Source organism: Candidatus Dadabacteria bacterium (genome assembly GCA_026705445.1).
Taxonomy (GTDB): domain Bacteria; phylum Desulfobacterota_D; class UBA1144; order Nemesobacterales; family Nemesobacteraceae; genus Nemesobacter.
Genome location: JAPPAR010000025.1, coordinates 57672 through 98322, shown reverse-complemented (window position 1 = coordinate 98322; position 40651 = coordinate 57672). Strand labels below are relative to the sequence as shown.

Sequence of the window (40651 nt, the reverse complement as noted above, 5' to 3'; positions counted from 1 at the left end):
CATGGCTGCTGACCCTAAAAACCCTTCCATATCCCTATGCGGTGAGAAATGCGGGCTAGGCCCGGCGAGAAACGAAATGCTGAAGGAAATACTGCGGTTACCTGGAGTATCCGGGGATGGCGGTACGCAACCGGATTATAAGGTCAGTGATATTCCATGATGGCAAGGCTCGAGAACTTGTTGAGGAAGGGGGACATTTTACGTTTGCCTGTGGAAATGAAGACCTGATTTGGCGAACCCGGCAGTTATTAGATCGGCTAAAATTGCTTTATTCCTGCATTGGAAAACGCACAAGACCAAGCACTTTTCATTCCCACGGGTTCTCAACTTTGATGTCCAGACCGGCAAAATCTTCTGTATTGCGTGTTGCAACCAATAGATCATGAGCTTTGGCCGTTCCCGCAATCAGTGCATCGCCCAGTTGTAACACCCGACCGGACCTGCGGGCTTGAGACCGGAGTCGAGCAGCCAATTCCGCTTCTTTTCGGCCCAGTGGCAAAACATGGTCTTGCTGCTCTATGCCTGCGATAAATTCTGACAGTAAAGATTGTAAACTGTAGCGACGGTTCCCTTGTGGAAGAAGTTGCAGACCAAACTCCAGTTCATGTATAACAATCGTAGAAAGCCAAAGGTTCCCGTGTTCGGACAGGAACTCGATTACTCTCGGGCTTGGCAGTTTTTTTGTCAGTTCCGATATAACGTTGGTGTCAAGGAGATAACCGTTCATTCAAAATCATCCTCATCAATGAACGGGATTTTACGTCCGGGCTCGCGACGGTCGGGAACCGGAAGGTTTGTTCCCCGTGGCATATTTTCGACCAGCCATTTACCCATATGTTTCTTAGGCGGCTTTTTAATTTGCCACAACTTGTCGGGTACAAGAATAAAGGACTTCCGTATTCCGATACGCTGAGGACCCTCTGTCTCTGCAAGCCTCAGTATTTCGGAAAGTTTCGCTTTGGCCTCGGCTACAGTCCAGACATGCTGGCTTTTGGAAATGTTCATGGTTCTAACTCCTGTATATGCTAAATCTAGTCTAGTCTAGTATATATGCTGGGTTTTTATTATCAACAAGAATTGTTTACAATAAAAGTCTGACATGAATATCTCCGACCTGCTTACCCACATCGCAGCGATGGCGGTTACGGCCCTTGCGTTATCCTATTACCTGACCAGAGAAAAAGGCCAGAGAAAGTCGGTTGAAACTGAGTTGTCCATTATAAGAACCGAACTGGAAGAGTCAAAGAGCAAGGGTGTGCTGCTTGAAGGGGAGCTTAAGGAATCGGTCGAGGCTACAAGTGTTCTTAACGCCGAGAAAGCCTCCCTTGAATCCAGCGTAAAGGAGAAGGAAGCTGCAATTGCGGACCGTGATTCCAGGATTTCCGGGTTCGAAGGGCAGGTGAGGGAACTCACTTCACAGGTTACCGAAAAAGAAAGTCTTCTCTCAAGGCTCAGTACCACCATAGAGCAGGAAAGAAAGGGTTTCGAGGAAAAGCTGTCCATTCTGGATGAAGCGAAAAAAAGACTCGGAGATGAGTTTGAGAACCTCGGAAACAGGATTTTTGAGGATACGACCAAGAAATTCACCGATAAGAACAAGACGGATATGGAGACCCTGCTGAACCCCCTCCGAGAGCAGATAAAGGATTTCGAGAAAAAGGTCACCGATACCCACAAGGATGCGAGCAGTGACATGGCTTCCCTGAAAGCCCACATAGAGAACCTCAAGAATCTGGGCGAGCAGATGAGCCGCGAAGCTGTTAATCTCACCACCGCCCTCAAGGGAGAGTCACAGACTCAGGGTGCCTGGGGGGAGATAGTGCTTGAGAGGGCCCTTGAGATGTCTGGCCTGTCCGAGGGCAGGGAGTATCACTCACAGCCGAGCTACAAGGGGGACAACGGCAATACCCTCCGACCCGACGTGATAGTACATCTTCCCGAGGGAAAAGACGTTGTGATCGATTCCAAGGTATCACTCACCGCTTATGAGAGATACATGTCCTGCGAGAATGAGGAGGAGAAGGGGGACTACCTCAGGCAGCATATTCTTTCGTTTCGAAACCACATAAAGGAGCTCAGTTCCAAGGGATACCAGGGTATTTCCGGAATCACGAGCCTTAACTACGTTTTGATGTTCGTTCCGCTTGAATCCGCTTTCATGCTGGCCATAGAGACCGAGAGGGATCTTTACTCTGAGGCTTTCGAGAAAAACGTGATAATCGTCTGCCCCTCGACTCTTCTCGCGACGCTTAGAACAATACACAGCATCTGGCAGTTTGAGTATCAGAACGCAAACGCCAGGGAAATAGCCGAGAGCGCCGGCAGGATGTACGACAAGTTCGTGACTTTCACTGAGCATCTTGAAGAAATCGGAAAGCGCATAGAACAGTCCGATCAGGCTTATCAGAAGGCGATGAGCAGTCTTCGCGACGGCAAGGGCAACCTCGTGAAAAGAGCCTTGGATCTCAGGGAGTTAGGAATAAAAACCTCGAAGGAACTTCCCCAAGATTTTTCGGAGAGGTCCGAACTCTCGGGATACGCGGTTTCTTCCGGCAAGGAGACGGACGAGGGATTATAGTGATCCGTCGTGTTTAGAAAAAAGAGGGGAAATCGTGTACGATTCCACTTCCTAAATTCGATATCTAGAGAGGTAGCATAGATTGTTTGAGAATTCTATTAAAGGCAAATGGGCTCTGGTGCTCGGTTCTTCAAGCGGCTTCGGGGAGGCCTGCAGTCTTGAGCTTGCGCGCCGGGGAATGAATATTTTCGGCGTCCACCTTGACCGCAGGGGCACGATGGCGAAGGTGGAGAGCATAGTTGAGCAGATAAAAGCTACGGGAAGTGAAGTGAAGTTCCATAACGTAAACGTGGCCGACGCGCAGAAAAGACAGGAGGTCATTGCGGACATAAAGGACGTGGTGCAGCAGGATGGCTCCCAGGTAAAGGTGATGATACATTCCGTTGCCTTCGGGACGCTAAAGCGCTACGTTGCGGATGAACGCAGAGACGTTCTTAACACCAAGAACATTGACATGACCTTGGACGTGATGGCCCACAGCATCGTTTACTGGGCTCAGGATCTTGTTATGGAAGGAATAATGGGCGAGGGCGGGAGAATATTCGCCATGACAAGCTCGGGGAGTCACAGGGTATGGCCTACTTACGGCGCGGTATCGGCCGCCAAGGCCTCCATAGAGGCACACATACGGCAGCTTGCCGTTGAACTTGCTCCAAACGGTATTACCGCAAACTCAATAATGGCCGGAGTAACGGACACTCCCGCGCTGAGAAAGATCCCGGGAAACGATAAGCTCATTAACCACGCTCTCGCGGCAAACCCTTCAGGAAGACTGACGACACCGGAAGACGTGGCAAAAGCCATCGCGCTTCTCTCTCTCGACGAAGCCTCCTGGGTCACGGGTAACGTGATAGGGGTTGATGGTGGGGAAGACCTTGTCTGATAAGTCTTATTAGTATAAAGTATAAAGCATGTTAAGTTACGGCAGAGACAGGGACTGGGATTTAGGACTTCTTCTGCTAAGAGTGGGCTTCGGCTTCTCGATGCTTATTTTTCACGGCTACGGAAAGCTGATCGGCGGGCCCGAGAGATGGGCTAAAGTCGGGGGGTCGCTACAGACCTTCGGCATTGATTTTTATCCGGTTTTCTGGGGCTTTATGGCGGCTTTTGCCGAGTCTTTCTGCTCGGTTTTCATAATCGCGGGGATTTTCTTTATGCCTGCGACTTTTCTTCTGTCCATTAACATGATCGTAGCGGTTCTCTTTCACCTGTATCTTCCGGAGGAGTCACCCGCGGCGGGATGGTCGGGGGCTTCACACGCGATTGAGTATCTTTTCGTCTACGTAGTGTTGATGATTTCCGGCCCCGGAAAGTACAGGATAAACCTGGGCTGACGCTCTTCGTTGGTTTTTTCATCCAAACAGGTCTTGGATTTTTAAAGGCGTAAGCTATAACCATGTCCAAAAATCGTAGAATCAGTTCCTTTATCTTATTTGCAGCTACAATGTCAGTCGCTTTGGTGCTGTCCGGCTGCCAAACTCTGAATTGGAACGAAAAATGGCAAAGCAACTTTGTTGATCAAATGGCTGTGGCCAGAGACAGTCAGATGCTTAAGAACCTGGTGCGCATGCGCTATGGAACCCCACCTGTATTTACAACTGTTGACACGGTAAAGGAAAAATACGAACAGGCACCGAGTCGAATTTCATTAACCGGCGCAGTAACCAGCGTCCTTGGCTCCTCAGTAGACAATAGCGTGGGAAACGAAAATAATCTCTCAGGGCAAGTGGGGATAGGCGGCACCCGTGAAACTACCTTTCAATACAGTCCGCTTACCGGCGAGGAACTGAATGAGACCATGAATCAACGTTTGGGGCTGGAGACGGTGTTTTATCTTACCCAATCCGGGTTTTCGATAGAACGCGTTCTGGCAATAACGGTTGAGCGTTTCGGCCCTGCGTTAAATGCCCCGTTTGCATCCGGACCCACCCCGGATCATTTGCCAAAGCAGGAAGAATTCAACAAATACGAAGCTATACTTACCGCATTAAAAGATTTGAGACAACAAAATAAAATAAGATTTTTCAATATCGACCTTGATGAAATCAATGTCAGCCCTGATGAGATCTGTTCTGAGCTTTCCATGCCTACCAAAACCAAAAAAGAAGAATCGCAGACGAAATTAATAGCCTGCTTTTTGGATGACAACTTTGATTGCTCGTGCGAAAACAATAATGACCCGCAATGGAAAGAGTTGACGAATTTTTTGAAAATTGAAGATGGAAAAGGAATTTTAATGCTGACCGAATCTGAAACCAAGTCCAATTCCGAAATAAAAGTGAGAACCCGCTCACTGTTCGGAATAATGCACTATCTGTCGCAGAACGTGAAAGTACCCGACGGGGACAGGGAAATAGTCAAAATCTCAAAGATCAGGAACGGCGAAGGTTCCGGGGAAGAAGGCGAAAAGCAATATGGTTGGGGCGACAGTCCCGCTGGACAGCTATTCAAAATCATGTCAAGCCATACGCAACCTCAGATGATTTGTTCAAGTCCCCGAACTGATGGAGACTGCGCTTCGGTTTTTACCAGACATAACGGTCACTGGTTTTACATCGACGCCAAGGATCATGACAGCAAGGCGACTTTCGCGCTGCTAACGAAGTTATTTGAAATGCAAATCTCTGGCAGGGACACGAATCGAAACTTTTTTTTCCCGTAAACTTATCCATGTCAGCGGAAAGATAAGGGGGTTTGTGTGAAGCGCAGGTAGGGCAGTGCGGGATTCAGAAATCGGCAGGCATCCGCTCTGGATAAAGAAAGCGTCGGCGACGCATTACTCTATGTCGTCCGGTACCTTTTCAAGATTCGTTTTTATTACCCGAAGGAAGTTTTTCCCCATTATTTTTTCCACAACCGCCCTCGGGTATCCCTTGCCGAGGAGATACTCGGGGAGTGCCGGGAGTTCGGATATATGTCTCATTTCCTCTGGGAAATCATTTATCGGCGCTCCGTCCATGTCGGTTCCCACTCCCACGTGATCCTCGCCGCAGACGCCTATAATCTGGTCTATGTGGGCGTATATGTCTTCGAGGGTAGCGTGACCCTCTCCTTTCCTTAGGAATTTCCCGTAGAAGACAACCCCGATTACCCCGCTCCTCTCGGAGATGGCGCGAAGCTGCTCGTCACGCAGGTTTCTTGGATGATCCACAAGCGCTCTTGAATTAGAGTGGGTCGCAACGGGTATGAGATCGGTTAGTTCCACGCTTTCCCAGAAACAGCGTTCGTTAAGGTGGGAGAGATCAAGCGTGATTCCCAGGGCGTTCATCTGCCGCAGAAGCTCTTTTCCCTGCTCGGAGAGTCCTTCGCTGCTTTCGGGCCCGGAGGCGTAGATGTTCCTGTTGTTCCAGGAAAGGCCGATAGCCCGGACGCCCCTTTTTTGGTATTCAAGAAGATGCTCCGGGTTCAATACGGGGTCAGCTCCTTCCATGAGAGTGAAAAACCCGATTTTTCTGCCTTCCCCCAGTTTGTCTATGTCTCCTCTGTTTTTTATCTGAAAAACGCTTTCTGAGTGTTCGCTGTATATCTTGTCGTAGAGGTCAAGCTGGGCCATGGCTTCTGTGACGGAACGCGCTGGTTTGTGCTTCGGGTGTATAAAAACGGTGTTGAAAACAACCCTGGTCCCGCTCTGTCTGAGCCCGGGCAGGGTTATCATGCAGGGAACCTCGGGATTCTCGAAGTCCCTTTTGTAGTGGCGCATGTGAAAGGCTATGTCCTGGTGAGCGTCGATGGTGAAAAAATTAGCCGGGACGGGCGCTCCCCATCCTCCTCCTCCCGGAGTCTCGATTCTCACAGCTTCTCCTGCCTTTACCGCAACAGAGCATTTCGCGGGCAGCTTTTCCTCTTCCCCACCCGATACAAGCGTGTTCCGCCCGCTTTTCCCTTCTTCTCCGCCTCGGGCTCCCCAGGGCCGCTTCTCCCTTCTCTCGGTTATGAGGGAGATATGGGAGTCTTCGAGGAACCTGTACTGCCTTATGATTCCGTCCCCGCCCGGGAACCTGCCAGGGCCCCCTGACCCCTTTCTTACGGAATATGATTCCACCATTACGGGAAGCTCCCTCTCGATTGCCTCAACGGGGGTGTTAAGCGTGTTTGTCATGTGCGTGTGCACAGCGTTCGCCCCGTCCGCGCCCGACCGTCCTCCCATTCCGCCGGCTATGGTTTCGTAGTAGGCGTAGGAGGCATCGGAGGGTGTGTCTTGCGGCGAGCCGAACGCGAGGTTGCTCATTGTTCCCGCGCTTGCCGCCTGTATCGTTTCGGGTATTGCCACCGCCAGCGCTCCGAACACCACGTCCACTATCCTTTGGGACGTCTCTACGTTTCCGCCTACGACCGCGCTCGGGTACCTGGCGTTAAGAATCGAGTCCTCTTCGACCCTGATCTCAATCGGCCTCAGGGTTCCCGAGTTAAGAGGCGTGTCTTCGCCCGAGAGACACTGAAAACAGTACAGAACCGCGGAGGTCGTTACGCTCAGGGGGGCGTTAAGGCATCCTTTTACCTTCTTCGAACTTCCTCTGAAGTCGACCACCGCCGCGTCCCCGCTTATCTCTATCTTTACCCGTATCGGTATATTCCCCGTTCCCGCCCCGTCGTCTTCAAGGTAGTCAATAAAGACATAATCCCCATCCGGTATTTTCTCTATGGCACCCCTAACGAGCCTCTCCCCGTAGTCAAGAAGTCCGGAAGCGGCCTGGTTTATTTTCGAAAGAGAATATTTTTCGAGAAGCTCCCGCATCCTTTTCTCCCCGGTATCAAGCGAGGCTATCTGCGCCCGAAGATCCCCTTCTCTTTCCTCATGATCCCTGGTCGAGAGAATTATTTCCTGGAGCAGGGTTTCTTTCAGTATTCCTTCTTCCCGTATTCTGGTCGGGGGTATTATGATTCCCTCTTCGTGGATTGTCGTTGAAAGCGGCATGGACCCCGGGGTGTCGCCCCCTATGTCAGCGTGGTGGGCCCGCGAGGCGAGCAGAAACTCGGGCTTCCCATGAACGAACACGGGCGCTACGCACGTTACGTCGGGAAGATGCGTTCCGCCGCGGAAAGGGTCGTTAAGTATGAAGACGTCTCCCGGAGAGAGGTTCTCCGTCGCTACCGATCTTGCGGCAAACGACATTGATCCCAGGTGTATGGGAATATGGGCCGCCTGGGCGATCATTTCTCCGTCTGAGTTGAATATGGCGCAGGAAAGATCCCTTCTTTCCTTTATGTTGGGGGAGAATCCCGCCCTTACGAGAACAGAACCCATTTCCTCGGCGATTGTTCCGAGAAGATTGTTGAAGATCTCGAGCTCGAAAAGTTTTAGTTCCATACGGGCAAGATAATAACCAATTTTGAGGATTGCCCGTGTGAGAAGCAGGATTCGGAGTGGCAGTTGAGTCTCGCGGCTTTAGGAGATTGCGCTTTTTAGCGCTTCTCCCATCTCGGCCGGGCTTTTGCAGGTGGTGACTCCGGCGCGCTCGAGGGCACGGAACTTGTCCTCGGCGCTTCCCGAACTCCCTGAAATAATGGCTCCGGCGTGGCCCATCCTTTTCCCCTTGGGCGCCGTGGCTCCCGCGATGAACGCGGCTATGGGCTTCGTGAAGTTCTGGCTTATGTATTCGGCCGCCTCTTCTTCGTCAGACCCACCGATTTCCCCTATCATTACCACCGCGTCTGTGTCCGGGTCGTTCTCATAGAGCGAAAGCGCGTCGATAAAGGTGGTTCCGATAACTGGATCGCCGCCTATGCCGATGCACGTGGATTGTCCTATGTCGAGGTTAGTAAGCTGCCATACGGCCTCGTAGGTGAGAGTTCCGCTTCTTGAGATTATTCCCACTCTTCCGGGTTTATGTATGTACCCCGGCATTATCCCCACCTTGGCCTCCCCGGGGGTTATAACGCCCGGGCAGTTGGGTCCCACGAGCCTTGAGTCAGAACCCCTCATGTACTCTTTTACCCTCACAACGTCCAGGGTGGGTATTCCCTCGGTTATGCAGATTACGAGCTTGACGCCGGAATCAAGGGCCTCCAGCATCGAGTCCATAGCAAACGCTGCAGGAACGAACACAAGGGACACGTCCGCTCCGGTTTCCCGCACCGCCTCGGACATGGTGTCGAAAACCGGGAATCCCTCGACGCTGTTTCCGCCTTTTCCCGGGGTGACGCCGCCAACGATGTTGGTTCCGTACTCGCGGCACTGGGTCGCGTGGAAAAGCCCGGCGCTTCCCGTTATCCCCTGCACGAGAACTTTGGAGTCTTTATCTACAAGAATGCTTATTTTTTCGGTTCTCCCTTGCGAGCTTCATTGTTTCTCAAATGAGGGGGAACTATAACATGCCTGTCTGTTTTTTCAAAGTCCTCTGCTCCGGGTCTGCAAAGATGGCAAAGGATATCCTGCAGTCCTGAAACGGCTTTTTTAGAAGGGTGCTCCGCAGCAGTCCTCAGAACATTGTCGCCTAGTTCGGGGGAGGGCTGGTTTATAAGCGGTTTTCTGTGAAGGATGCACTGGTTCTTTTAGGACTTATCGTTTCGTATCATGCTAAAATTACTTATAAATTGTTGCAATGCCCGTTCATGGCCAAGCCACCGCCCAGAGCGGGCGGAATGATACAGATATATAAAATCAGCTTTCCCGACGGATCGGCTTACGTCGGGCAGACAAGACAGCCGATTTTCTCCCGACTCGCGCAGCATCGGCGGTCGAACCCATGCAATTCGATTCTGCACCGAAACCTTCTGATAATGAAGCCGACTGTGGAAGCTCTCTCTCGTCACCGCAAGCAGGAGATTGCCGACCGGGAAGAAAGAAAGTGGATCATGGGACTTGAGAAACCGATAAACAGATATATTGACGGGAAGCAGATCAACGTGAATCCCGAAGCGCCGTCGTTGCGTGACAACAGGTGGCCTAAAGAAAGAAACCGGCGGAAGAGGCCCAAGTATCCTCGTAGGGACAGCGGTTATCACGTTTGTTCCTGGTGTTGGCGAAAACTTCCAGTGTCGGAATTCTATTCGGACTGCTGCAGGTCGGTTGGTCTCTCAAGCCGGTGCAAGAGATGCGCTGAAGCCGAGAGCAGGGCCCGTCGAGAGGCGATAAGAAAAAGAGAAGATACTTCCGTCGCTTATTTCCAGACGAAGCTAGCGTGTCAGGCACTGCGGACGACGAAAACCCGACCGGTGGTTAAAGTTGTATGAGAAATAAAAGAATACCCGGGCATGAATCTCGGGACCCGGTGGAACTCTATTCTATATTCTGAATCTGTTCCCGTATTTTCTCGAGTTCAAGGCGTACGCCTATTGTAAGGTGCGAGATCCCCGCGTCCTTGCATTTCGCCGATATCGTTCCCGCCTCCCTGTTCATTTCCTGGACCAGAAAGTCAAGCTCCTTCCCTACGGCCCCCTTTTTCCTGGCGGTTTTCCTGAACTTTGAGATATGAGCCTCAAGCCTTACGATTTCCTCGTCAATCTCGCTTTTCTCCGTGATTATTGCCGCGGCTTCCTGGGAGATAATGGGATCGTCCTTGTGCTTTGAGGAGAAGATTTTCTCGATTTTCTCCTTAGTCTTTTTGTCGGATTTCTTTATGAATTCCTTCCGTTTCTTCTTTATGCCGTCAACAGTCTTTCTTATGACCTCCAGACGCCCGAGTATGGATTTTTCAAGTTTCTGCCCCTCGATTTCCCGGCTTCTGTTGAACTTTACGAGAGTTTTTGCGACCGCTTCCTTGATTCTGGCTTCCGTCTCCCTTGAGACCTCTGGTCCGGCGTGGCTTTCAAAGGAATTCTCCATCATGAGCAGGTGCTCAATTCCTATCTCCGTTTTGAGCCCCAGGGCGGAATTGATTCTTTTGAGGGAACTGTGATTTTCCCGGAGAACCTTTTCGGATAACCGCTGTCTTTCCTTTTTGTTTGTCTGCACGGAAAGCCTCAGGCGGAGCTTACCCCTCTGAATCGAGTTCTTCAGCCTGTCTTCAATGGAGGTTTCCATGTGGAGTAACGATTCGGGAACGCTGGCCTTGACGTCAAGGAACCTGTGGTTCTCCGAACGCATGTCCACCATGATCTTTCCGATCTCCGTGCTTACGGATGATTCCGCGAAACCTGTCATGCTTTTCATGATAGTTCCCCCTTTTTCCTGTACCCGTTTTCTTTTTTCCCAAGCAGGATACCCGCAACGGGTTCGGCTTCGCAACCGCCGCCGGGTGTGCAGAGAAAACGCGGCGCACATCGCCGAAACTTGCCTGCGCCATTTTTCTCGTTTAACTTCTTACTTTATTCACAGGATCTTCAGTTCCCGCTCCATGAGAAAAGCTTATCTTTTGGTTCTGCCATTGCTGCTTCTTTTTGCTTCCTGCGCCATTCCCGTGCGAAGTCAAGACGCAAGAAGGCCGCAGCCGAGAGTTTCTGCCACCAGCGTGGTGAACTCTTTTCTCGAGGCACTTAAGGAACGGGACTTTAAATCCGCTTACGAGAAGATCCATATATTCAGTTCGGACCGCGAGGGTTACGTGAGCAGGCTCGAGCTTCTTTACGAGCGCTACGACATCAGGATAGCTGACTACAGGGTCCTGGCGACCCAGCTTTTCAAGGACACCGCCATAGTGGTCGCGGAAGTGGAGGTCGACTACAGGGAGCCGGGCGAAGACAAGCGTCAGAGGGCCAGATACACAAACCGCTACGATCTTTCCATACCCGAAAAAGAATGGAAGATAATGAAGGACGAGTGCATTGAGAACTGCAGTTACGGACCGCAGGGCGGAGACGGAGGAGGCTAAAGTGATAAAGGTTGCGGTAGCGGGGGTGTGCGGGCGTATGGGAATGAGCGTGGCTTCACTCGCGGGCTCAGACGGGGATATCGAGCTTGTGGGGGCGACTGAGGCGGCGGGACACGTTTCGGTCGGCCGGGATCTAGGGGATCTTGTCGCGGGCGCGGGGCCGGGAGTAAGCGTGAGTGACAGCATTTCGGAAGCGGCCCGGGACTCGGACGTCATAATTGACTTTACCGTTCCCGAGGCGACCCTTGCCCACGCCGAATATTCGGTCCGGAACGGAAAGTCGATGGTCATAGGGACAACAGGCTTTGAGCCCGGGCAGAGGGAAGAGCTCCTTGGGATGCTTCGGCGGATACCGTGCGTTTTCTCTCCCAACATGAGCGTCGGGATAAACGTCCTTTTCGAGATATCGAGGCAGGTGGCTTCTCATCTGGGAGAGAGCTACGACGCCGAGATTTTCGAGGCCCATCACAGGGGGAAAGCCGATTCTCCCAGCGGAACGGCAATCGCGCTCGCAGAAGCGGTCGCCGCCGGTCTCGGATCAGAACTCGAAGACGTGGCAAGATACGAAAGGCACGGACGGATAGGGGCGAGAGGGGAAGGGGAAATAGGCATCCAGACGCTTCGGGGAGGAGACGTGGTCGGGGACCACACCGTCATGTTCCTCGGCGACGGGGAGAGAGTGGAGCTTACCCACAGGGCGACCAGCAGGGAGAACTTCTCTGCGGGCGCGATTCGCGCGGCGAAGTGGATTCCGGGAAAACCTCCGGGGGTCTACGCTATGAGGGACGTGCTCGGATTCTGATCCCGCCGCGTTTGTCCGCCATGTACCAGTTCAGGCTTATCGAAAAGGAAAAAGGCGGTTCCGCCAGGCTGGGGGAAATCCGCACTTTACGCGAAACGGTCAAGACTCCGGCATTCATGCCCGTGGCGACCCAGGGAGCAGGCAAGGCCATAACGCCCCTTGATCTTCGCCGTCTCGGTTTCAGGGCTCTTATAGCAAACGCCTACCATCTCTACCTGAGGCCCGGCACGGACATAATAAGCTCCCTCGGCGGACTTCACCGCTACATGTCGTGGGACGGCGCGATCGTCACCGACAGCGGCGGCTATCAGGTCCTGAGCCTCGCGAAAAGCAGGAAGATAACGGAAGACGGGGTCTCCTTCCGCTCCCACATAGACGGAAGCGAGCATTTCTTCTCCCCGGAGGTCTCAATAGCCGTTCAGGAGGACCTGGGCTCTGACGTGATGATGTGCTTTGACGAATGTCCGGCCCATGATTCCCCCTACGAGTACATGGAGAAGTCGGTTTCCCTTACGACGCGCTGGGCGGGGCTCTGCAAGCAGGCGCGGCGGGACCCCTCCAGGGCCCTTTTCGGCATCGTGCAGGGAGGGGTGTACGAGGATCTTCGGGCGCGCTCGGCGGGCGAGCTTGTGGACATAGGGTTTGACGGCTACTCGATAGGCGGGCTGGGGATCGGCGAGTCAGGCGGGGCGACTTTTGAGATTACCGAACTCTGCGCCGGGCTTCTGCCCGAGGACAGGCTCAGGTACCTCATGGGCATCGGCAATCCGGGCGACATAGTGAGGGCGGTAGCTCTCGGAGTCGATCTTTTCGACTGCGTAATCCCGACCCGCAACGCCCGCAACGGCACTCTCTTTACAAGCCGGGGAAAAGTGGTTATAAAAAACTCCCGTTACGCGTACGACAGCTCGGCTCTTGATGAGGATTGCGGCTGCTACACGTGCGAAAATTTTTCAAGGTCGTATCTGAGGCATATATTCATGGCCGGGGAGATTCTCTCTCTTCAGCTGCTGACCCTTCATAACCTCTATTATTACTCCGAACTGATGAGAAGAATAAGAGAATCGATAAAAACCGGCACCTTCAGGCAGTTGTGCTCGGAACTCAGCGATGCTGAGGAGGAACAGTAATTGAAAACACTAGCTTTTGCCGCTACTTCAGCCCTTTTTCTTTTATCATGCATGCCTCCCGGGACCGGGCAGGGAGGAACGGGGGGAACGCCGTTCTCGGCCATACTCCCGTTCGTTTTAATATTCGCCCTTTTTTACTTTCTTATAATAAGACCCCAGCAGCGCCAGAGCCGTGAGCGCAAGAAGATGCTCGCCGAGGTAAAAAGAGGCGACGGCATTGTTACCACCGGTGGCATATACGGCAGGGTGATAAACGTCGACGGGGACGATCTCACGGTCGAGATAGCTAAAGGCATCAACATAAAAATGGTCCGCTCCGGGATCTCGGAGAAGACCGATTCCGGGGCCGCTGAAAGCAAATCCAAAGGGGGCGGCTGATTAGATGAAAGGCGTGTCCCGTCTTTGGATTACCGTTATCGCTCTTTTCTCTTTTCTCTGCGTAATACTCCTTACGCCTACCTTCATGGGCGACAAGCTTCCCTCGTGGTGGGGGAAGGTTTTCTCAAGCAAGGGGATAAGCCTCGGGCTTGATCTTGAGGGAGGGATATTTCTTCTTCTGGGAGTGGAGACCGAAGAGGGCGTGGAGCAGGAGATGCTCATAGTCGAGGAGTCCCTGGTATCGAAATTCAGGCAGAACAGGATTCTCGTTAAGAACTCCTCTGTTTCGGACGGAACCCTCACGATCGGCCTTTTCCCGGGCGCGGATATGGACAAGGCGCTTGAGGTCGCGCGCGACGAGTTTGAGAAGGTGGCGGATATAAGTTCCGACGGCTTTCTGGTCAGGCTCTCGATAAAACCGTCCTACGTGGACGAGCTTGAGCGAAACTCAATAGAGCGGGTTCGCCACATAATAGAGAACCGCGTTAAGGATTTCGGCCTTGTCGAGCCGAGCATACAGAAGTCAGGCGAAGACAGGATCCTGGTGCAGGTGCCGGGCGCTTCCAAAAAAGACAGACAGAGAATAGTTAACCTGATCAAAAAGACGGCCGTTTTGGAATTCAAGATCGTAAGGGCGGCCGGGGTGTCGCAGGAGAACCTGCTTGCCGCCGCCGAAGCCGGGACCAAGAAGCAACTCGCGGAAAAAGGCCTTGTCATCCACGAGGGAGACACCGGGAACGAGAACGAAAAATTTTTCCTCACTGAAAGGCTTGCGAGCGTGACGGGGGAATATATCTCGGATGCCCGGATAACGTTTGACAATTACGGAAACCCCGCGGTCGGGTTCACGTTCAGGGGGGAGGGCGCGAGCAAGTTCGGAAAGCTTACCGAGGCTAACATCGGCGAACGTCTGGCGATAGTTCTTGACGGTGTGATAAAGTCGGCTCCCACAATCCAGGACAAGATAACCTACCAGGGCACGATAACCGGCACTTTCACCACGGAGGAGGCAAAAGACCTCGCGCTTATCCTTAGATCGGGCTCCCTTCCGGTTCCCGTGAGGGTCGAGCAGGAAAGGACCGTAGGTCCTTCCCTGGGGCAGGACTCGATAGAGAAGGGAAGATTCTCCATGATCGTCGGCGGCATACTTGTTCTGGTGTTCATGGTCTTTTTCTACAGGATGCAGGGTGTTGTAGCGAACGCCGCGCTTGTGCTCAACATACTTTTCATAATGGGTTTTCTCTCCGCTTTCGGCGTTACGCTTACGCTTCCCGGCATAGCGGGACTCGTTTTGACGCTCGGCATGGCGGTTGACGGAAACATCATCATATTCGAGAGGATAAAAGAGGAACTCATGGCGGGCAAAACCGCGGTTCACTCGATTGAAACGGGATACGCGAGATCCGTCTGGACCATACTTGACGCGAACGTCACGACGCTTCTCACGGCGCTTATACTCTTCTGGCTGGGCACCGGTCCCGTAAAAGGTTTTGCGGCAACGCTTTCAATCGGAATAGTGTCGACCGTTTTCAGCAACCTGATTGTGGCAAGAGTCTTTACGAACATGCTTTACAGAGACAAGAACCTAACGGAAGTAAGTATCTGAGGGTGCACGAGTGCGGATTATAGGAAAACTGAGTTACGATTTTGTGGATAAGATGGGGGGTGCGATGCGTATTTCCATCGCGCTCGCGGTTATCTCCATCGCCTCCCTTCTGTATCACCAGGGCCCTAACTGGGGAGTAGAGTTCACCGGTGGGACGGAGATACATATAAAGCTCGCGAAGAGCCTTGAAACCGAAGTTCTGAAAGGTGCGCTTGCCGAGAATGGTTTTCCCTCGGAATCGGTCCAGCGCTTCGGCCTTCCGGGCGACAACGAGCACCTGATACAGTTTGCGCCGGAACTTGCGACTTTTGACCAGATAGGAGATTTTCAGAAAAAGCTGGAGGACCTCTTCGCCACGTCAGAGAATTTTGAGGGAGCCTCCATCCAGAGGATAGACTACATAGGTCCCAGGGTGGGTAAGGAGCTCATAACCAAGGCCCTTCTGTCCATACTGATTGCGTGCGTCGGAATACTCGCCTACCTGGTGTTTCGGTTTGAATTCGGTTTTGCCGTGGGGGCGGTTATCGCCCTTATTCACGATACCCTTATAACTGTCGGGGCCATATCGCTCGCGGACAAGGAGTTCACCCTTGCGATCGTAGCCGCGCTTCTGACCGTGATAGGTTATTCGGTTAACGACACAATCGTCATATTTGACAGGATAAGGGAGAACATGGGGAATTTCCCCGAAAAGGGCTTCAGGGAGCTTGTTAACGATGGAATAAGCCAGACGCTCTCGCGTACGTTGCTCACGGCTATAACGGTATTCATAGTGCTCCTTCCGCTCTTTTTCCTCGGCGGCTCGGTAATACACGATTTCGCGTTTACTCTTATGGTCGGGGTCGTTATAGGAACCTACTCGTCGGTTTTCGTGGCGAGTGCCTTCGTGGTCTACTGGAGAAAAAGGAAGGCGGCCGGATAGGAGCCGCGCTTTGGCGGATGTCCCGTCAAAGGCTCCATCCGCGCTTTGATAATCGCTCCCATAACGGTTAAATATTTTTCCGTTTTGTTTCTTAAAACACACAACTCGTTCATATTATGCAGGAAGCGCTTGAGCAGATAAGAAACCAGATAGATTCTGACCTTGAGGGGGTCTCTACGGAGGCCGATCTCGTCAGGGTGAAGGCAAGCTACGTCGGGAAGAAGGGATTTCTCACGCAGCTTCTGAAATCCATGAAGGACCTTCCCGCTTCCGAGCGCCGCCAGGTGGGCATTCTCATAAACGGAACCAAAAATGAAGTCGAGGATCTGATTGAGAGAAAATCCGACGAGATAAAGCGCAGAGCGATGGATGAAAAGCTTCTTGAGGAGGCAACCGACTTCACTCTCCCGGGGCGTGGAATGCCGGTCGGAGCCAAGCATCCCATAACCCAGGTGATGGAACGCATCGTCTATGATTTTGAGAGGATGGGGTTCGAAGTCGCCGAGGGTCCCGAGGTCGAGCTTGACTACTACAATTTCGAGGCGCTAAACATACCGAAAAACCACCCCGCGAGGGACATGCAGGACACTTTCTACATAACTGATGACATGGTCTTGAGAACCCATACCTCACCGGTGCAGATACGGATCATGCAGACCCAGCAGCCTCCCGTGAAGATAATAGCTCCCGGAAAGGTTTACCGGTGCGACAGCGATGTTTCCCACACCCCCATGTTCCACCAGATAGAGGGTCTTCTCGTTGACAAGGGGATAACTTTCGGAAACCTGAAATCCGTCATAATTCAGTTCGTGAAACTCACTTTCGGCGACAATACGAACGTAAGGTTCCGCCCGAGTTTCTTTCCCTTCACCGAGCCCAGCGCAGAGGTGGACATAGAGTGTCAGATATGTTCCGGCAACGGATGCAGGGTATGCAAGGGCACCGGCTGGCTTGAAATAATGGGATGCGGAATGGTCGACCCCGCGGTTTTCTCGAGCGTTAACTACAACACTGACATCTATTCGGGTTTCGCCTTCGGCATGGGGGTTGAGAGAATCGCCATGCTTAAGTACGGAATAAACGACATAAGGCTTTTCTTTGAGAACGACGTAAGGTTTTTGAGGCAGTTCGTATAATTTTTTGCAGGGCCCCAGTCATGTGTGAGGCGCCGTTTTTTATGGATCGCTTCATTATTAGTGCATGAAAACCACCGGATTAAACAACGTTTCTGAGTTTAAAAAATATCTTTATATATGAGAGCAATACGAATCAGATATTAAACGAGATTCGAGAAAACAGAAAGGAGAACACCAATGGGAATCAAACCTGATCACTGGATAAGAAAAATGGCGCTTGAGCACAAGATGATAGACCCTTTTGTGGAAGGCCAGGTAAGCAAGGGCGTTATATCGTACGGCCTTTCCTCTTACGGCTACGATATCAGGGTAAGCAATGAGTTCAAGGTGTTTACCAACCTGCACAGCGCCGTCGTGGACCCTAAGAATTTCGATCCCAACTCCTTTGTGGAGATAGAGAACGATTACTGCATAATTCCGCCGAACTCCTTCGCGCTCGCAAAAACCGTTGAATATTTCAGGATACCCAGAAGCACCGTTACCGTGTGCGTCGGTAAATCCACTTACGCAAGGTGCGGAATAATCGTTAACGTCACCCCGTTTGAACCCGAATGGGAGGGATACGTGACGCTTGAAATTTCGAATACAACCCCCATTCCCGCGAAGATATATTCAAACGAGGGAATAGCCCAGGTGCTCTTTTTTGAGGGTGATGAGGAATGCCAGATTTCGTATGCGGACAAGAAGGGAAAATACCAGAAACAGACCGGCATAACGCATCCGAAAATTTCCCAGAGGTAGCATGACGGCCGCTGTCTTACGGCTGATTTTAACGCCTTAAGAGAAAAGACCGGCAATCTGTACGCGCAGGTCGCTGAGTACCATCTTCAATGCGGGCGGATCCGGCACGATGTCTCCAAGTGAGCGTTCCCAGTCCTTGCCGACGAGGGCAAGCAAGCCGTCGTCAAAAAAGTCCTCAGCGCTTGTGAACATGATGTTCTTTGTCGAGCACTTGTTCCTCAGGAAAGAACTGAAATCGGTAAAGTCCATGTCATTCTTGCGTGCGCTCAATATATGCCAGAGGTCATAGTAATCGCGAGCACGTGGTCTGACCCATCTGCTGCTTTTAAATCTGTCAACGTTTTGCAATACCGCCCGCAGTTTTTCCGCGACAACTTCTTCAAGGGAATACGTATTGATTTCCGCTTCGAGCGGTTCGTCGTAATGATGAATGATTTTTCGCCTTTGCTGGGGCCTGAGAATTTTTTCATCCATGGTGATTTCCACCATAATGCCGGTAAGCGGATAATTATGCCAAGGGAGGCGGGCCCGTATTTTGAAAGCTTCCTGATTTCCAGGGTGAGGGCGCCTTTCCTTATAGCGTTTACAGACAATATTAACGGGTTCTTTCAGGAGTCTCTGTTGAACGATCTCGCACGCTTCCCGAATGGAATTTTCCATGTTATCGCCTCTGGGAGCCGCGGGGAGTCCGGTAAAATCCAGGTCCTCGGAAAAGCGATAATCATCGAAATAACATTTCCTGAGAGCCGTACCCCCCCCCCTTGAAGACAAGGGTGTCGGAAAGTGCCGGTACTTGGCTGATACCGGCGAGAATCCAGGAAAGCAGATAATCACGTTCGATAACATGCAACGGAATGCCGGTGGACTTGTGCGCCTGCGAAATAAGGGAGTAAGCTGATTTTACCATGAGTCAATGTTCCCGGGCAGATTTTCCTGTATCATCCAGCGGCTGTTGCACGGCCCCTTTCTCGGCCCCGTGGGATCAAGCTTGCGATAGCCCTTGACGGGCAGTTCCGCAAGTTCGCTGAATTCGGAAGAATCATATCCCCAGTATTCAAGAATCCAACCCAGTCGTTTTGCCGCCGCGCCGCTCAGTCGCAGAGCGTATTCGACTATACGCTTGATATTCAGTCTGTCTTCTGTTTTGTTAAAGGCGTAAAGCACTTCCTCAAAGCCGCCGCAGTACTGTGGACGGCAGAGACCGTCCAGAAGGGTACGTTCCATATCCGTTATTGATACCAGAGTGTTGCCGATCAGTATTTCTTCCGTACCGAAGAAATGCTCGGGTTTCACCTGAATGAACCTGTATGAAGCGTTCCCGCTCTCATAACCCCTGTAGGACATTCCTCTGCCTTTAATCCCTCGAACGCGCGGGAAGGAACTTTCCGTGGTTGTCAGGACGAAAATCGTTCTCGGAATCTGTTCTGTCAAGCCGTGGTGATTCATGGCCAGCCAGTGAGAGATCGCCGCGGGGCTTGCCAGATTCATCGCGATCTCAAACTCGTGCACGGGAAAGATTCCGGGAACGGACAGTGCGAACAGCCCTCTGCGAATCGGGACTATCCAGTCATTTTGACGCAGGTGGTAAAGAGCTTCGCATAGGTACGAATCCTTGAGACCAACGCGGGGGGCCAGTTCCCGCGCCCGTTCTGTGGAGAATATCCTGTCTCCCTGGGAAGCCAGAAGCTTGACCAGTTCAATTCCGACCAGGGACTTTTTTAGACTTCTTTCGGTGTTAATTTGATTTTCTCCAATTTTTACTTAATATAATCTATCATGTTTGATATAAATAATATGGCAAAAATTAGATAATATCAAATTTTTGCCATATTAAATCTATTTCATAAAAACGCAAATTTACCTTCAAAAACATTATTCGTACAGCAGGTGATGTCTCTTGAAGTTCTGTGCGACTATGATGGTCTGAAAACAAGGATTTCGGCTGAGATAACCAGATTTGAGAGAGCAGGACTGCTCGTTGATGACCGCACAGCAGATTGTTTTGGAAGAAATTTCTGATTTTTACTTAAACTGCCGGATATTACAGACTTTTTTCTTTTTCTCAGGTATCATAATAATCACAATATCTCTAACCGGGAGGTACTTGTTTTGAGTGAGTCTCAAGAATCCGAAATAATGGGTGAATTGCGGCAGGATAACGGTTCCGGCGACGATTACACCGCCGAGCAGATAAAGGTTCTTCCGGGCCTTGAAGCCGTAAGAAAACGCCCTGACATGTATATAGGGGATACCAATTCCCGGGGATTCCACCACCTCGTGTTCGAGGTTCTCGATAACAGCGTGGACGAGTCCCTTGCGGGCTTCTGCAACCGTATCTCCGTTACCGTGCACGTGGATGAAAGCATTACGGTTGAAGACGACGGAAGGGGAATCCCGGTTGACATCCACGAAGAGACGGGGAAACCGGCCGTTGAGGTCGTGATGACCATGCTCCACGCCGGGGGGAAATTCGACAGCAAAGTCTATCAGGTTTCAGGAGGACTCCATGGTGTGGGAGTCACGGTGGTAAACGCGCTCTCGGAGAATCTCTCAATAGAGATCAAAAGGGAAGGGGATGTCTGGTACCAGGAATATGAAAAGGGAGAGGCGGTAAAAGACCTTAAAAACACCGGGAAAACGAAAAAAAGCGGAACAAAGATACATTTCAAGCCCGATTCTGGGATATTCGAGGTTAGCGAGTTCAATTACGACATCCTAGCCCACAGGATAAGGGAGCTTGCCTTTCTTAACAAGGGCCTTCGTATCACCCTTAGCGACGAGAGAACGGACAGGTCTCAGGAGTTTTTCTACGAAGGGGGGATCGTCGCTTTCGTCGAGGAGCTTAACCAGAACAGAAAAGCGCTCCATCCCGAGGTGATCTACGTCGCTGGCGAGAGGGACTCGACCGTGGTTGAAGTCGCGCTGCAGTACAACGACACTTACAGGGAAACCATATTCTGCTACGCGAACAACATAAACAACGTGGAGGGCGGAACCCACCTCTCGGGCTTCCGGACTTCTCTTACGAGGACCATAAACAGGTATGCCGAGGAGAAGAACCTTCTTAAGAACCTCAAGATGGCCATTGCCGGGGAGGACGTGAGAGAGGGTCTCGTGGCTGTCGTGAGCGTAAAGATCCCGGATCCGAAATTTGAAGGCCAGACCAAAACGAAGCTCGGGAACACTTCCGTAAGGGGTATCGTCGAGTCTTTGCTGAACGATAAGCTTCGGGTGTTCTTTGAAGAGAATCCCACTGTGGCCAGAAGAATCGTGGAAAAAACGATAGAAGCCGCAAGAGCGAGAACCGCCGCGAGAAAGGCAAAGGAGCTTACCAGGAGAAAAAGCGCCCTCGAGTCCGGATCGCTTCCAGGGAAACTGGCCGACTGTCAGGAGCGCGATCCGGAGAAAAGCGAACTCTACATAGTCGAGGGAGAGTCGGCGGGCGGATCCGCGAAACAGGCAAGAGACAGGCACAATCAGGCCATTTTGCCACTTAAGGGAAAAATCCTGAACGTCGAGAAGGCCAGGCTTGACAAGATGCTTGCCAATGAGGAGATCCGTACCACGATCACCGTTCTGGGCACCGGAATAGGGGAAGAAGAGGGCGAGTTCGACATATCAAAGATACGCTACCACAAGATAATACTGATGACCGACGCGGATGTTGACGGATCGCACATAAGGACTCTTCTTCTAACGCTGTTTTACCGCTATTTCAGAGAAGTAATAGAAAAGGGATATCTCTACGTCGCGCAGCCTCCTCTGTACCTTGTGAGAAAGGGAAGAAAGGAAACTTATCTCAAGGACGATCAGGAATACGAGGAACTTCTCGTCAAGCTCGGAGTCGAAGGCCTTGAAATTGCCTCCGGAGGCACAAACGGCCACGCAAGGCAGATCAAAGGGTCAAAGCTTTTCGATCTCGTGCAGAAAGCCATCAGGTACGGAAAACTTCTTGACCGCATGAGCAGGTGGGGGAGAAACAGGGGGATAGTTGACGGTTTCGCCAGAAGAGCCGATCTCGGCAAGACCAACCTAAGGATTGGCAACGAAGCCTCTTTGGACACTCATCTTGTTGCAATAAAGCAATGGCTCGCAGAAAGCTATCCCGACATAGTTGATCTTGACTGGACGCTTGGAGAGGACACCGAGCATAATTCAAACAGCATTGAATACGGCTTCAGGGAAAACGGAAGGATAAGCTCCTGCCTGATTGATTTTAACTTTCTTGCCTCTCCCGATTTCAGGGAACTTAGGAAGCTTGCCGAATCGCTTAGCCCGCTTTGGGACTCTGCCTGTCATATAGTTGATGATGGCGTCGAAAAAGAGATCGGAAGCCTCGAGAAATTTGTTGAGTTCATCATGGAGAGAGGGAAGAAGGGTCAGTTCATACAGAGGTATAAGGGTCTCGGGGAGATGAACCCGGAGCAGCTCTGGTCGACGACCATGAACCCCGAGAACAGGGTGCTGAAGCAGGTCCAGGTTGACGATGCCGTTGAAGCAGACGAGATATTCTCAAAGCTTATGGGCGATCAGGTAGAACCCAGAAAGGAGTTTATTGAATTAAACGCCCTCAGGGTAAGCAATTTGGACATCTGAAAATTCCCCGTTACCGCGCGCGTAGGAAAAGGGCCCTGTCCGTTGTCTCCTTACCTCAGGTTCGGGTAAACATGCTTGCGTGCACTACAGCTTCCTTGAGCATAAGAGCCTGTCCTACCATCACCCTGTCCGTCATGCGTAGCTCCGTTCCCATACCGATTCCAGGACAGGATTTCTGGTTCATGGATCCGAACCGTTTGATTGCCCACAAAGCTCTTTCCGCTGCTTGAGTTTTCAGCACCCATCAAACCCCTTTTAATGGACTTTTAACGACCAGTTAAATTAAGCCAGTTACTTAAGATTTCAGCTGTACGCAACAATCATGCCATCAAAAAAAACTCGCCAAACTAAATCCACCATTTTGCCAAACTAAATTCGCCGTTATACTAGCGTCCTGGTGTATCATCTCCCCCTCCTGCTCCCGCCGATCCCTAAGTTCTCTGCGCTTCCCCCTCCGCCTCCCCCTGGCAACCACCCCGGCACTGTGAAGACGCTCCTTTACCCAGCTGTAGCTGCGCTTGCCCCCGTGCTCTTCCACGTACGCTTCGTAAAAGTGCCTTATGTTGCGCCGAGAATAACGCTCTTCGTACAGTGCCACCAATGCGTCCACCTCTTCCTGAGGCGCCCGCAGAGGCGATCTCCTGCCCAGACGCTTGTCCACAAGGCCTCCCACACCTTCCTCACCGTAACGCACAATATAGCGGCGAAACGTCCTCTCACTCATCTCCAGCTGCGCAGCAGCCTCCTGTTGAGTCACCTTCCTCTCCTTCCATCTCCGGTATACTCGCTCAAACTGGTTCGTTCTCACCATCTGTAGATACCTGATCTGATCCATCTCCTTCCTCCTTGCTATCAAAGGAGATAAATCCAGATCACCTCAAACCGGTCAACTCACGTGTTTAAAAACCGGTCATTTAACTTACTCTCTACATCCGTTTGACAAGATGTAGCTGTATTATATAGTTCATAGATATAAGGACATGAATAATAATCGGAGGTTCGGAACAATGACGATTCATAAAATTATTGAAGATCTACAAATCACTATAGACACTTTAAACAAGCCACACAAAGACCTACAAGCTAGGCTAGAAGCTGCAAATAAATTCTATAAAATACCACAGAATATATTTGATTTTCACAATAAGGTAACTGCTTCCGCTAAAAGAATGGAGAAAATGGCAGATCCTCTCAAAGAAATGCTTGCTACGGGTAAAAGAATAGATGAGTATTACAAAGAAATATTTGCTCCGGCTGAAAGAATGCAGGAATACAAAAAAGAATTGATAAATTCACATCTGGAACAGCTTAGGCTCACGCTTGATTATACCGACAGAATTAAGGAACTTGAAAACAGAAATTTTACTCGTTCTGATGAGCTTCCACCGAAACAGGAAGATATAAAACCAAAACGGAGAATAGGCTTCAGAGCACCAAGCGAGGAATAACATTATCTCACCCTCCTAAACCCACTTTTTTCCAGTAATTTCAAATACTTTTAGAATTTCGGGTGATTTTTGAGTATAATATATGTAAGAGGGTTTTTATTTATGTATGTAATTCCCCAAATTATACTAAAGAATTCCGGAAACTATAAGGAAACTTACGAGAAGCAGGTTGGCTACCGCTAAGGGGAAAAGCCTCTTCCAGCCGAGGCCCATTACCTGATCGTACCTGAACCTAGGCAAAGTCCATCTTACCCAGATAAAAAGGAAGAGTAAGAAAAGGACTTTGCCGATAAAGACAGCTGGCGGCAGATACCAATGTGTGTTGATATCAATGCCGAACCACCCTCCGAACGGTAAGGGATACCAACCACCCAAAAACAAACAAGTTATCATGCACGAAGCAACTATCATATGAGTATATTCAGCCATGAAGAACATTGCAAATTTCATGCTGCTGTATTCGGTGTGATAGCCGGCGACTATCTCGGGCTCGGCTTCAGGCATATCAAACGGAAGCCTGTTGGTTTCGGCAAATGCGGAAACTACGAAAACCACAAAGCCTATAAAGGACGGGATTAAGAACCACATCTTCTCCTGAGCTTCGATTATGTCCCCGAGGCGAAGCGATCCCGTTATGGCGATTACTCCCAGTATGGACAGTCCCAAAGCGAGTTCATAGCTTATCATCTGCGCCGCTGCCCGAAGGCCTCCGAGAAGCGAGTACTTGCTGTTAGAGCCCCACCCGCCGAGCACCACGCCGTATACGCTGAGCGAACTTATTCCGAGCACGTAGAGAAGGCCGATGTTTATGTCGGCTATCTGGAACCTTATGAACACGGGATCCTGGAGAAATCCGAAGAGGTCTGTGTGAACCCCCTTTCCTATGGGAATCACGGCGAGGGCCGCAAGGGCCGTAACAAGCGCGAACGCCGGGGCCATTATGTACATGGTCTTGTTCGCTTTCGGAGGAATGATGTCTTCTTTGAAGATGAACTTGATGCCGTCTGCAAGAGGCTGGAGCAACCCCGAGGGTCCAACCCTGTTCGGTCCGTAGCGGTCCTGTATGAAGGCGCTTAACCTTCTTTCCGCGAAGGTTAGATAGGCAACAACCGTCAGGACGACGAAAAAGACAAGCGCTATCTTTGCGACCGCTATTGATATCAGAAGTGGAGTCATCTGCCCGCGCCGTGTTCAAGAACTTTTCCGACGGTACCTATCCTGTCGTAGCTGATCCCCCCGTATCCGGGGATCTTGAGGCTTATGTCATCCATCACTTCCGACGCGGAGCCGTAGCTGAACAGGGCCTTGTCGAGCCGCTCCCCGATCATGCACAGTATTTCGCATGCGGACTTGGCATTCCCGGGAGGAGGCATGGCCTTTCTTATCCTCTGAACCCGTCCGGCGTCGTTCGTGAAAGTCCCGTTTTTTTCATAGGGACTTGCCGCTGGAAGTATTACGTGAGCGTGTCTCGCGGTCTCGGTGAGTCTGTAGTCGATGACGGCAAGGAAGCTGATTTTCTCAAGAGCCCGGGAAAGAGCGTACTTCTCATGGCCTGAAACCATCTCGAACAGGTCTGCCTCGATGACTACCAGCGTATTGATCCTGCCGGCAAGCAGCGAGTCAATCGTAGCTTTCGTATCGTCTCCGTTTTCCTGAATCATGAAATTCCTGGCTCCGGCGCTGTTTGGATACGGGTCGTTGCTTACGAGGTCGAATTTTTTCTCTATTTCCTCGGTTCCCACGGCGCAGATTACCGGGCAGTCTCCAAGTGTGGATGAAAGCTTCGCCACGAGAAACATTTCCTCATTTGTAAGCCCGGCTGATCCCGCAATCGCGCAGGTGCCCACGCCGCCCGACTTTATTCCCGAAAGCCTGGCACCGACGCTGTTAATCGCGTTTTCCCAAGAGGCTATCTCGTAGTCCTTACCGCTTTTCATTATGGGGTCCTTAAGTCTGGTCGACTCCTGGACCTTCTTGTAGTCGAATCTTCCCCTGTCGCATATCCAGTGTCCGTTAACTTCCTCGTTTATCCTCGGGCGTATGCGGGAGACTTCTCCTTTTCTCGGATCGACGCCCACGGTAATGTTGCACCCGGTGCTGCAGAGAGAACACACGGAGTCTGTGAATTTCATGTACCAGACCCTCTCTTCGTGAAGGTTGTCTTTGGGAAGCAGGGCTCCGACCGGGCAGATGTCAATCACGTTTCCCGCAAGTTCATTATCGAGTGTTTTCCCGGGGAAAACGGAGATCTTCTTCCGAAATCCTCTTCCTGTGGTTCCAAGTTCGTGGGTTTTTGTCACTTCGTCCGTGAAACGCACGCATCTGGTGCACATGATGCATCTGTTGGCGTCGTACATTATGCGGTCGCTCAGGTAGCTTTTCTGCCTTACCTTCTTGTTCTCGGGACCGCCGACCCTGCTGTAGCCGGGACCGTGATCGAAAGCGGTCATCTGGAGCGGACATTCTCCGCCTTTATCGCAGATCGGGCAGTCAAGCGGGTGGTTTATCAGCGTGAACTCGACGGCAGCCTTCCTGGCCTCAAAAGCTTTTTCGGTGTCCGTCTTGACCACGAGACCGTCTCTTACGGTCGTGTTGCACGCGGGGAGCACCTTGGGAACGCCTTCCACTTCTACTAGGCATTGCCTGCACTGGGCGACCACGCTCAGCGAAGGGTGATAGCAGAAGTGTGGGATCTCTATCCCGGCCACCGCGGCGGCCTGGATGACGTTTATTCCGTCGTCCACATCAAGTTCAATTCCGTCGATGGTTATCTTGGGCATAGAGAGGGCTCAAAGGAAAAAACGGTTAGCGAAAATACTATCAGAGAAAGTGCTTTTGACAAGTAAGGATTTCCGCTCTTCCGGGATGTCTAGGACTTGGTCTTCTCGTCAAAATCATCTTCAAACTCTATGTTCTTCTTGAGGTCATCCTTGGCTCTCTGAAGCTCTCTTATCCCCCTGCCGAGGGTTCTCGCGACTTTAGGAAGTTCCTTAGGCCCGAGAACTATCAGGGCGATAAACAGTATTATAAGTAATTCAGCCGTGCCAAGTCCGAACATCTTTTTTTCCCCCATGTCTAATATAACCGAAACCGGGGGCTAAGCAGCGGTTCTGCCAGTTTTTTTTGCCGGAGTCTTTATAAGAAGCGTTAACAAAGCCGTTATGAAAGACGCCGCCATCGCCACGACGAGGGAGTTATAGTAGCTCTGGGTCATGTCGAAGAGGAGTCCCGAGATGAGGGGACCGCTGATTGCGGCCAGTGAGAACGCGGTGCCGAAAACACCGAAGATGCTTCCAAGCGACTTAAGTCCGTAGAATCTTCCCAGTATAGTCGGAAACATCGGTACCCATCCGCTGTAGAAAAGGCCGAACAGAAAGCCGAACAGGTAAAGCGACCATACCTCCACGACCAACAGAATCAGGATTATTGAACTTGCCTGGAGGAGATAGCAGACAAACAGTATGCGTACATCCTTCAGGATATTTGCTACCACTCCCGAGAAGAAAATCCGTCCGATAATGCTTCCGACCCCTATGAAGGCAGGCGCCCCGGCCGCCACAAGCGGCGTTATTCCCGACCCCACCGAGAAGTTAAAAAGGTTGACTACAATAATGAGAAAAGTGTTAAACCCGAAGAAGAAGGCAGCGTACATAAGCCAGAAGCTTGAGTGTGAAAACGCTTCCTTCGGACTCCAGTCAGAAGTTCCCTTCTGTTTTGTCCCATCTTCTGAGTCCTCTCCATAAGCCTTAAGGTTCATGTCTTCGGGGCGGCTTTTCACCAAGAATGCGGAACAGAGTATCACGGTAAAGATCACGGAGAGATAAACAAGGGCGCGTTCGTAACCGAATGATTCTATAAGCCAGGTGGTAAGCGGGTTTACCAACAGCCCGCTAACCGGAACTCCCGCCGTGGCGATCCCTATGGCAAGCGCCCTTTTCTTTACAAACCACCTGCTGATGATGGTGACGGGCAGTATGTAGAGGAACCCGTCTCCTATTCCCACCATTACGCTGTAGGTTATGTAGAGTTCCCATACGTTTTCTGCATAAGCTGAAAGAAGAAAGCCGAATGCTCCTACAAGTCCTCCAAAGAAGGTTAGGTACCTCGCGTCGTGGGTGTCTATGAGCCTTCCCGCGAACACGAATGAAAAGGCCATGCAGACGCATCTTAGAGAAAAAAATGACGATCCGACGGCGTTTGAGAGACCGAAAGCTTCGTTTAAGTAAGGGAGAAATATCCCGAACGAGTAGAGAACCATCCCGTCAAGCGTTATGAGCAGGTGTCCCGCCAGAACTATGATCCATCCGTAAAAGATTTTTTTTCTAAGCATAAAATTTTTGTGTGGAAAAGGGATTTCGCCGTTGCGGGCGAATCAGAGAAGTTTCCGAAAATCGCCGTGTCCACCAAGGTCGGCGAGTTTTTCGAGGGGAAACGACTTTTCCTCTCCGGTTTTCATGTTGCGAAGCGAAAAGACTTTTTTCCGAAGCTCGTCCTCTCCGATGATTACGGAGTACGCGGCCCCGGTCCTGTTCGCTTTCCTCATCTGGCTTTTCAGGCTTTTGTTTTCATATTCGGTCTCGACCCGCATGCCCTTTTTTCTCAGGTCGTCGGCTATTTTCGCCGCTTCGCCCCTGGCCTCATCGCCGATATGGATAACGCACACGAGCTGTTTTTTCCCGGGGGAATTCTTCCGCGTCCCGGTCTTCTCAATCAGAAGCAGTATCCTCTCAAGTCCCATAGCGAAGCCCACCGCGGGGGTTTCCGGCCCTCCCATCCGCTCCACAAGAAGATCGTACCTTCCCCCTGCGGCCACGGCGTTCTGGGAGCCGAGCTTGTCCGTCGTTACCTCGAAGACGGTGTCCGTGTAATAGTCAAGCCCTCTCACTATCCTTGGGTTGAGTCTGCAGGGTATGGATTTTCCCTTGAGAGAGGAGATAAGAGCGTCCAGATGCTCGCTGCTTTGCTCCGAGAGGTAATCCTGGATCGAGAAGGGGATCTCAGACGTTATCTCGCGGCACGTTCCGGTTTTGCAGTCAAGTATACGAAGAGGGTTCGTGCCGAGTCTGTTCCGGCAGTTCTCGCAAAGAGAGTCCTTATTCGGGGAAAGGAAGTCCGTAAGGGCTTCTTTATATTGCTCGCGTTCAGCCGGTCTTCCTATTGAGTTAAGTTCAAGCTCTACGTGATCTGAGAGCCCGAGTTCCGTGATCGCAAGCCAGAGCATCGCGATTATCTCTGAATCGGCAAGAGGGTCCTTGGAACCGAAAAGCTCCGCTCCTACCTGCTTGAAGCTTCTCTGCCTTCCTTCCTGGGGTTTTTCGTGCCTGAACATCTCTCCCGAGTAGTAAAGCTTCGTCACGGGCGATTTTCTGTGAAGAGAGTGCTCTATAAAGGCCCTCACGACTCCAGCCGTACCTTCTGGTCTCATCGAGACCCATTCTTCCCCCTTGGTCTCAAAGGTGTACATCTCCTTCTGGACTATGTCTGTAGTGTCGCCGAGACCCGTTGAGTAGACTCCTGATAACTCCAGAATCGGAATGATTATCTCGGAAAAACCGAAGCGCTCGAACACCTCTCTGGTTCTACTCTCTACAAGCCGCAGTTTCTCCGTTTCGGGGTGAAATATGTCTTTGAATCCGTGAAGACGGGCCGCTTTCATAGTACGTTTTCCCGGGTGAGCAGTTATCCCCGCGGGTTCGTTAAGGTTATACGCTCTTCGATTAAAAATAAAGTTTCCGGTACTGAAGATCGCCCTTCTGGAAACACTTGGGAGAGTGAGGTCGGTGAATACCGCTGACAGCCCTGAAACCTATGGAAACCTGGGTTTTCGACCGACCTCTTAGAGCTGTTTTTCCAAGCCCGTCGCGAACAATACGGGCTTGTTGCCGAGGGAGTTAATTTGTGTTCGCTTCTTCGCCCTGAAAATCAAGATATATTCTTTGCGCTACACCCTGAGCATCGTATGTGTCAACCGCGTAGAGTCCGTCCGTTATATCTCCATTTTCGTTAAGGTCGATCGGACCCGAAAGCCCCTCGTAGTCAATGTCGTCGTTGATCGTGGTTTCGTCGGTAAGCGCCGCGGCGCAAGTAGCGTAACTGTGGCACTTTGTTCCACCTCTCGTGACCTCCTGGACTTTGGAAACATAAACGGAAGGGTCGTTGCTTCCGGCGCTTAAGGCCGCAAGGCGGAGTATGACCACCGCATCGTAGGCGTGTGCCGTATAGTCACTAAAGTTGAACCGTTCTTTGAATTCTTCAAGCCTTGTGCCCGGAGGTGGAGTTGAAATTACCTGCTTGAATCCTTCAATTTCACCGTTTTCCTCATCCACATGCGGAAAAAGATTGGAACTGAACACGAGCCCGTCCCCGACGTAATACCCGGTTCCTTCGGGGATCACCGAAGAATCAAGCAGGCCTCTGATTATCTCTGCTCCCTCACTAAAAACAAGCAGTACTATGGATTCTACATCCGGGATTTGCTGCACTGCTGCTTCAACACGTGAGACCACATCGGCAGCTGGAGGAGACGGCTCAGAGTTATAGCTAACGACCTCGACCTGTCTGCCGTCAGACATTATCTCTTTTTCGACAATTGCGGCAAGGGCTTCTCCCCATGCGTCATCACGATTCACTATAACCGTGTTGCCCCGAGCCTGCTTCGCCAGTATTGGCCCCTGAAAGAGGTCAGAAGGGGATACTCTAAAGAAGAAAGGCTGACCTCCAGCGTCAACGACGCTTTTGTTTCTATCTGTAAGGGTGGGGGAAGTGGCTGAGGGCGAAACAGCGACTATTTGATTTTCGTTTAGAAAAGGATGAACCGCCACAGAGTCCGAGGAGTATGAAGGTCCCAAGATACCTCGGACACCCATTTTAAGAAGTTCCATAGCGCTCGCGACAGCTTCTCCCGCTCCCGCTTGGAAAGAGTTCCCACTTATGATCTCTATATTTCCCCCTGCCTTGTTAATGTCGTCTTTAGCAAGCCCCACGGCTTCTATAAGAGGAGCGTTGAAATCTTCGCCTTCAGCCAAGAGCGTTCCTATGCAGAAAGTTTCCGCACAGTCCACCCCTGCCTCATCTTCTTCGTCGTCAAAGCACCCCGAAGAGGATATTCCCATAAAAACCAAAAGCAGGGCAGAACCTAAAATGCTTAGTTTTTTCACGACCATATACCTCCAATTGAAATACGAATTGCGCATCACCGAATCTCCGGTCCGTTGATGCACCTTATTATACAACAAAACGGGACTAATCGGTTGAATTCTTTGCGGCGACTTGTCGCTGAATAAAACTTTCTTTTCGTTTAATGCTTCGGGAAAGGAGGGGGCTATTCGTTTATGAGTTTTTCTTCGAACTCTCCTATGGGGATTGCGGCAAGCGTCTCTATATGGATTGTGCCCCTTGAACCGAGTTCTATTACGATTTTCGTGATCGTTTCGTTATCGGGGGCTTCCACTATGTTAACAAAGTCGTAAGGACCGAGTGCCGCGTACTGGGCTTCAACCTTGGCGCCCATTTCCTCAAGCTCCCTGTTAACCTCGTTTATTCTCTCGGGCCTCATCTTTATGGTCCTTCTGCCCTCGTCGGTGAGGTTGCTAAGCATGATGTATTTGCCCATTTTTCGTGCCTGTGCCCGGAACGTATCAGCCCAGGGCCTTGTTCAGTACCTTCTCTATTTCACTTTTCGGGACGGCGCCGACTATCTGCTCGGCGACCTCTCCGTTTTTAAAAACTATCAGCGTGGGAATGCTTCTTATGCTGAATTTCATGGTCGTCTCGGGGTTCTCGTCCACATTTACCTTTCCCACCTTAACGCTGCCTTCGTAGTCATTGGAGATTTCCTCGATGACGGGGGAAAGAGCCCTGCAGGGACCGCACCATGGGGCCCAGAAGTCAACCAGAACGGGGACTTCGCTTTCCATTACTTCCTTATCGAACGCGGAATCTATTACTTCGACTATGTTTGAGGATGCCATTTCAATCTCCTTTGGGACTTTTATGCCTATATGCTAATACCAATTTGGAATAATACAAGAAGAGGATAGAAGATGCTCCTCATCTATAGTGCCGGTTGTTCAGTCATGTATAATTTGGAAGATTTCAGAACGCACACGTGCCGTCCCTCGCCTTTAAAACGGTGTGGAAGTTTTTTGCGGCATCCTGAAAGAGATGTTCCGATATCTGGAGAATGAACTGTGGTTATGCGAACAAAAATCTTTCTGCTTTTTTTATCTGTCTGCTTTTTCCCCGGGCTTTCGCCCGCCCAGCCTCCCGATGCTCCAGTGGTGGTATCCGCGGTAGTTGAGAGGGAGGTAAGGAAACCCCTCAGGCTTGTCGGCGCGACGTTTCCCGCGAGAAAATCCACCATATCAAGCGAGGTCGAAGGAGTAGTCGGGAAAATAAACGCCGAGGAAGGCCAGTACGTAAAGAAAGGCGAGACGCTTGCCGAGATAAAAAACGACAAGATTCGCTTTGCCCTTGAGCGGCTTAAGAGCGAGAGAAAGGAAGCCCTCGCGAGAGCCGAGCTTTCGGAAAAAGATTTTGCAAGGATGAAAGAACTTTACGAGAAGGGAATTATTTCTGACGGAGACTTTGACAGGGCAAGGACCCAGAGGGAATCTGGCCGGGCCGGGCTGCTCAGCCTCGAGAGCCGTATCGAAATAGCCGAATACGATCTCGCGGCGTCGAAAATCGCCGCTCCTTTTAACGGCTACGTGACCAAGCACCACGCCGAAGCGGGACAGTGGCTCGGTCTCGGGGACCAGGTGGTCTCTTTTGTTGATATAGATACGATAGAGGTGATGGCGGGGGTGCCCGAGAGGTACATAGACGACATAAGCGAGGGCATGGAGGTCGAGGTGATACTGCCCTCCCACAACCGGCTGACCGTCCCCGCGAAAATCTCTTCTGTAATCCCGGACGCGGACCCGATAACGGTATCCTTTCCGGTAAGGGTTATGCTTGAGAATCCGGATCACGCGATAAAGTCGTCGGCTTCAGCCATAATCATGGTAAGGATCGGCGAAACCGAAAAAATAAAGCTCGTACCGAAAGATTCCATAGTCAGGTCTCCCCAGGGCTCCATGCTCTTTGCCGTGAGGGAGGGCTTGGCGCATCCGGTACCGGTGGAAGAAAAGGGTTGGTATGAGGGCTTCACTCACGTTGAGGGGGAAATAAGCGTGGGCGAGAGCGTGGTCGTAAGAGGAAACGAGAGACTCAGGCCCATGCAGAAAGTCAGGATTGCCGACACCATAGAGCAATGAATCTTGTCGAGACCTCTATAAAAAATCCCGTAACCGTAGCCGTCGGCGTTATATTCCTCGTTATTTTCGGGGTTATCTCGCTTTTCAGGATTCCCGTTCAGCTTACCCCGGACGTCGAGACGCTCAGGGTTACCGTGAGCACCTTCTGGAGAGGGGCAAGCCCCTTTGAGATGGAAAGCGAGGTGGTAAACGAGCAGGAAGACGAACTCAGGGGAATAACGGGACTCAGAAGGCTTGACAGCGAGAGCTCGGAGAACTCCTCCGAGGTAATACTCGAGTTTGAAGTTGGCGCCGACATTGACTCCAAGGTGGTCAAGGTGTCAAACAGGCTTGATCAGGTAAGGGAATACCCGGACGAGGTCGAGCGGCCCGTGATAACCACCGTAGATCCCAGGGCAAACGCCATGGCGTGGTTTATCCTGAAGCCTCTTCCTGACAATTCCGCTGATATAAATCTCTACTACGACTTCGCGGACGAGATGATCCGCACCAGGCTTGAGAGGGTTCCCGGAGTCGGGGCCTCAAACGTGTTCGGCGGAAGGGAGCGGCGCATAGAGGTTCTTTTCGACCCCGCCGCGCTTGCCCGAAGAAATATCACGATAGCCGAACTTGCCGCCTCCATAGACAGGGAGAATGAGAATTTCAGCGCCGGTTCCTTTAACGAGGGTAAAAGGCAGTACCTCGTTCGAACCGTCGGAGAGTACAGAACCATGCGGGACATAGAAAACATAGTAGTGGCTACCGCGCAAAGCGGTCTTCCCGTTTACCTGAAGGACGTTGCCACTGTCCGCCTCGGGTACGAGGATCCGGGCTACACCGTGAGGCAGAACGGAGAGCCCTGCATTGCCGTTAACGTGCTTCGCGAAAGCGGGGCGAACTCAATAGAGGTTAAGGAGGGCATCTTTGCGGCCGTTGAAGAACTGAATGAGGGAGTCCTCAAGGAAAACGGACTTCGCCTCCGGAATGTCTACGAAGAGACCGGATACATAAAAAACGCGATAAAGCTCGTGAGGGGAAATCTTATTATAGGTGGCGTGCTTGCCATAACGGTTCTTCTTCTTTTCCTGAGAAGCGCGAGCAGCACGATGATCGTGGCAATCGCCATACCGTCAAGCGTCATAGGGACTTTCATAGTTTTCGAGGCGCTCGGGCGCACCTTAAACGTGGTCAGTCTCGCGGGGATGAGCTTCGCCGTCGGCATGGTCATAGACAACTCGATCGTGGTCCTTGAAAACGTGTACCGCCACATGCAGATGGGAAAATCGAGGATGAAGGCAGCCTATGACGGCACGACCGAAGTCTGGGGGGCGGTGCTTGCAAGCACCCTCACCACGGCCGCCGTGTTCATTCCGATCATGTTCATTCAGGAGCAGACGGGACAGCTGTTTCGCGACATAGCCATAGCGATCAGCGTCTCGGTCATACTTAGTCTTCTTGTTTCCATAACCGTCATACCGTCCGCGTCTTCAAAGTACCTCTCCGCAAAGGGCGCGGAATCCCTTGAGCGCCTTCATATCATGTCGCGGCTGTTCAGTTTCGCGGGGAGGGTATCCGGTTTTATAAACCGCTTTACCGAGGAGATAATGACAAGCGTCAGGAAAAGAGCGGTTCTCGTGGGTTTCTTCACCCTCTTGTCAATAGTGCTTATAATCGCCGTCTTTCCCAAGACCGAGTACCTGCCCACGGGAAACAGGAACCTGCTTTTCGGGATACTTATCCCGCCTCCCGGATACAATGTCGAGGAATATACGTCCATCGGAAAGCAGCTCGAGGCTGACCTCGAACCCTACATGAACGGAAAAACCGCGACCGGGAAAGATCTCCCACGGATAAAGAATTTCTTCTACGTCGCGAGGGGAAAACAGATTTTCATGGGCGCGGTCGCCGAGAACAGAAAGGAACTCAAGGAACTTTTTCCCGTTCTTCAACAGGCCCTGTCCAAGGTCCCGGGAACATTCGGAGTGATAATCCAGCCCAGCATCTTTAACGCCAACATAGGCGAGGGGAGGTCGATAGACGTTAACGTCACGGGAGATGATCTGGATGAGATACTGAGGACCGCCAGGAGCGTGTTTTTCATGTCCATGGAGAGCCTTCCCGGGGCGCAGATAAGACCGATTCCGAGCCTTGATCTCGGAAACCCCGAGCTCAGGATCGTTACTGAGCGGGAGGCGGCTTCCCGGGTCGGGATCACCAACAGCGAGCTCGGGTTTACCGTGAGATCCCTCATAGACGGCGTCCAGGCAAGCGAGTTTAACCTCGAGGGACAGGAGGTCGACATAGTCTTGCGGGCGGAGCAGGATTTCTCCGAGAGAACCCAGGATATAGAGAACATAATGATCACTTCTCCGAGCGGGCAGGTGATTACCGTGGGAGCCCTGGCCAGGGTCAGTCTTGAAAACGGCCCGGAGCAGATAAATCACTACGAAAGACAAAGGGTGATAACGATACAGATAACTCCTCCCGAGGAAGTTGCGCTTGAGGAGGCGATAGAGACCGTTAACGACGATATAATCTCCGTGCTTCGGCAAAGCGGCCAGGTGGGGGAGCGGACCGGTTTTGTCCTTGCCGGGACAGCGGACAAGCTCGCAACGGCAAAAGACGCGCTTCAGTGGAACTTTCTTCTGGCCGTGGTGATATCGTTTCTGCTGATGGCGGCTCTTTTCGGGAGTTTTCTCCATCCGCTTGTCATCCTGGTCACGGTTCCGTTTGCCTCCCTCGGAGGGTTCCTCGGGCTTTTCATCCTTAACCTGTTCACGTACCAGCCGCTTGATATACTGACGATGCTGGGCTTTGTGATTCTCATAGGGATAGTCATTAACAACGCCATACTCATAGTTCACCAGGCGCTTAACAACATCCGGGCCGGAATGGAGCAGCAGGAGGCCATACGCGAATCGGTAAGGGTGAGAATAAGGCCGATCTTCATGAGCACCCTGACGAGCGTATTCGGCATGCTTCCCCTTGTGCTTGCCCCGGGGGAAGGCTCTGAGCTCTACAAGGGCCTTGGAAGCGTCGTGGTCGGCGGACTTGTTCTTTCCACGGTCTTCACCCTGTTTCTGATCCCTTCCGTTTTCAGCCTAATGCTAGAGTTCCGAAGAAGGCCCTCTTTCTTATGAAACCGGTTTTGTTTGTGGCATAATAAATTCCCTGACTGAAATTGACAATCATTTGGAGGGAATCTTAAATGGCTAAGACGAAATACAGGGTGGAATCCGACTCGATGGGAAAGATGAAAGTTCCTCCGGACGCTTATTACGGGGCGCAGACGGCAAGGGCGGTTGAGAACTTTCCCGTGAGCGGACGCACTCTTCCAAGGGAATTCATAAGGGCGATGGGTCTTGTGAAACTGGCCGCCGCGCAGACAAACGCAGAACTCGGATTCTTGAAGAAGGGTGCCGCGCGGGCCATAGCGAGAGCCGCGCAGGAGGTTGTCGACGGGAAGCTCGACGATCATTTCGTGGTGGACGTCTTTCAGACGGGTTCTGGCACCTCGACAAACATGAACACGAACGAGGTGATAGCCAACAGGGCGACCGAGATGCTCAAGGGGAAGACCCGGGTGCATCCGAACGACCATGTGAACATGGGTCAGTCAAGCAATGACGTGATCCCCACGGCCATGCATGTCTCCTCTCTTGAGGCGATAGAAAAGGATCTTATACCGTCGCTTGAGTATCTTCGCGACGCGCTCTCGAAAAAGGCAAAGGAGTTTGATCACATAGTAAAGATAGGGCGCACCCACCTTATGGACGCCACCCCTATACGGCTCGGCCAGGAGTTTGGCGGGTACGCGAGCATGGTTGATCACGGAATCTCGAGACTAAAGAGGACAAGAACCGACCTTTCGGAACTTGCCATAGGAGGGACCGCGGTCGGCACGGGGATAAACACCCACAGGGATTTCGGAAAAAAGGTGGCGGCGAGGATAAGCGAGGCTACGGGGGTTAAGTTCAGGGAGGCTAAAAATCACTTCGAGGCCCAGGCGTCAAAGGACGCGGTTGTTCAGGCAAGCGGAGCACTCAAGACGATATCTGTGAGCCTCATCAAGATAGCGAATGACATACGGTGGCTTGGAAGCGGCCCGCGCTGCGGCTTCGGGGAGATCCTTCTGCCCGCTATACAGCCGGGTTCGTCCATTATGCCGGGGAAGGTTAACCCGGTGATCGGCGAGTCGGTTACGCAGGTCGCGGCCCAGGTGATCGGGAATGACGCGGCGATAACGATCGGAGGGCAGTCGGGGAATTTCGAGCTTAACGTGATGATGCCCATGATGGCGGACAATCTCCTTCAGTCGATAAGGCTTCTCTCGAGGGTATGCACCGTGTTTGTCGACAAGTGCATCTCTGGTATAGAGGCGGACGAAGAGCGCTGCGGGGAAACCATCGAGCAGAGCCTCGCCATGTGCACCAGCCTAGCGCCGATCATAGGTTATGACAATGCGGCTGCGATTGCGAAGGAAGCCTACGCTTCGGGGAGCACCGTAAGGGAAGTTGCAAGGAAAAAGGGAGTGCTTTCAGACGAGGAACTTGACAGGGTCCTTGACCCGCTGTCGATGACAAAGCCGGTTTCGTAGTGCCTTGGGCCCAGATGGCTGCTTGGCTGTATAGAGTATTTTCGACGGTTGGAAGAATGAGGAAGATTCTTTTAGTTTTTCTGCTTTTTTTGGCGGTTCCGGTTTCTTCTTACGGAAAAGAAGAGGTTTACAAGACCTATACCGATATCGGAGAACTTGAACCGCCGGCTGTAACCATTTCCCAGGTTCTCTCCTCCCGGGATGAGTTTCATAAAAAGATATTCACCCTTGAGGGGCAGGTGGGCGATCTGCGGTTTAAGAAAATGGCGAACGGAAGAAAGTTCACCCTGTTTCAGTTCTTCGAGGATGATCCGGAAAAAAGAATAAACGTTTACGCCAGGGGGTTCGTGGAAGGTATTGAAAACGGGAGCAGGGTAAGGATCTGGGGTCGCTACAGCAAGCATAAAAGGTATTTTCTTTCCAAGCGCAAGAATATTATGAAGGCGAAGAAGATACAGATTGAAGGGATACCGGAATCGATACAGCATGGATCTGGAGAGAAAAGTCCTTCTTAGCGGGTGACTGCCCAGAGATATGTCAATTGATATTTCGGTGAAGTTCCGTATGCTTATAGTTGCAAGACAATGAGGCTGCCATGCAAGACAACTTGACTGAAAAAACCGTGTCGTTGGGCGAATTAAGCAGTCCTGAAAAAGTGACTAAAAAAGCCGACGACGAACCTCTGACTGCTTTGGATAGTGATAAGCATGGGGGTTCCTCGACTACCAATTCCGTCGTGGAAGAACCCCGCTTTAGAGTTGCTGATTCCGATGAAGTTGATGCGGCTATTGCAAAGCGCAAAGACAAGATACAGCCAGTTCTGGATTACCTAAAAGATAAATAGGCATGAAATATTTATCACCTGAGGGGGTGATTGCCATGCATGAGCAGGTTGTTGGACCTGACGAACTGCAAGGCATGGCCCTGAACAAGTCCATTGAGTCCGTTTTGGCCCGTGTCGAGAACCGCGTAGCCTACGAAATGATTGAGGATGTGTTTGACTTGCTGCTTGTTATGCGTGCTGTATCGCAGTTGGTCATGCGTTCAATGACGGTGACAAGAGAACCGCGTTTAAGGCAATGGATACTTGCTTGGCTGTAAACGGCATAGAATTGGATTTTGACACGGAGGAAGCGGGTGAGATGATGATTAAAGTTGCCCAGGGTATTGTTGATGAAAAAGAACTGGCGGAATGGCTGAGAATCTTGGCTCAATAAGAATTTCCAGACTTAAGATAGTAGGATGACTGCTGATATTGAAAAGAGGAAAGCTGGCATGCTTTTTGAAGATTTCCTTAAAGAGTTGGGAATTTACGAGGAAACGGCCAACCAGTTTGAAGCGTTATTTGGACCTTCAAATGTCCCGAATTCATACTAGATGAAGCTGATCTATCACCCTAAAGAATTCACTTTCAAAGATCTTTTCAAAAAATACGGGCTTAACCCAAGTGATGAGACAACCCTTTTCCTTCTTCCGGGGGTCTCGGTTGTGCAGGAAATAGAAGATTATTACTCTGGCGAGGGGGTATGGGGAAAAAACCTGCTTACGTTCAATGAACTTTCGGATTTTGTAAACGAGGCGTCTCCGAACCTAAAAAAGAAAAGAATATCAAGGACTCAGGCCCTATCTGTAACTAGGAAAGCAGCGGAGTCAGTCTCGGGAGACCTTGAGGTCTTCAGGGAATTTTCGAAGAACCGGGATTTTCTTAACGCCGTAGCTTCCATTGTTTTAAAACTGAAACAAACCAAAGTTTCCGCAAAGGAGCTTGTCGGGTCTCTTAGGAGAATCAAGGCTCGGAGCTTGCGGAAAAAACTCTCGGATATAGGGCTTGTCTACGAAAAATACGAAGCGCTTGTCGCCGAGAGAGACTTTCTTGATGATGCGGATTCTGCCCGTGTCGTTTCAGAAGAGTTAGAGAGGGAAGGGCTTACCCCGTTTTTCCCATCTGCGAAAAAGCTTGTTGTTTTTGGATTTTCCGATTTTACGCTTTGTGAGCTTGATGTGATAAAGAGCCTTTCCTCGGCGGTTTCAGAAACTTTCTTTTTCGTGAGCGACTTCGGCGAGCTGGATGAATACAGAAACTATTTCCTGGAAAAGCTTCGCGAAGCTTCCATAGTTTATGAAGAAAATTCCGCAATGACAGATGAAGTCCTCGAAGCTAAGACTCAAAGCGAGTTCGGTGAGTTTCGGGACTCTCACGATGAAATTGAGTACGTCTCAAGGAAGATTAAAAAGTTCATTGTGGATAAGGAGTGTAAAGCCTCCGATTTTAAGGTTCTTGTTAGGTCATCACAGAAACGCGGGTGCTCCATAGCCAATATATTCGAGAAAAACGGAGTTGCGGTTGACCTCAGAAACTCCGGGACCTTGACCGGGAGCGTATACGGGCGCCTTGCGGGCGATATCCTTCGCCTCAAATCAGGCAATTTTCACAGAAACGACCTGATCGGACTTCTCTGCAACCCGCTTTTTGCCCTCTATATAGGAGAGTCTGAGTTCTCGCAGCGCAGCGCCAGTCTCGTAAAGGAGATTTCTTCCGCAAGCGTTTCCTCCGAAGACAGGAAATACAGGACCGTAAGCGGTATCTCGGGTTGGAAGAGGATCCTGGAACACATAGTGGAACGGGATGCACAGCTGTCCGCGGTCGCCCATGATATAGGCTCGGCACTTGATTCGGTATCGTCAAAGTTCGGAAGAAGAACTTTTGCCGCGATGACTTCTGATCTGAGAA

At 51.2% G+C, this 40651-nt stretch carries 41 protein-coding genes and 1 pseudogene (1 of these 42 running past the window's edge); 24 read left to right on the top strand and 18 right to left on the bottom strand.

Annotated features, from left to right (window positions below):
- Positions 1–307: 307 nt before the first annotated feature.
- A complete protein-coding gene (locus OXG75_06440) occupies positions 308–727 on the bottom strand; it encodes a type II toxin-antitoxin system VapC family toxin (protein MCY3625608.1) in 420 nt (139 codons plus the stop codon).
- Positions 724–1005 carry a hypothetical protein gene (locus OXG75_06435; protein MCY3625607.1) on the bottom strand — a complete coding sequence of 94 codons (282 nt, stop codon included), beginning with the start codon at positions 1003–1005 and terminating at the stop codon, positions 724–726. The genes OXG75_06440 and OXG75_06435 overlap by 4 nt, the downstream gene beginning before the upstream one ends.
- A gap of 94 nt (positions 1006–1099) precedes the next feature.
- Here OXG75_06435 and rmuC point away from each other — a divergent pair, with 94 nt between their 5' ends.
- The 4 genes from rmuC to OXG75_06415 all read left to right on the top strand — a co-directional run bounded on the left by rmuC (position 1100) and on the right by OXG75_06415 (position 5240).
- Positions 1100–2578: a DNA recombination protein RmuC gene (gene rmuC / locus OXG75_06430; GenBank protein MCY3625606.1), complete on the top strand. Its 1479-nt coding sequence runs from the start codon at positions 1100–1102 to the stop codon at positions 2576–2578.
- 82 nt (positions 2579–2660) lie between these two features.
- Positions 2661–3461 carry an SDR family oxidoreductase gene (locus OXG75_06425; GenBank protein ID MCY3625605.1) on the top strand — a complete coding sequence of 267 codons (801 nt, stop codon included), beginning with the start codon at positions 2661–2663 and terminating at the stop codon, positions 3459–3461.
- Positions 3462–3489: 28 nt separating this feature from the next.
- Positions 3490–3912 (top strand): DoxX family protein, encoded by a 423-nt coding sequence (locus OXG75_06420; GenBank protein MCY3625604.1) that lies wholly within the window; start codon positions 3490–3492, stop codon positions 3910–3912.
- Between the two features lie 62 nt (positions 3913–3974).
- Positions 3975–5240, top strand: a complete 1266-nt coding sequence (locus OXG75_06415) for a hypothetical protein (protein ID MCY3625603.1) — start codon at positions 3975–3977, stop codon at positions 5238–5240.
- A gap of 114 nt (positions 5241–5354) precedes the next feature.
- On the opposite strand, the gene OXG75_06410 is transcribed toward OXG75_06415, so the two are convergent.
- The 3 genes and pseudogenes from OXG75_06410 to sucD all read right to left on the bottom strand — a co-directional run bounded on the left by OXG75_06410 (position 5355) and on the right by sucD (position 8834).
- A complete protein-coding gene (locus OXG75_06410) occupies positions 5355–6308 on the bottom strand; it encodes a membrane dipeptidase (protein ID MCY3625602.1) in 954 nt (317 codons plus the stop codon).
- A 27-nt stretch (positions 6309–6335) separates the two neighbouring features.
- Positions 6336–7886 (bottom strand): annotated as a pseudogene (locus OXG75_06405) (hydantoinase B/oxoprolinase family protein).
- Between the two features lie 78 nt (positions 7887–7964).
- Positions 7965–8834, bottom strand: coding sequence for a succinate--CoA ligase subunit alpha (gene sucD / locus OXG75_06400; protein ID MCY3625601.1), 870 nt, complete (start codon positions 8832–8834; stop codon positions 7965–7967).
- Positions 8835–9130: 296 nt separating this feature from the next.
- Here sucD and OXG75_06395 point away from each other — a divergent pair, with 296 nt between their 5' ends.
- Positions 9131–9751, top strand: coding sequence for a hypothetical protein (locus OXG75_06395; protein ID MCY3625600.1), 621 nt, complete (start codon positions 9131–9133; stop codon positions 9749–9751).
- A 46-nt stretch (positions 9752–9797) separates the two neighbouring features.
- Here OXG75_06395 and OXG75_06390 read toward each other — a convergent pair whose 3' ends face one another.
- Positions 9798–10670: a YicC family protein gene (locus OXG75_06390; GenBank protein MCY3625599.1), complete on the bottom strand. Its 873-nt coding sequence runs from the start codon at positions 10668–10670 to the stop codon at positions 9798–9800.
- 184 nt (positions 10671–10854) lie between these two features.
- On the opposite strand from OXG75_06390, the gene OXG75_06385 reads away from it, so the two are divergent.
- From OXG75_06385 to dcd, 8 genes are all read left to right on the top strand, one after another.
- Positions 10855–11328 (top strand): hypothetical protein, encoded by a 474-nt coding sequence (locus OXG75_06385; GenBank protein MCY3625598.1) that lies wholly within the window; start codon positions 10855–10857, stop codon positions 11326–11328.
- A 1-nt stretch (position 11329) separates the two neighbouring features.
- Complete coding sequence (gene dapB, locus OXG75_06380; GenBank protein ID MCY3625597.1) at positions 11330–12130, top strand: 4-hydroxy-tetrahydrodipicolinate reductase; 801 nt, start codon at positions 11330–11332, stop codon at positions 12128–12130.
- Positions 12131–12150: 20 nt separating this feature from the next.
- On the top strand, positions 12151–13260 hold the full coding sequence (gene tgt / locus OXG75_06375; protein ID MCY3625596.1) for a tRNA guanosine(34) transglycosylase Tgt: 1110 nt from the start codon (positions 12151–12153) through the stop codon (positions 13258–13260).
- On the top strand, positions 13261–13638 hold the full coding sequence (yajC, locus tag OXG75_06370) for a preprotein translocase subunit YajC (protein ID MCY3625595.1): 378 nt from the start codon (positions 13261–13263) through the stop codon (positions 13636–13638).
- Positions 13639–13642: 4 nt separating this feature from the next.
- A complete protein-coding gene (gene secD / locus OXG75_06365; protein MCY3625594.1) occupies positions 13643–15244 on the top strand; it encodes a protein translocase subunit SecD in 1602 nt (533 codons plus the stop codon).
- A gap of 10 nt (positions 15245–15254) precedes the next feature.
- The gene (gene secF, locus OXG75_06360; GenBank protein ID MCY3625593.1) at positions 15255–16166 is read left to right on the top strand and encodes a protein translocase subunit SecF; all 912 of its coding nucleotides are present in this window, start codon (positions 15255–15257) and stop codon (positions 16164–16166) included.
- A 116-nt stretch (positions 16167–16282) separates the two neighbouring features.
- Positions 16283–17302, top strand: coding sequence for a phenylalanine--tRNA ligase subunit alpha (gene pheS / locus OXG75_06355; GenBank protein MCY3625592.1), 1020 nt, complete (start codon positions 16283–16285; stop codon positions 17300–17302).
- A gap of 177 nt (positions 17303–17479) precedes the next feature.
- Positions 17480–18043, top strand: coding sequence for a dCTP deaminase (gene dcd / locus OXG75_06350; GenBank protein ID MCY3625591.1), 564 nt, complete (start codon positions 17480–17482; stop codon positions 18041–18043).
- Between the two features lie 36 nt (positions 18044–18079).
- Here dcd and OXG75_06345 read toward each other — a convergent pair whose 3' ends face one another.
- Together OXG75_06345 and OXG75_06340 are read right to left on the bottom strand one after the other, a co-directional pair.
- Positions 18080–18889, bottom strand: coding sequence for a nucleotidyl transferase AbiEii/AbiGii toxin family protein (locus tag OXG75_06345; GenBank protein ID MCY3625590.1), 810 nt, complete (start codon positions 18887–18889; stop codon positions 18080–18082).
- Between the two features lie 54 nt (positions 18890–18943).
- Complete coding sequence (locus tag OXG75_06340; GenBank protein ID MCY3625589.1) at positions 18944–19552, bottom strand: hypothetical protein; 609 nt, start codon at positions 19550–19552, stop codon at positions 18944–18946.
- A 627-nt stretch (positions 19553–20179) separates the two neighbouring features.
- On the opposite strand from OXG75_06340, the gene gyrB reads away from it, so the two are divergent.
- Entirely contained in the window at positions 20180–22639 is a 2460-nt protein-coding gene (gene gyrB, locus OXG75_06335) for a DNA topoisomerase (ATP-hydrolyzing) subunit B (protein ID MCY3625588.1), read from the top strand.
- Positions 22640–22694: 55 nt separating this feature from the next.
- Here the strand turns inward: gyrB and OXG75_06330 are convergent, their stop codons facing one another.
- Both OXG75_06330 and OXG75_06325 read right to left on the bottom strand, forming a co-directional pair.
- Complete coding sequence (locus OXG75_06330) at positions 22695–22823, bottom strand: hypothetical protein (protein ID MCY3625587.1); 129 nt, start codon at positions 22821–22823, stop codon at positions 22695–22697.
- A gap of 144 nt (positions 22824–22967) precedes the next feature.
- On the bottom strand, positions 22968–23450 hold the full coding sequence (locus OXG75_06325) for a helix-turn-helix domain-containing protein (protein ID MCY3625586.1): 483 nt from the start codon (positions 23448–23450) through the stop codon (positions 22968–22970).
- A gap of 196 nt (positions 23451–23646) precedes the next feature.
- Here OXG75_06325 and OXG75_06320 point away from each other — a divergent pair, with 196 nt between their 5' ends.
- Positions 23647–24087 carry a hypothetical protein gene (locus OXG75_06320; GenBank protein ID MCY3625585.1) on the top strand — a complete coding sequence of 147 codons (441 nt, stop codon included), beginning with the start codon at positions 23647–23649 and terminating at the stop codon, positions 24085–24087.
- 126 nt (positions 24088–24213) lie between these two features.
- Here OXG75_06320 and nuoH read toward each other — a convergent pair whose 3' ends face one another.
- The 8 genes from nuoH to trxA all read right to left on the bottom strand — a co-directional run bounded on the left by nuoH (position 24214) and on the right by trxA (position 32057).
- Positions 24214–25263, bottom strand: a complete 1050-nt coding sequence (gene nuoH, locus OXG75_06315) for an NADH-quinone oxidoreductase subunit NuoH (protein MCY3625584.1) — start codon at positions 25261–25263, stop codon at positions 24214–24216.
- A complete protein-coding gene (locus OXG75_06310; GenBank protein MCY3625583.1) occupies positions 25260–26867 on the bottom strand; it encodes a molybdopterin-dependent oxidoreductase in 1608 nt (535 codons plus the stop codon). The genes nuoH and OXG75_06310 overlap by 4 nt, the downstream gene beginning before the upstream one ends.
- Before the next feature lie 89 nt (positions 26868–26956).
- Positions 26957–27160 (bottom strand): twin-arginine translocase TatA/TatE family subunit, encoded by a 204-nt coding sequence (locus OXG75_06305; protein MCY3625582.1) that lies wholly within the window; start codon positions 27158–27160, stop codon positions 26957–26959.
- Positions 27161–27184: 24 nt separating this feature from the next.
- The gene (locus OXG75_06300) at positions 27185–28417 is read right to left on the bottom strand and encodes an MFS transporter (GenBank protein MCY3625581.1); all 1233 of its coding nucleotides are present in this window, start codon (positions 28415–28417) and stop codon (positions 27185–27187) included.
- A 42-nt stretch (positions 28418–28459) separates the two neighbouring features.
- Complete coding sequence (hisS, locus tag OXG75_06295) at positions 28460–29743, bottom strand: histidine--tRNA ligase (protein ID MCY3625580.1); 1284 nt, start codon at positions 29741–29743, stop codon at positions 28460–28462.
- A 235-nt stretch (positions 29744–29978) separates the two neighbouring features.
- Positions 29979–31244, bottom strand: coding sequence for an ABC transporter substrate-binding protein (locus OXG75_06290; GenBank protein MCY3625579.1), 1266 nt, complete (start codon positions 31242–31244; stop codon positions 29979–29981).
- A 164-nt stretch (positions 31245–31408) separates the two neighbouring features.
- Positions 31409–31699: a GYD domain-containing protein gene (locus tag OXG75_06285; protein MCY3625578.1), complete on the bottom strand. Its 291-nt coding sequence runs from the start codon at positions 31697–31699 to the stop codon at positions 31409–31411.
- Positions 31700–31724: 25 nt separating this feature from the next.
- Positions 31725–32057: a thioredoxin gene (gene trxA, locus OXG75_06280; GenBank protein ID MCY3625577.1), complete on the bottom strand. Its 333-nt coding sequence runs from the start codon at positions 32055–32057 to the stop codon at positions 31725–31727.
- A 225-nt stretch (positions 32058–32282) separates the two neighbouring features.
- On the opposite strand from trxA, the gene OXG75_06275 reads away from it, so the two are divergent.
- From OXG75_06275 to OXG75_06235, 9 genes are all read left to right on the top strand, one after another.
- Positions 32283–33344 (top strand): efflux RND transporter periplasmic adaptor subunit, encoded by a 1062-nt coding sequence (locus tag OXG75_06275; GenBank protein MCY3625576.1) that lies wholly within the window; start codon positions 32283–32285, stop codon positions 33342–33344.
- A complete protein-coding gene (locus OXG75_06270) occupies positions 33341–36463 on the top strand; it encodes an efflux RND transporter permease subunit (GenBank protein MCY3625575.1) in 3123 nt (1040 codons plus the stop codon). Before OXG75_06275 ends, OXG75_06270 begins: the two co-directional genes overlap by 4 nt.
- Before the next feature lie 68 nt (positions 36464–36531).
- On the top strand, positions 36532–37920 hold the full coding sequence (locus OXG75_06265; protein MCY3625574.1) for a class II fumarate hydratase: 1389 nt from the start codon (positions 36532–36534) through the stop codon (positions 37918–37920).
- A gap of 56 nt (positions 37921–37976) precedes the next feature.
- The gene (locus OXG75_06260) at positions 37977–38435 is read left to right on the top strand and encodes a hypothetical protein (GenBank protein ID MCY3625573.1); all 459 of its coding nucleotides are present in this window, start codon (positions 37977–37979) and stop codon (positions 38433–38435) included.
- Positions 38436–38494: 59 nt separating this feature from the next.
- A complete protein-coding gene (locus OXG75_06255; GenBank protein MCY3625572.1) occupies positions 38495–38764 on the top strand; it encodes a hypothetical protein in 270 nt (89 codons plus the stop codon).
- A 35-nt stretch (positions 38765–38799) separates the two neighbouring features.
- Positions 38800–39021: a hypothetical protein gene (locus OXG75_06250; protein ID MCY3625571.1), complete on the top strand. Its 222-nt coding sequence runs from the start codon at positions 38800–38802 to the stop codon at positions 39019–39021.
- On the top strand, positions 38946–39137 hold the full coding sequence (locus OXG75_06245) for a type II toxin-antitoxin system death-on-curing family toxin (protein ID MCY3625570.1): 192 nt from the start codon (positions 38946–38948) through the stop codon (positions 39135–39137). The genes OXG75_06250 and OXG75_06245 overlap by 76 nt, the downstream gene beginning before the upstream one ends.
- Positions 39138–39162: 25 nt before the next feature.
- Positions 39163–39297, top strand: coding sequence for a hypothetical protein (locus OXG75_06240; GenBank protein ID MCY3625569.1), 135 nt, complete (start codon positions 39163–39165; stop codon positions 39295–39297).
- Positions 39298–40651 carry the start of a PD-(D/E)XK nuclease family protein gene (locus tag OXG75_06235; GenBank protein MCY3625568.1) on the top strand. Its footprint extends 1661 nt past the window's final position, so the window shows 1354 of its 3015 coding nt (coding positions 1–1354); its start codon is at positions 39298–39300; its stop codon lies beyond the right edge, outside the window.

Coding starts and splice junctions, on each gene's coding strand:
- OXG75_06440 (MCY3625608.1), bottom strand. CDS start 727: ATGAACGGTTATCTCCTTGACACCAACGTTATATCGGAACTGACAAAA.
- OXG75_06435 (MCY3625607.1), bottom strand. CDS start 1,005: ATGAACATTTCCAAAAGCCAGCATGTCTGGACTGTAGCCGAGGCCAAA.
- rmuC (MCY3625606.1), top strand. CDS start 1,100: ATGAATATCTCCGACCTGCTTACCCACATCGCAGCGATGGCGGTTACG.
- OXG75_06420 (MCY3625604.1), top strand. CDS start 3,490: ATGTTAAGTTACGGCAGAGACAGGGACTGGGATTTAGGACTTCTTCTG.
- OXG75_06415 (MCY3625603.1), top strand. CDS start 3,975: ATGTCCAAAAATCGTAGAATCAGTTCCTTTATCTTATTTGCAGCTACA.
- OXG75_06395 (MCY3625600.1), top strand. CDS start 9,131: ATGGCCAAGCCACCGCCCAGAGCGGGCGGAATGATACAGATATATAAA.
- OXG75_06390 (MCY3625599.1), bottom strand. CDS start 10,670: ATGAAAAGCATGACAGGTTTCGCGGAATCATCCGTAAGCACGGAGATC.
- OXG75_06385 (MCY3625598.1), top strand. CDS start 10,855: ATGAGAAAAGCTTATCTTTTGGTTCTGCCATTGCTGCTTCTTTTTGCT.
- tgt (MCY3625596.1), top strand. CDS start 12,151: ATGTACCAGTTCAGGCTTATCGAAAAGGAAAAAGGCGGTTCCGCCAGG.
- secD (MCY3625594.1), top strand. CDS start 13,643: ATGAAAGGCGTGTCCCGTCTTTGGATTACCGTTATCGCTCTTTTCTCT.
- pheS (MCY3625592.1), top strand. CDS start 16,283: ATGCAGGAAGCGCTTGAGCAGATAAGAAACCAGATAGATTCTGACCTT.
- dcd (MCY3625591.1), top strand. CDS start 17,480: ATGGGAATCAAACCTGATCACTGGATAAGAAAAATGGCGCTTGAGCAC.
- OXG75_06345 (MCY3625590.1), bottom strand. CDS start 18,889: ATGTTATCGAACGTGATTATCTGCTTTCCTGGATTCTCGCCGGTATCA.
- gyrB (MCY3625588.1), top strand. CDS start 20,180: ATGGGTGAATTGCGGCAGGATAACGGTTCCGGCGACGATTACACCGCC.
- OXG75_06330 (MCY3625587.1), bottom strand. CDS start 22,823: ATGAACCAGAAATCCTGTCCTGGAATCGGTATGGGAACGGAGCTACGC.
- OXG75_06325 (MCY3625586.1), bottom strand. CDS start 23,450: ATGGTGAGAACGAACCAGTTTGAGCGAGTATACCGGAGATGGAAGGAG.
- OXG75_06320 (MCY3625585.1), top strand. CDS start 23,647: ATGACGATTCATAAAATTATTGAAGATCTACAAATCACTATAGACACT.
- nuoH (MCY3625584.1), bottom strand. CDS start 25,263: ATGACTCCACTTCTGATATCAATAGCGGTCGCAAAGATAGCGCTTGTC.
- OXG75_06310 (MCY3625583.1), bottom strand. CDS start 26,867: ATGCCCAAGATAACCATCGACGGAATTGAACTTGATGTGGACGACGGA.
- OXG75_06305 (MCY3625582.1), bottom strand. CDS start 27,160: ATGGGGGAAAAAAAGATGTTCGGACTTGGCACGGCTGAATTACTTATA.
- OXG75_06300 (MCY3625581.1), bottom strand. CDS start 28,417: ATGCTTAGAAAAAAAATCTTTTACGGATGGATCATAGTTCTGGCGGGA.
- hisS (MCY3625580.1), bottom strand. CDS start 29,743: ATGAAAGCGGCCCGTCTTCACGGATTCAAAGACATATTTCACCCCGAA.
- OXG75_06285 (MCY3625578.1), bottom strand. CDS start 31,699: ATGGGCAAATACATCATGCTTAGCAACCTCACCGACGAGGGCAGAAGG.
- trxA (MCY3625577.1), bottom strand. CDS start 32,057: ATGGCATCCTCAAACATAGTCGAAGTAATAGATTCCGCGTTCGATAAG.
- OXG75_06275 (MCY3625576.1), top strand. CDS start 32,283: ATGCGAACAAAAATCTTTCTGCTTTTTTTATCTGTCTGCTTTTTCCCC.
- OXG75_06270 (MCY3625575.1), top strand. CDS start 33,341: ATGAATCTTGTCGAGACCTCTATAAAAAATCCCGTAACCGTAGCCGTC.
- OXG75_06265 (MCY3625574.1), top strand. CDS start 36,532: ATGGCTAAGACGAAATACAGGGTGGAATCCGACTCGATGGGAAAGATG.
- OXG75_06260 (MCY3625573.1), top strand. CDS start 37,977: ATGAGGAAGATTCTTTTAGTTTTTCTGCTTTTTTTGGCGGTTCCGGTT.
- OXG75_06250 (MCY3625571.1), top strand. CDS start 38,800: ATGCATGAGCAGGTTGTTGGACCTGACGAACTGCAAGGCATGGCCCTG.
- OXG75_06240 (MCY3625569.1), top strand. CDS start 39,163: ATGACTGCTGATATTGAAAAGAGGAAAGCTGGCATGCTTTTTGAAGAT.